Below are 44,634 nucleotides of genomic sequence, written 5' to 3' on the forward strand. Positions count from 1 at the left end.
CGACCGGCCAGGCGAATGGCTCGACCGGTTCATGGCCGGGGCGAAGCAGCGCGGCTACCGCGTCGACTTCATCGCCCTGCACTGGTACGGCGGCCTGCGTGGGTCGGGCTGCCCCGGAACCCCTGACCGGGTTGCTGTGGCTGCGGCCGTTGGCGTGGTGGATCAGGGTCGTGGCGTTGTAAGGCGCCAACGTCACCGACGTTGCGCAGATCTTGCGCCGGTGACCGGCTACTTCATGGGGTCGTGACCCCAGTTCATCAGGGACCAGCGCCACTTGGTGTCGCGGACGTTGCCGGAAGGGCGCTGCGCCATGTGCCGGCGTACGTAGCCGACGACCTTGCGCATGTGCTTGTAGTCGCCGTCGGACAGGTCACCGCGTTTGCGACGGAGCAGGTTGATGATCTTCCGCCCGGATTCGTGTCCGACGGACTCGCCACCACCAGCACGACCACCCTTGTGCCAGCCGACCTGCTTCGACTCGTCGGTCTCCAGCCACGTGGACAGCTCACCGGGCTTCATGTTCACCGCCTCGGTGAACTCCCGGTAGGTGTCCCGGCCCTCGTCACTCTTACTCATGGCGCAGCGCCTCGGGGCGGTGGGCCACGTCGCGGCCCGTGCCGTCACTGCGGACCCGGTACTGCGGGTCGTCGGGGGCCGCGTTCACGGCCCGTCCGCTGACCTTGGTCCGCTCGGTGATCGTTTCCCGCACCACGCCGTACGCGCGGCTGCCGTGGGCCGACCAGGAGACATGGTCGCCCTTGTGAAATCTCGGTTCGGCCATGGTCCTCGGCTACCCGCCCAGATCGGGGTGAAACGACTACGGCGTGATCTCGGCGATCGGCAGCTTGATGTCGAACGGCTCGGCCAGCTCGATCACGTCGGCGCCGTCGGCGACCAGCTCGTACTGCCGCTCACCGCCCGGCCCCACCCGGTCGCCGATCCGGTACGCGTACACGTGCACCGGGTCCTGCTCGATCCGCCAGTAGAACGGGATGCCGGCGGCGGCGTACTCACCCGGTTTCGCGAACCGGTCGATCCGTCGCGTGCCCGGCGAAACGATCTCCACGGCGAGCAGGACATCCTCCGGCCGCAGATTGGATCGGGAGGAAGCCACGCCAGCCCGCCGTAGGAGCACGTCCGGCTGTCGGCTGGTATTGGGACTCAGCCCGACACCGACGGCCTGGACGACCCGAAGGTCGGCCGGCACGTGTTGCAGCAGCCAGTGCGCCAGCAACAGCGAGATGTCTTGATGGCCCAGGGTGGGGGAGGGTGTCACCTGGATAACTCCGTCGACGAGTTCGACGCGGGGGGCGTCGTCCGGCAGGGTGAGCAGGTCCTCCAGCGTGTAGTCGGCACGCTGCTGCCGCATCGGATCCGGACACCAGGGGCCAGGTGATGTCGGGATGGGCTCGGCGCTCATGGGGCGAGCCTACCGGCGATCGATGGCTCGCAGGTCGGACCGTGGGTGCGACGCGCTCAAGCGGCGGGCTTCTCGGTGACGAAGATGGCGGTGCCGGGGAAGAGTCGTCCGCGCAGCGGGCTCCACTGCCCCCAGATCCCCTCGTGTCCCTCCGGCCACTCCGGCTCCACCAAATCCAGTAGCCGGAACCCGGCGCCGACCAGCTCGCGGATCCGGTCGCCGAGGGTGCGGTGCTGCTCGACGTAGGTGGCCACGCCGGTCTCGTCCTGCTCCACGTACGGGGAGCGGTCGAAGTACGAGTGCACTGCCGTCAGGCCGCCCTCGCCGGGGTCGTCGAGAAAGATCCACCGCATCGGGTGGGTCACCGAGAACACCCACCGGCCGCCCGGGCGCAGCACCCGGTGCACCTCGGCGAGCAGCGCCGCCGAGTCGTCCACGAACGGGATCGCGCCGAACGCGGTGCAGGCGACGTCGAACGACCGGTCGGCGAACGGCAGGGCGAGCGCGTCGGCCTGCACCAGCGGTACGCGTACTCCGGTGCGGTCGGCGGCCTCGGCGGCGTGCCGCAACATGCCGGCGGACAGGTCGAAGGCGACCGGCCGGGCGCCCTGGGTGGCGAGCCAGCGGGCGGCGGCCGCAGCGCCGGCGCCCACCTCCAACACCCGCCGACCCGACACGTCGCCGAGCAGCCGGGCGTCGGCCTCGCGCAGGCCCTCGGGGCACCACACGAAGTCCACGTCGCCGAGGAACGCGCCGTGTTCGGCCTGGTAGTCGTCGGCGTCGGTGTCCCACCAGCCGCGGTTGGCGCGCCGGGCCTCGGCGTCACCCACCCGGCGCCGGGTAACCCGGCTGTCGTCATCCACGCGCTCACGCTAGGCCCCACCCACCCCAGTGGGTACGGCGGCGCGTCCAGGATCCGGCGCGACTGCTCGAAGCGGCGGAAGGGGCTGCTGTGACGCAGGAGACAGCAGTGGTGTCTACCGGGCGATTGTTCGGCTTTCGCAGGTCATCGCACGAAGAGAACCTGGGAGGGCTTGCACGCTGTGGTAATGCGCACGGTAGGCTAGACGATGCGCTCGCGGATCGCGTTGCCTCGGCAGGGAGCAGGTGCGCGGTCGACGGAGCCACATCATGATCTCACTAGGCGATCGTTCGGTGTGCCCGGCGACGGATCCGCTGGCGCGAACAGGTCACTGCGACACACCAGCCTGCTGTGACAACCCACCGACCGGAGCAACCGCCCACATGACGAGCAGCATCGAGGCCCCCTCGAGCGCCACCCGGGTCACCCACGACGATCTCGGTTCCGAGGAGGCATTCCTCGCCGCGATCGACGAGACCATCAAGTACTTCAACGACGGCGACATTGTCGAAGGCACCGTCGTCAAGGTCGATCGGGACGAGGTCCTGCTCGACATCGGCTACAAGACCGAGGGTGTCATCCCCTCTCGGGAGTTGTCGATCAAGCACGACGTGGACCCCGCCGAGGTTGTGACGGTTGGCGACCACATCGAGGCCCTGGTTCTCCAGAAGGAGGACAAGGAGGGTCGTCTGATCCTCTCGAAGAAGCGGGCACAGTACGAGCGGGCCTGGGGCACGATCGAGAAGATCAAGGACGAGGACGGCGTCGTCCGCGGTTCGGTCATCGAGGTGGTCAAGGGCGGCCTCATCCTCGACATCGGGCTGCGCGGCTTCCTGCCCGCGTCCCTGGTCGAGATGCGTCGTGTGCGCGATCTGCAGCCGTACGTCGGGCGGGAGCTCGAGGCCAAGATCATCGAGCTGGACAAGAACCGCAACAACGTGGTCCTGTCCCGCCGGGCCTGGCTGGAGCAGACGCAGTCCGAGGTGCGCACCGAGTTCCTCAACAAGCTGCAGAAGGGCCAGGTCCGCAAGGGCGTCGTGTCCTCGATCGTCAACTTCGGCGCCTTCGTGGACCTGGGCGGCGTCGACGGTCTGGTGCACGTCTCCGAGCTGTCCTGGAAGCACATCGACCACCCGTCCGAGGTCGTCGAGGTGGGCCAGGAGGTCGAGGTCGAGGTCCTGGACGTCGACCTGGACCGCGAGCGGGTCTCGCTGTCGCTGAAGGCGACCCAGGAAGACCCGTGGCGGCAGTTCGCCCGCACCCACGCGATCCAGCAGATCGTGCCGGGTAAGGTCACCAAGCTGGTTCCGTTCGGTGCGTTCGTCCGCGTGGACGACGGCATCGAGGGCCTGGTCCACATCTCCGAGCTGGCCGAGCGCCACGTGGAGATCCCGGAGCAGGTCGTCCAGGTTGGCTCCGAGGTCATGGTCAAGGTCATCGACATCGACCTGGAGCGTCGCCGGATCTCGCTGTCGCTCAAGCAGGCCAACGAGGGCTTCGTCGAGGGCGAGGAGCACTTCGACCCGACCCTCTACGGCATGGCCGCGACGTACGACACCGAGGGCAACTACATCTACCCCGAGGGCTTCGACCCGGAGACGGGCGAGTGGCTCGAGGGGTACGACAAGCAGCGCGAGACCTGGGAGAACCAGTACGCCGAGGCTCGTGTGCGCTGGGAGGCCCACACCAAGCAGGTGCAGACCTCTCGGGCTGCCGACGCCGAGGCTGCCGCCAACCCGACTCCGGTCGTCCCGGCCGCAGGCGGCGGCGGTGGCGGTGGCACCACCTCCTCCTCCAGCCCGGCCCCGAGCCGGCAGGCCGAGGAGCCGGCCGGCACGCTGGCCACCGACGAGGCGCTCGCCGCACTGCGGGAGAAGCTCGCCGGCGGTAAGTGACCCGCTGAACGACGACGGGCCCCGTTCCCGCGATCTCCGGATCGCTGGGGGCGGGGCCCTCGCCGTGCCCCGGGCGAGTTGCGGGGGCGGTGCGCCGGCGGCCGGGGCGCTGTGGCCGGCGCGGCATGCTCGGCGGCTAGTGCGGACCGCCAAGATCGCGCTCGGTCCACGATGTAGGGGCCTCGCGGGCACCCCAACCACTACATCTCGGACAACACCGTTGCGTAAGGCGATCGGTTGCTTGGGTCAAGGGGGCGATCGTGCACTCCAAAACCCAGGTTCGGACTCCAGGAACGGCCCACCCGCGCCGATCTTGCACTTTCGGTCGCCAAAAAGTACGGAATGCCCCTTAGGTCGGGACAGTAAGTGCAAGATCGCGGCATCAGGACAGCCCGGCTTCGTCGATCATGGGGTTGTGGTGCCTGACTTGGTGCTGTGCGGGGCGCTTTGTCGCCCACCACAACTCCATGATCGATGGGGCGGGACGGGAGCGGTCGCGGCCGTGGCGGGGTGGCATGGGAGCTCGCCGGGCCGTGGGTGGGTTTGGCGGCGGGCTTGTCGATCCGGTTGACTGTTCGGGTGCTGAGGGTGGGGTTGACCGGCGGAATCGGGTCAGGCAAGAGCGCGGCGGCCGCGCGGCTCGTGGAGCGGGGCGCGGTGCTCATTGACGCCGACCGGGTGGCCCGGGAGGTGGTGGCGCCGGGCACGGAGGGGCTGGCCGAGATCGTCGCCGCCTTCTCCGACGCGGTGCTGGACGCCGACGGCGCACTGGACCGTGCCGCACTGGGAGCTGTGGTGTTCGCCGACGAGACCGCCCGCCGTCGACTGGAGGCGATCACCCATCCCCGGGTCCGGGCCCGCACCGCGGAGTTGGCCGCTGCGGCGGCACCCGACGCGATAGTCGTCAACGACGTACCGCTGCTGGTCGAGGTGGGTCTCGCTCCGACGTACCACCTGGTGGTCGTAGTGCAGACGGCCGTGTCGACCCGACTGGAGCGGCTGGCGCGCGACCGGGGGATGGGTCGCGCGGAGGCCGAGCGGAGAATCGCCGCCCAGGCCGACGACGTCCGCCGCCGGGCGGCGGCGGACGTGGTGCTGACGAACGACGGGAGTCTGACGGCACTGCACGATGCTGTCGACCGGCTCTGGAAGCAGCGGTTGGTGCCCTACGAGGACAATCTGCGCCAGCGGCGGGTGGTTGCGCCGGATGCGGCCGAGCTGGCCGGGGCCGACGCGAGTTGGCCGGAGCAGTACGCGCGGCTGGCCGCCCGGATCCAGCACGCGCTCGGCTCGGATGCCCTTCGGATCGATCACATCGGCTCCACGGCGGTGCCCGGCCTGGCCGCCCAGAACGTCATCGACGTGCAGGTGGCGGTCGCCAGCCTCGCCGACGCCGACGGGCCGTTGGCCGATCGGCTGGCGAGCGCCGGGTTCCCGCGGGTGCCGGGGCAGTGGTGGGACGATCCGCGCCCGGCCGGCCGGGGCCGGTGGGAGAAGCGGCTGCACGGCAGCGCGGACCCGGCCCGGCCGGTTCGTCTGCACGTGCGGCTGACGGATTCGCCGGGCTGGCGGTACGCGTTACTGATGCGCGACCACCTGCGTGCCGACCCGGATCAGCGGGCCGCCTACCTGGTGCTCAAGCGGGATCTGGTCGACGCGGCGCCGGAGGCGGCCGGCGATGCCGGCACGGCCCGGAACCCGTGGTTCGACGAGGAGTACCTGCGGGCCGAGCAGTGGGCCGCGCAGACCGGCTGGCGCCCCTGAGGGTGCCGGTCAGCGGGCACCGGGCCGAGGGGCTGACGACCGAGGGGCCGAAGGTCGAGGGGCGGCGGGCCGAGGGTTGGCGGCCTGTCGGGGCACGACGGCGGGCTGGAGATCCAGGTGCGCCCATGCGCCGGCGTCGGTCTGCACCTCGAGCCGGCGGAGCGACCCCTCCCGGTCGAGCCAGTACCGCAGCCGGGCGTCGGCCGGTCCCGACTCGATCACGTCCACGGTCCGTCCGGCGGTGAAGTCCTCGCGTACCCGCACTGCCGCGCCGCGCTGCCCGACCGACCCGGCGGCGATTGCGGCGTCGACCAGCACGCTCAGGTCGTCCCGGCCGGGCCGGGAGACCCGCCAGGCCCCGGCCGGGGGCGGCAGCGGCGGCCGGGCCGGCGCCTCCGCGGTGCCGCCGCCGGCATCGACCGCCGGCAGGTCCGCCCGGGCCAGACCGGCGGCGTCGCGTCGCAGCAGGGTCCGGCGGTCCGGTACGCCCAGGTCGGCGACAGCGAGGTACGCGGTACGCGCGGTCCAGCTCAACCAGCCGGCGCCCCGCAGGTTCGTGTCAGTGCCCGTCGGCGCGGTCAGCGTCACAGTGGCACCGCCCTGGGCGCGGAGCCGGGCCGGCAGCCGGTCGAGCCGACGCTGCTCGGCGTCGGTCAGCGCGCGGGGCAGACCGGGGCGGCCGCCGAGGGCGTCCACCGGTCGTAGTGTCGGTCGGTCCGCGCGGTTGAAGATCATCGTGACCGGGCCGGTGCCGGGCAGCCGGGTCACCAGCTTGTGCAGTCGGGCGTCCTGATCGAGCCAGTACCGGGTCTGTCCGGCCGGGGCGGGCGTCGCGGCGCCGGGGGTGCCGATGGCCGTGCTGGCGGCTGGCGCGCTGGTGGGCAGCGGTGCCTGTATGACGTCCAGTGGGCCGGCCGGCACGGTCTCCCGGGCGATCCAGCGCGCCCCGTCGGACGGTGCCGTCCGGGTCGTGGTGTCCGGGCGGTCGGCGGCGAGATCGAGGAGCAGCTCGAGCACCGGTGCCAGGTGCGCCCCGGGTGCCAGTCGGTGCAGCCGCCACCGGTCCGCCGGGGGCATCAGCGGTGGGGCCGCGGGGGTGGGCACGGCCGCCGGATCGGGCCGGATCACCAGCACCGGACCGCTCCTCTCCAACAGCCCGCGTTCGGCACCCGCGCCCGGGCCGCCCACGTCGAGGTAGAGCAGCGACCGGGACCAGTCCACCCAGCCCACCAGTTCGATGCGGGCGGCGCCGGTGCCGGCAGTGACCCGTACGCCGGCGCGCAGGTCCCGCAGGTTGGTGACCCGCGTGGCGGCCAGCCGGTCGCCCTCCGCCACTGTCAGCGGCCGGGCCGGCTCGGGCGGGTCGGGCGCCCAGCTCAACAGCCCGAGCACCAGGGCCGTCGCGGACGTCACGGCCGTCAGACCGAGCAGCAGCAGCACCGTACGCCGACGACGCCCGGCCGAGGGCGGGCCGGCGGTGTCGGCGGCCTCGGTGGTGTCGGCGGTGCCCGGGTTGTCGTCGCGGCGGGCGGTCTCGCGGTTCCGCTCGGCGGCGGCCCGGCGCGTGTCGTCGGTCTTGCGGCCGGCGGCGGCCCGGCGGGCGCCGCTGCTGGTCCGGCCGGGCGTGGGCCCACCGCCGGTGTCGCTGGGGGTCCCGCTGGCTGCCGAGGCGCTGCCGGCCGGGCCGGTGCGGTGCCGCCCGGTGCTCGGGTCGTCCGGCCGGGGGCTGGCGGTGCGGGCGGTGTCGGGCGCCGGGGTCGGGGAGGTGTCCACGGAGGTGAAACGGGCGGGGAGGCACCGGGGTGACGAGCAGGGGCGCTCGCGGCGGCCGGTCTGCGCCTCGAGCGCGACCACACGGGTGCGCACGCCGGACGAGCCGGGTGCTGCGACCGCAGTGCCGGGGGTGACCGGCCGTGATGTTGGCCTGGCCACCGGCCCGGTCGGCCGCCGCGAGCGGCCTACATGAAGAGGGTAGTCCCGGTGACATGGGCCACACAATGGGAATATTGAAGCCGATCACGTACCTGGCGTGACGGCCGTTCCTGTCGGACCTCCGGCGTACCGTTGACGGCATGGCGCTCGACATTCCCCGGCTGGACAGCCGCTTCCAGGTCGTCAGTGACTTTCAGCCGGCCGGCGACCAACCGACGGCCATCGATGACCTTGAGCGCCGGGTTCGGCGCGGCGACCGCAACACAGTTCTGCTCGGCGCGACCGGCACCGGCAAGAGCGCCACCACGGCGTGGCTGATCGAGCGGCTGCAACGCCCCACCCTGGTGCTCGCCCCGAACAAGACGCTCTGCGCGCAGCTGGCCAAGGAGTTCAGCGAGCTGCTGCCGCACAACGCTGTCGAATACTTCGTCTCGTACTACGACTACTACCAGCCCGAGGCATACATCCCGCAGACCGACACCTACATCGAGAAGGACTCCTCGATCAACGAGGAGGTGGAGCGGCTGCGGCACTCGGCGACGATGTCGCTGCTCACCCGCCGCGACGTGATCGTGGTGGCGACCGTCTCGGCGATCTACGGCCTGGGCACCCCGGAGGAGTACCTCAACCGGGCGGTGAAGGTGCAGATCGGGCAGGAGCTTGACCGCGACCAGTTGCTGCGCCGGCTGGTCGACATCCAGTACACCCGCAACGACATGGCCTTCCAGCGGGGCACCTTCCGGGTCCGCGGCGACACGCTGGAGATCATCCCGGCGTACGAGGAGCTGGCGATCCGCATCGAGCTGTTCGGTGACGAGGTGGAGAAGCTCTACTACCTCAACCCGTTGACAGGTGATGTGGTCCGCGAGGTCGACCAGCTAGTGATCTTCCCGGCCACCCACTACGCGGCCGGTCCGGAGCGGATGGAGCGGGCGATCCGCGACATCGAGGTGGAGCTGGCCGAGCGCCTCGCCGAGCTGGAGCGGCAGGGCAAGCTGCTGGAGGCGCAGCGGCTGCGGATGCGCACCACCTACGACATCGAGATGATGCGGCAGGTGGGCTTCTGCTCCGGCATCGAGAACTACTCGATGCACATGGACGGGCGGCTGCCCGGCAGCCCGCCGCACGCCCTGCTCGACTACTTCCCCGACGACTTCCTCACAGTGGTCGACGAGTCGCACGTGACCATCCCGCAGATCGGCGGCATGTACGAGGGCGACGCGTCCCGCAAGCGGATGCTCATCGACCACGGCTTCCGGCTGCCCAGCGCGGCCGACAACCGGCCGCTGCGCTTCGACGAGTTCCTGGAGCGGGTCGGCCAGATGGTCTACCTCTCCGCGACTCCCGGCACCTGGGAGATGGAGCAGGCCCAGGGCGAGTTCGTCGAGCAGGTGATCCGACCCACCGGTCTGGTCGACCCCGAGGTCGTGATCAAGCCGACCAAGGGCCAGATCGACGACCTGATGCACGAGATCAAGCTGCGGACCGACCGGGACGAGCGGGTGCTTGTCACCACGCTGACCAAGAAGATGGCCGAGGACCTGTCCGACTACCTCTTGGAGAACGGCATCCGGGTGCGCTACCTGCACTCGGAGGTCGACACGTTGCGCCGGGTGGAGCTGCTGCGCGAGCTGCGCAAGGGCGACTACGACGTGCTCGTCGGCATCAACCTGCTCCGCGAAGGTCTGGACCTGCCCGAGGTGTCGTTGGTGGCGATCCTCGACGCCGACAAGGAGGGCTTCCTGCGCAGCGGCCGGTCGCTGATCCAGACCATCGGGCGGGCCGCCCGTAACGTGTCCGGTCAGGTGCACATGTACGCCGACAAGATCACCCCGTCGATGGCGACGGCGATCGACGAGACCGATCGGCGTCGGGCCAAGCAGGTCGCGCACAACGAGGCGCACGGCATCAGCCCGGAGCCCCTGCGCAAGAAGATCCACGACATCCTGGACGACATCTACCGCGAGGCGGAGGACACCGAGAACTCCCGGGTCGGCGGCGCGGTGCGTCAGCTCTCCCGAGGCAAGGCGCCGGTCAAGGAGACCCGCAGCCGGAGCCGGTCCGGCGCGACCACCACCTCGCGGGAGGGGATGGCCCGCGCCGACCTCGCCCAGCTCATCCAGGAGCTCAACGACCAGATGTTGGCCGCGGCCCGCGAGCTTCAGTTCGAGTTGGCGGCCCGGATCCGCGACGAGGTCTCCGATCTGAAGAAGGAGCTGCGCGGCATGGACGCCGCCGGCGTGAAGTGACGGCCACCCGGTCGGCCCCGCCCAGCGCACCGCTCGGGCCCGGCCGACCGGGGCACGCGAAGGGCGGGCACTCTTGACGGCGGTGGCGCCGATCGGCGAGATGGTCCTCGGGCTGCCCGACGCCAGCCTGCGTCCGTTCGTCGACAGGTACGTGGGCTACCGGGAACGGGCGGACGTGCCACTGGTCCGCCGGGAGTCGGCGGGCGTCTTCGTGGTGCTGATCCTGGGCTGGGGCGCTCCGCTGGACGTGACCGACCCGCGCAGCGCCCAGCGCGGCGTCACCGCTGTCGACTCGTTCGTGGCCGGCACCTTCGACAGTTGGTGCACCACCCGCACTGTGGGTGTGGGGGAGGGCGTCGAGTTGCTGCTCGCCCCCCTGACCGCCCGCCGGCTCCTCGGTCTGCCGCTGAGCGAGCTGACCAATCGGGCCGTCGGCGTCGAGCAGATCCCGGGCCGTTGGCTGGATCGGCTGCGCGGCCGGCTCGCCGAGGCCCCCGGCTGGCCGGAGCGGTTCGCCCTGCTCGACCGGGTGCTCACCGCCCGGCTGGCGGCGTCCCCGCCGATGGACCCGCGGCTCGACTGGGCGTGGCGATGGCTTGCCGCCAGCGGCGGGCGGGGGAGCGTCGGTGCGCTCGCCGACGAGCTGGGCTGGAGCCGGCGGCACCTCGCGTCCCGGTTCCGGCAGGAGGTCGGGCTGCCGCCCAAGATGGCCGCCCGACTGCTGCGTTTTCAGCGGGCTTCCGCCGCGTCGACCCAGGTCGGGGTGGACGGGCGGGGAGTCGACTGGGCCGCCGTGGCGGCGGGCTGCGGCTACTACGACCAGTCCCACCTGATCCGGGACTTCCACCAGTTCGCGGGGGCCACACCGGCCGCGTTGCTCGCCGGCCGGTGACGACGGCTTGCCGACCCGCGGTCGGGTCGGCGATCCGCCGAGGTCACGTTCGTCCAATCCGGATCCGCGTCGCCGGCCGCAGAATCGGGTCATGCGAACCATCTATCCGATCTTCCGTTATCCCGATCCCCGCGCCGCTATCGACTGGCTCGGCGCCGCCTTCGGTTTCCGGGCGCATGCCGTGCACGAGGCGCCGGACGGCACCGTCGCGCACGCCGAGCTGGTCCTCGACACCGGCATGATCATGTTGGGTGGTCGGGCCGACGCCGCACCCCGGCCGGCCGACGACGACTGGTCGGTCTACGTGGCCGTGCCGGACGTCGACGCGCACTGCGCCCAGGCCCGCGCTGCCGGCGCGGAGATCATCCGGGAGCCGTTCGACACCGACTACGGCTCCCGTGACTACGCCGCCCGCGATCTGGCCGGCAACGTCTGGTCCTTCGGCACCTACCGACCCTGAGCCCAGCCGCGCCGACCGGGGACTCGTGGCCCGCCGGGACCGGTCTTCGCCGCCTCCAACCGCTACTGACCTGCGGAAACGGTGCGTACGGGCCAGCCCGGCCGGTCTGCGGCGCCGAATGCCCTGATTGCGGTGCGCGAGCGAGCTATTGCACTGGGTGATCGTCCTGCGTAGTCTCCCTCGGTGGGGAGGCCGGGATGCCGCTGCCAACAAGTCCTGTCATTCGACGTGCACGTCTCGGCGCAGAGCTGCGCCAACTCCGTCGGCGCGAGTCGCTGACCCTGGAGCAGGTCTGCGAACGGCTGGGCTGGGCCTCGACGTCGAAGCTGTCCCGCATCGAGCTGGGTCAGAGTCGTCCAGACCTCGCCGACGTGCTCGATCTGCTGGATGTCTACAAGGTGCCCACGCCCGCCCGGGAGGCGCTGATCGTCATTGCCCGGGACGCGGCGACCAGCCGAGGCTGGTGGAAGACGCTGGGCGAGATGAGCGAACGGCAGCGCACCTACGCCGAGTTGGAGGCGGGCGCCGCCGACATCGTCGAGTACCAGCCGTCGGTGGTGCCGGGGCTGCTCCAGACGCCCGCGTACGCCCGGGTGTTGGTCACAGCCGGCGCGCAGCTCACGCCAGAGGTCGATGTGGAGGCCGAGGTGCGCGCCCGGGCACTGCGGCAGGAGGTGCTGCGCCGGGCCTACCCGCCGCGCTACACCGCCGTGCTCGCCGAGGCCGTCTGCGACCCGGGTGACCTGCCGGTGGCGGTCTGGCGTGAACAGCTGCGTCATCTGGTCGCCGTGACCGGCCTGTCGCACGTCACCGTGCGGCTGTTGCCGCGCGGGGTGGCCGGTGGCGGGCTGCATCCGCTCACACCGTATTCCTGCTACGCCTTTCCCGACCCGGCGGACCCGCGCACGGTGATGCTCGAGGCGTTGACCACCGACGTCCGGTTGGCCACAGTGCTCGACGTCGACCGCTACGAGCGGATGACCGCGGCGCTGCTGGCCGCGGCGCTGTCACCGGAGGAGACGGTCACCGTGCTGGCCCGCCGCGTCGGCGAGTAACGGCTCAAGGGTGTCGACGGTGACGCGCCGCGCGGCCACCGGGCCCGGCGCCCCCGAGTCCGTCGGGACCGGCGGCCGGCGCGTGCGCCGGGCACGATAACCGTGGGGTACGACAGCCCGGCTCAGGCCGGTACGTCGAGGAAGTGTTCGACCACTGGCGGTCCCGCGAAGTGCGGCCCGATCAGCGCCCGCCACATGTCGAACCGTTCGGTGGCCCGGAAGTTCTTCTCGTGTGCCTCGACCGAGTCCCATTCGACGAGCAGCACGAAGCGGGTCGGTGACTCGATTCCTCGGGTCATCCGCACGGACCGGCAGCCGGTGGCCCCGGCGAGCACCGGATGACCCTCGGCGTACGCGGCGGCGAACGCGTCCTCGTGTCCAGGTAGTACGTCGATCAGCGCGACCTCAAGCACCATGTCGGACAGCCTCCCACGGCGATCGGGGCAGTCGGTGTCGCGGGGTCTGTTCCGACGTCGCCGATCCGCCTTGCCGGACCGCCGTCTGGACTCCGCCTCAGCTCGACCGAGGACTTTGACACGGACCCTAGGGTGGCCTCGTGATCATCGATTGGCTCACCGGCACCGCGTTTCGGGTGGCCGGTACGGGCACCACCTGGGCGGAGCTGCTGGGGTTCGCGACCGGTGTGCTCAACGTGTGGTTGGTGGCCCGGCAGAAGATCGCCAACTGGCCGATCGGCATCGCCAACGTGCTGCTGCTCATGGTGCTGTTCTGGACCGCCGGGCTGTACGCCGACGCGGGGCTCCAGGTCGTCTACGTCGCGCTCGGCTGCTACGGCTGGTGGCACTGGCTGTTCGGGGGCGAGCGGCGCACCCGGCTCACGGTGAGCCGGACGGGGCAGCGGGAGTGGCTGGCGCTGGCCGCCGTCGGGGTGCTGCTCACCGGGGCGCTCTGGGTGCTGCTGGACCGGGGCACCGACTCGACAGTGCCGCTGCCGGACGCCCTGACCACGGCGCTGTCGCTGCTGGCCACGTACGGGCAGACCCGCAAGCGGGTGGAGAGTTGGTGGCTCTGGATCGCCGCCGACCTGATCTACATCCCGTTGTACGCGTACAAGGGGCTGCACCTGACGGCCGTCCTCTACCTGGTCTTCCTCGCCCTGTGCGTGCTCGGGTTGCGCGCCTGGCGGGCCGACCTGCGTCGGGCCGACCGGCCGAGCGCGGTCCCGCCCGGCCCGGCCCCGGCCACCGCGTGAACGCCGAGACATCCGGCCGTGCGCCGGCGCGCTCGGCCGCTGCGGAGTTCGGGCACGGGATGGTGGTGGGCAAGTTCTATCCACCGCACGCGGGCCACCACGCGCTGATCCGGGCCGCCGCCGCCCGCTGCGCCGAGGTGACCGTCGTCGTGGCGCCCTCGCGTCGGGAGTCCATCGCGCTTTCGCTGCGCCTCGACTGGCTGCGGGAGGCGCACGCGGACACGCCGTGGGTCCGTGTCGTCGGCCGGTACGACGACCACCCGGTGGACTACGCCGATCCGGCCGTCTGGGACGCGCACTGCGCGGTGTTCCGCGAGGCGGTCGGGTCGGATTCGGTGGACGCGGTCTTCTCCTCCGAGGCGTACGGCGCCGAGCTGGCGCGCCGCTTCCACGCCGTACCCGTGTCGGTGGATCCGGATCGACGGACCGTGCCGGTGTCCGGGACGGCGGTGCGCGCGGACCCGGCGGGTCACTGGCGGTGGCTCAGCCCGCCGGTGCGGGCGTGGTTCGTCCGGCGGGTGGTGGTGGTCGGGGCCGAGTCGACCGGGACCACGACGATGGCGGCGGCGCTCGCCGAGCACTACGGCACGTCCTGGGTGCCGGAGTACGGCCGGGAGTTGACAGCTCGCAAGCTGGCCCGGCTGCGGGAACGAACGCCGGAGGCGACCGTGTTCGACGTCGTCTGGGACCCTGACGACTTCCGCGCGGTGGTCCGCGAGCAGCAGGCGGCCGAGGACGCGGCGGCCCGGACGAGCGGGCCGCTGCTGGTCTGCGACACCGACGCGCGGGCGACGGCGGTGTGGGAGGAGCGCTACCTGGGCAGCGCGTCGGAGGAGGTGCGGGCGGCGGCGCGTCGGCCGGCGCTGTATCTGCTGACGGATCACCGGGGGGTGCCGTTCGCCGATGACGGGCTGCGCGACGGTGAGCACCTGCGGGCCTGGATGACCGAGCGGTTCCGGGCCGAGCTGGCCGGGTGCGGCGTGCCGGTGGTGGAGCTGACCGGGTCGCACTCCGATCGGCTGGCCCGGGCGGTGCGGGCCTGCGACGACCTGCTCGCCACCGGCTGGTCGCTCGCGGACCCGCTCGCCGCACCCGACGTGCACTAGCCTCCTAGGAAGCCGCAGGCGGTGTGTGACGCGTCGAGCGAAGTGTCCGGCGCCACCGGGTGCCCGGGGTGTGATCACGGGGCGTGGTGGGCAACAATGGTCACCGAGGAGGGGAGTATTCCCCCGCAACGGAGTCGTCAGCACGGTCGATCGCCGGAACCACGGCGTCCCGACCCGGCCCCGTAGGTCGCCGCCCCCTGCGGGGCGACGGCGGAAGAGACCTCCGACAGTCACCAGAGTGAGCGACAGCGGCACGCCGGCTCCCGCAGGGGCGTACGGTGTGCCCGACGCCGCGTGTCTGCCGGAGGAATGAACGTTGGACGTGTCCGGATTGGTGTGGACGGGGACGCTTGTCGCACTGACTGCGGTCCTGCTCGTCGACCTGTTGATCATCGGTCGACGCCCGCACGAGCCGAGTGTGCGGGAGTCGAGCCTCTGGGTCGGCTTCTACGTCGGCCTCGCCCTGCTCTTCGGCGCTGGTGTCTGGCTGACCTCCGGGGCCAGCGCGGCCGGGCAGTTCTACACCGGCTGGCTCACCGAGTACAGCCTCTCGGTGGACAACCTCTTCGTCTTCGTGATCATCATGGCCCGTTTCGGGGTGCCTCGGCAGTACCAGCAGAAGGTGCTGCTCGTCGGCATCGTGCTGGCGCTGGTGATGCGCGGCGGGTTCATCGCCGCCGGCGCTGCGCTGATCACGCAGTTCTCCTGGGTCTTCTACATCTTCGGCGCGTTCCTGATCTACACCGCCGTGAACCTGGCCCGGCAGGGTGAGCCGGACGAGGACGAGTTTTCCGAGAACGTGCTGATCCGGTGGAGCCGCAAGGCGTTGCCGATCTCGAAGGACTACGACGGCGCGAAGCTGACCACCCACGTGGCTGGCAAGCGGCTGTTCACGCCGATGCTGATCGTGATGATCGCGATCGGCACCACCGACCTGATCTTCGCGTTGGACTCGATCCCGGCGATCTTCGGCATCACCCAGGAGCCGTACCTGGTCTTCACCGCGAACGTCTTCGCGCTGATGGGCCTCCGGCAGCTCTACTTCCTGCTCGGTGGCCTGCTCGACCGGCTGATCTACCTGAGCTACGGCCTGGCCGTCGTGCTCGGCTTCATCGGGGTCAAGCTGGTGCTGGAGGCACTGGCCGACAACAACCTGCCGTTCATCAACGGTGGCGAGCACGTCGGCTGGGCGCCGCACATCCCGATCTGGCTGTCGCTGCTGGTCATCATCGGCACCCTGGGCATCGCCACCGCCGCCAGCCTGATCAAGTCCTCCCGGGACCGGCGTCGCGAGTTGGCCGACGCCCGACAGTGACCGGTCACCGGCCGGGTGCGGACACGCGCCCGGCCGGTCCGACCCGGTGCGCGCCGACAAGCGTCGCGGTCCGGTCGGCCGGCAGCGGCTCCTCGATGACCCGCCGCCGCCGGTAGCAGGCGTGCAGCATCCGGCGCTGGCCGCTGTCGCCGGGCATGGCGGTGACGATGCCGATGTGGTGGATCTTGCGGCCGGGTCGGGCGAAAAAGTAGAGATCGCCGGGGCGTTCCGCGCCCAACGGCAGTGGGGTGGTGGCCACGGCCTGGTCGTCGGCGTCGCGGGGCAGCAGCACCCCGAACCGACGCCAGGCCAGATGCACCAGCCCTGAGCAGTCGATGCCGTGCGCGGAGAGGCCGCCCCAGATGTAGACCACGTCCAGCAGGCGCTGTGCCACAGCGAGCGCCTGCGCGGCGGTCGGCGACGCGGCATCGGACGGGACCAGGTGGCGGTCGGGCAACCAGAGCGGGGTGGCCCGGCCCGGGACGTGCACCGGCCGCCAGTCGTCGAGCGAGGGGCCGGCCGGGACGAGCCGGGTGCCGACGACGACGCCGGGGAGCACCAGCGGCCCGTTCGGGGTGGCGTGCAGCCCGGTGACAGTGGCGTCCACCACCAGTGGGTGCTCGGTGCTGGTGTGGGCCGGGTCGAGAACTGCCAACTGCTCGGTGGGAAGCCAGCCTGGGTAGCCGCGGGGGTCCAGCTTGGCGGCTGGTTGTTCGACGGCGACGACCCGGGCCCAGCCGTCCGGGCGTAGCTCGCTGACGAGGACCCGCTCGCCGAGCAGGAGTTGGCTCAACACGCAGTCGCCGACCTGCTGGTCGGTGTCCAATCCGGAGACCCAGGTCGGGATGTCGGCACCGGCGGTCAGCGCCGGACGGTCGACCGGGCGGACGGCCTCGGGGGAGGTCCACAGCGTCGCCACGGCGACCCCGACGGCGGCCTCGCGGCCCGGTTGCAGCTCCACGTCAACCCCCAGATCGTGTCGGCTGTCCCAGGGGAACCCTATGAAAGAAACCGACGGTCATCAACCACGAGCCTGCACTTTTGCTTCAGTGAGGCCGGAAATGCCCAGGCCAGGGGCGTCCGGCAGCACCACTGTAGCCCCGTCATAGCGGATGCCGCCCTGCACCGGTGACCACGCCAGCCACCAGGCGGCGTCCAGGTCGGCGACCGCTGTGGTGCCGTACGCGGCGACCAGGCTCGCCGCCGCCCCGATCCCGACCTGGCTCTCCATCATCGAGCCGACCACAGTGCCGAGCCCGTGCGCGGTGGCCAGGTCGAGAAGGGTACGGGCCGGATGCAGCCCACCGCACTTGGCCAGCTTGACGTTGACGAGGTCGGCGGCCCGGCGGCGGATCACCTCCACCAGGTCACGGACCCCGAAGACCGCCTCGTCGGCCAGGATCGGCACGGACACCCGGTCGCTGACCCAGGCCAGCCCGTCCAGGTCCCAGCGGGCCACCGGCTGCTCGACCAACTCCACGTCGAGCCCGGCGTCCTCGATGCCGCGGATCACCCGGACCGCCTCCCGGGGCGTCCAGCCCTGGTTGGCGTCCAGCCGGATGCGGATGCCCGGGCCCACGGCCGCCCGTACCGCGCGTACCCGGTCCAGGTCACTGGCCGCGTCGGTGCCGACCTTCAACTTGAGCACACCGAAGCCGTCGGCCTGCCGCTGCCGTGCCGCGGCCGCCAGGTCCACCGCGTGGCCCGCCGCCAGCGTGACGTCCGTCGGGACCCGCAGCGTGGTGCCCCCGAGCAACCGCACCAGGGGTACGCCCAGCCGCCGCGCGGCGAGGTCGTGCAGGGCGACGTCCAGCGCCGCCTTGGCGGCCTCGTTGCCGACCACCGCGCGCTGCACCTCGGCGCAACGGGTCACCAGGTCGTCCGGGTCACGGCCGATCAGCTGTGGGCCGAGCAACTCGCGCACGCACGCCTGCGCGCCGGCGACCGACGCGCCGGTGACCTGCCAGACCTGCGGCGCCTCACCGAAGCCGGACCGGCCGTCGCTGTCGACGAGTTCGACGACCAGGGTGTCCACAGTGGTGGTGCGGCGTAGCGCGGTGACGAACGGGGTGTGTAAGGGGGCGGAAACCCGGTGGGTGCGTACCGCCGAGATCGTCATGTCAGGCACCCTATACGGAGGTTCACCTTCGGAGGGGAGACCGGATGACCGGGCAGGGCTGGGAGCTGGTAGGTGCACCGAACGCGCGTGACCTGGGTGGGCTCGTCGGCGCGGACGGGCGGCGGGTCCGCGTCGGGCAGTTGATTCGCACTCCGGCGCTGGGTCGGCTGACCGACGAGGACCTACCGGTGCTGGCGAAGCTGGGGCCGGCGTGCGTGGTGGATCTGCGCGACGCCTCGGAGATCGCTGTCGCCCCGGAGGACCGGTTCGCCGGTGAGCCCCGGGTGGTGCGCCTGCCGGTGCACGACGCGGAGCACCCGGTCTTCACGTACGTCTCGGCGGTGCTGCTCGGTCACGACCTGAACGCGTACGCGGAGCTGGCCCGGCAGGGCACGGCGGGGGCGATGGCGGCGATCTACCGCTGGTTCGTCACCGGTGAGTCGGCTCGGGTCGGCTTCGCCGAGGCGGTGCGGCTGGCGACCCGGCCGGAGAATCTGCCGCTGCTCTACCACTGCTCCGCCGGCAAGGACCGCACCGGCTGGTTGACAGTCATCCTGTTGACGGCGCTCGGGGTGGACGAGGCGGCCATTCGCGCCGACTACCTGCGCAACAACGAGCTGACCGACAGTCTGCGGGCGGTGATCGTCGAGGCGATGCGCCGGCGAAATCCCGAGCTGGACGTCGACGCGGTGGTGCCGGTGCTGGAGGTCCGTGCCGAGTACCTCGACGCCGGTTATGCCGAGGTGCGTCGGGTGCACGGCTCGTTCGACGCGTACCTGCGCGACGGGCTGGGGCTCACCGACTCCGACCTCAGGGCGTTGCGGGCACAGTTGCTGGAGTGACCGGCGCGTCAGTGGGTGTGCCGGTGCGGGCGGCGAGGCCGGTGACGATCAGTGCCTGGCCGGCGGCGTAGGTCGCCATGACCAGCACCGGCGCGCCGGGTGGTTGGGCCACCTCGGCCACCCCGGCGGCGATCAGCAGGTCGGAGCCGAGGAACAGCGCGGCGCCGAGACCGACGCGCCAGCCCTGGGTGGTGGCGGTGCTGGCCATGGCGGCCAACGCGAGCGCGTAGCCGGCCACCGGCACGGCCAGCCCGGCGTCGCTGAGCCCGGTCCACATCCAGGTCAGGGCGACGACGGTCAGCACCGCGTACCCCAGGGGGACGGCGACCAGCGGCGCACGGCGCAGCGCGGTCGCGGCGCCGTGCCGGGTGAAGGCCGCGAGGTAGCAGAGGTGCGTGCCGAGGAAGCAGGCCATGCCGGCGAGGAACCAGCCGGTGCCGTCGATCATGAGGGCGACGTCGCCGCCGGTGGCGAAGGCCAGCGCCGCCAGCAGCAGCCGGTCGGGTCGGGCCGCGCGTTCGGCGCTGACAAGCCACAGGTACGCGGCCAGCAGTGGCATCAGCAGCGGCTTGGTGAGCAGGAAGGCCAGGCCGCCGCCGGTGGCGTTGGCCAGCAGGTTCGCCGCCGTCACGACGAGGAAGGCGATCAGCACGGTGCGACTGCGGGGCATCTGCGGCTCCGGGGTGGGGGTGCGAGCAGCCTAGCCCGCACGCACCGCGGTGATCGGTCGGGTCAGAGCTGGTGGCGGGCGGCCCAGACCTGCGCCGAGATGTGCGCGATCAGCAGGCAGGCGTCGTCCTCCACCTGGTCCTCGCTGTCGGCCAGGTCGGTGGTGGTGCAGACGACGACCAGGTACGGCGGGGCGTCGTCGGGCAGCACCACGCCGGCGCCGTGGCGGACGCCGCGTACCCAACCGTTCTTGTGCGCGATGCGGGTGCCCGCGGGCAGGCCGGCGGCGAGGTCCTCGCGGTGTTCCTGGGCGAGCAGGACGTCCAGCATGGTGGTGCAGGCGGCCGGTGAGGCGAGTGGGCCGGGGTTGTCGGCCCCGGTGGCCAGGGCGCCCAGCAGGGCGGCCAGGTCAGCGGCGGTGACAGTGTTGGTGATGCCGGCCTCGCGGGCGGCGAAGTCCTCGATGCCGCGGCCGGTGATGCTGTTGCGGGCACCGGCGAGCGCCCAGACCTCGGCGACCGCTGGCAGCCCGACGTGGCCGAGGACGAGGTTGGTGGCGAGGTTGCTGGAGCGCACGATCATCCGGTCGGCCAGCCAGCGCAGCGACGCCGTGCCGCCGACGCGGTCCCAGACCGCGTCGTCGTTGTCGTAGGGCTGCGCGTTGGCGAAGCGGGGTGCGCCGGGCCGGGCGGAGTCGAAGTCGTTGACGACCGGGACCGGGGCGTCCAGGTCCAGGGTGCCGGCCTCGGCGGCGCGGTGCAGCGCGGCGAGCACCGCCACCTTCATGGTGCTCGCGGCGTAGTGGCCGGCGTCCGCGTGGCGGGTCCAGGTCGGCGGGGCGTCGAGTCGCCCCACGTACGCGGAGACGGTGCCGGGCACCCGGTCCAGGTGGGCGTCGAGATCATCCCAGGTCATGCCGGTGACCGTAGCGGATCAGCTGTCGGGCGGGTCCGCGTACCCGTCGGAGGAAAGACACCGGGCGCGCCGGCCGCAAGCGGCCGACGCGCCCGGTGTCGGGTGCTGGTGGGGTCAGCCGGCGTGCTTGCGGCGGGCGGTGGCCCGGCCCCGCAGTTGCTGGTCGAGCACCACCTTGCGGATGCGCACAGTGGCCGGGGTGACCTCGACGCACTCGTCCTCGCGGCAGAACTCCAGCGCCTGCTCCAGGGTGAGCTTGCGCGGCGGGACCAGCTTCTCGGTCTCGTCGGAGGTCGACTGCCGCATGTTGGTGAGCTTCTTCTCCTTGGTGATGTTGACGTCCATGTCGTCGGAGCGGGAGTTCTCCCCGACGATCATGCCCTCGTACACCTCGGTGGTCGGCTCGACGAAGAGCTGACCGCGCTCCTGCAGGTTGGTCATCGCGAAGGCGGTGACCGCGCCGGCCCGGTCGGCGACCAGCGAGCCGTTGTTGCGGGTCCGCAGCTCACCGAACCACGGCTCGTAGGACTCGAAGACGTGGTGCAGGATGCCGGTGCCCCGGGTGTCGGTGAGGAACTCGGTGCGGAAGCCGATCAGGCCACGCGCCGGAACGAGCCACTCCATCCGGATCCAGCCGGTGCCGTGGTTGACCAGCTGCTCCATCCGGCCCTTGCGGGTCGCGAGGAGCTGCGTGATCGCGCCCAGGTATTCGTCGGGCGCGTCGATGGTCAGCCGCTCGACCGGCTCGCAGGTCTTGCCGTCGATCTCCTTGGTGACCACCTGCGGCTTGCCGACGGTCAGCTCGTAGCTCTCCCGGCGCATCTGCTCGACCAGGATGGCCAGCGCCAGCTCACCACGGCCCTGCACCTCCCAGGCATCGGGGCGCTCGGTGGGCAGCACCCGCAGCGACACGTTGCCGACCAGCTCCTTGTCGAGCCGGTCCTTGACCATCCGGGCGGTGACCTTGGCGCCCTTGACCCGGCCGACCAGCGGTGAGGTGTTGGTGCCGATGGTCATCGAGATGGCCGGCTCGTCGACAGTGATCAGCGGCAGCGCGATCGGGTTCTCCGCGTCGGCGAGCGTCTCACCGATCATGATCTCGGGGATGCCGGCGACAGCGATGATGTCGCCCGGGCCAGCGGTCTCCGCCGGCTTACGCTCCAGGCCCTCGGTCATCAGCATCTCGGAGATGCGGACCCGCTGGGTGCTGCCGTCGGTGCGGCACCACGCCACCGTCTGGCCCTTGTTGATGGTGCCCTGGCGGACCCGGCACAGCGCCAGCCGGCCGAGGAACGGCGAGGCGTCGAGGTTGGTCACGTGCGCCTGCAGCGGCGCGCCGTCGTCGTACGAGGGCGGCGGGATGGTGTCCAGCAAAGTGCGGAACAGCGGCTCCAGGGAGGTGCTGTCATCCGGCACCGACCCGTCGGCGGGCTGGGTCAGCGAGGCGACGCCGTCGCGGGCGCAGGCGTAGACGATCGGGAAGTCGATCTGCTCCTCGTCGGCGTCCAGGTCGAGGAAGAGCTCGTAGGTGTCGTCCACGACCTCCTTGATCCGGGCGTCCGGACGGTCCACCTTGTTGATCACCAGAATGATCGGCATCCGCGCCTGCAGCGCCTTGCGCAGCACGAAACGGGTCTGCGGCAGCGGGCCCTCGCTGGCGTCGACGAGCAGCACCACACCGTCGACCATGGTCAGGCCACGCTCCACCTCGCCACCGAAGTCGGCGTGGCCGGGGGTGTCGATGATGTTGATGGTGACCGGGTCGGAGCCGTCCGCCGGCAGGTAGTGCACGCCGGTGTTCTTGGCCAGGATCGTGATGCCCTTTTCCCGTTCCAGGTCACCGGAGTCCATCACCCGCTCGGTGTTCTCGCCGCGTGCGCCGTACGCGCCGGCCTGCCGCAGCATGGCGTCGACCAGGGTGGTCTTACCGTGGTCGACGTGAGCGATGATGGCGACGTTGCGGAGGTCGGTGCGAAGCTGCATACCCTCTATCCTTCCGCCTGCGCTCGCGCAGGCTGCGTCGGGGTCACCCCCAGGTGCCCCTGATCTATGGTGAAACCGCTGTGCCGGTGGTTCCCCGGGCTGGCATGCTGGCACCCGTGTTGCGGGGGCCTGAGTGCACGACCTGCTGACCTGGGTGCAGGGTCTGCCCACCCTGTGGATCTACCTGGTCGCCGCGCTGATCGTGGCGGGCGAGACCGCGGTGATCTTCGGCCTGCTCGTGCCGGGTGAGGCTACCCTGCTGCTCGTCGGCTTCCTCACCTACAACGGTACCTTGCGGCTCGGGCCGGCGTTGTTCGCGATGATCGTCGCGGCGGTCCTCGGCGATGGGCTGGCCTTTCGCGCCGGACGGCGGTACGGCTCCCGGCTGCGTGCCGGGCTGGGTCACCGGGTCGGGCCGCAGCGGTGGGCCCGCGCGGACGCCATGCTGGCCCGCCTCGGTGGGCGGGGGGTGTTCGCCGCCCGATGGGTGGCTTTCGCCCGGACCCTGGTGCCCCGGCTGGCCGGTGCGGCTGGCATGCCGTACCGGCGGTTCGCCCTCTGGAACCTGGCCGGGGTGGTGACCTGGGTGAGCGGCTCGGTGCTGCTCGGTCACCTCGCCGGTGAGTCGTACGACACGGTCTCCCGGCTGCTCGGCCGGGCCACCGGGGTGGCGCTCCTGCTGCTGGCCGGCCTGGTGGGTGTGGTGCTCGTGGGTCGGTGGCTGGGTCGAAACCCCGACCCGGTGCGCGCGCTGCTGTCCCGGGCCGGCGCATTGCCCCCGGTGCGGTGGCTCACCGCCCGCTACGGGGTGCTGTTCTTCCTGGTGGCCATGCGGATCGGCCCGGCCTGGACGCTGCTGCTCAATCTGGCCGCCGGGCTGCTGCTGCTGTTCGCCGCCGGGCTCGCCATCGCCGGTCTGCTCGCGGTGGCGGTCCGCAACAGTGGGCTGGCCGCGCTGGACGGCGCCATCGCGGGGTGGTTCGCCGCTCGGCGTACCCCGGACGCCGCCGACGTCACGCTGGTAGTGGTGTCGGTGGTACGCGGGTCGGTGCTGATCGTGTTGGTGGCGCTGGTGGCGGCGGTGCTGGCGTGGCGCAACCGACCCTGGCGGGCGGACCTGCTCAGCGTGGTCGGTACAGTCGGCGCGTTCGTGCCGCTGGTGGTGCTGGCCGTGGTGGCCGAGCTGACCGGCCCCAACGGGACCGCCCCGGGCGGCGGTGAGGTGGCCCCGCTCTCGACCCAGAACGCCGTGGTCGCGGCGAGCTTCTGCACCCTGGCCTGGCTGGTTTCGCGCAGCGCCCGCTGGCCGGTGGCGGTGGCCGCCTGGACCGCCGCGGCTGCGGGGGTGCTCGGGATCGGCGGCGCGCGGCTCTACCTCGGACTGGACACGGCGAGCGGAACGGCAGCGGCGGTGCTGCTCGGGGTGCTCTGGACCGTGGTGTTCATGGTCGCCTGGGCGACCCGGGACCGGGCGGTGGGCAAAGGTCAGCCCCCGGTGGACCAGACCCCCCGGCGGCCGTCGCAGGGGCACCGCCGCCCGGTCGAACCTTGTTAGGGTGCGGCGACAATCACACGGGGGAGGCAACGGCATGGTGCGACGGAGGGGTCGGCTGGCCGCCGCGGTGCTCGCCGGGCTCCTGCTGGCGAGCGCGTTGGTCGGCTGCGCCGCCAAGGGGGAGAGCCCATCGGGCCTGTCCGCGCCGGTCGCCGTCACCGAAGGGCCGACGGATGCCCCGTCCGACGAGGTCAGCGTTGAGCCGAGCCCGTCGGTGAGCGCCGTGGAATCGATGGGTTCCGCGCCGGGTCGTAGCGCGACCCCGAAGCCGAAGCCGACGAAGAAGCCGACCCGGGCGGCGCCGAAGCCGCGCCCGGTGCCGAAGCCGCCCACCGAGACCGAGGTTCCGCCGGCGCCTCCGAAGCCCGCACCGAGTTCCTGCAAGCCGACCTACAAGGGCAGCCAGGCGACCCGGGCCGAGGTGAAGGCGGCGCTGACCGAGGCGGCCGACCGCACCTACTGGCCGGTCTCGGCGCCGGACATCAAGATCCCGCTCACCCTGCTCAAGGCCACCGCCTGGCAGGAGAGCGGCTGGCAGTCCAACATCTACGCCTGCGACGGCGGCGTCGGGCTGTTGCAGGTGATGCCGGACACCGCGACCTGGATGAACCAGCGGTTCGAGAAGAGCTACAAGATCGACGCCTACCAGGACAACGCCTACCTCGGCGCCACCTACCTGGCCTGGGCGACGAAGTACATCGGCGACATGTACTTCGAGTCCGACTTCCGGCTCGACCCGGCACTGTGCACCAGCGAGCTGAATTCCTGCCTGCTCAACGCCGTCATCGCCGCGTACAACTTCGGGCACGGTGCTGTGGCGCAGGAGGGGAAGCCGCTGACCATCCCCAACCCGTCGTACGTGCGCAACGTGCGGGCGCTGATGAGCGAGTGCGTCTGCCTGGCGTACTGACGTCGACGGGGCCGTGACGGATTCGCCACGGCCCCGACGTGTCGGTCAGTCGTGCGCGGCGACCGGTTCGGGTGAGCGCGGGGTGGCCCGCACCCTGTCGCGCGTGATGCGGCCGGGCCACCAGAAGCGGTCGCCGAGCAGGAACGCCAACGCCGGCACCAGGACCGTGCGGACCAGCAGGGTGTCCAGCAGGACACCGATGCAGACGATGATGCCGATCTGGGTCAGGGTGATCAGCGGCAGCACGCCGAGCACGGCGAAGACAGCGGCGAGCAGCACGCCGGCGCTGGTGATCACACCGCCGGTGACCCGCAGGGCGGAGAGCATCCCGGCGCGGGTGCCGGCGCTGCGGGCGTCCTCCCGGGCCCGGGTGACCAGGAAGATGTTGTAGTCCACCCCGAGCGCCACCAGGAACACGAAGGCGAGCAGCAGCACACCGCTGTCCAGGGCCGGGAAACCCAGCACGTGGTCGAAGAGCAGCCAGGCCGCGCCGAGGCTGGCGAAGTACGAGGCGATCACTGTCAGCACCAACAGCAGCGGCGCGAGCAGGCCGCGTAGCAGCAGCACGAGCACGCCACCGACGAGCAGCAGGATGATCGGAAGGATGAGTCGCAGATCCCGGTCGTTGGCCTCGTCGGAGTCGTACGTGGCGGCCACGGAGCCACCGACGATCGCCCCGGACGGGGCGTCGGCGCCGGCGGCAGCCGGCGGCGCGGAGTCGGGGACGGCGGCGACCGCCGCCCGCAGCGCCTCGATCGCGCGGTCCGAGGCGGTGGTGCCGGGTTCGGCGTCGAGGACCACGTCGACCTGGGCGACGGCCTCGCCGGCGTCGCCGGGGCGGGCCGAGGCGACACCGGGTACCGCGGTGGCGGCGTCGGTGACCGCCCGCACCGCCGCCGGGGTGGTGATCACGGCGACGGGTTGGGTGCTGCCGGCGGGGAAGGCCCTGGCCAGGGTCTGCGCCCCGGTCACCGCCTCGGGCTCGGCCCGGAACTGTTCGGTCTCGGACAGGCCGGTACGGATGCCGAGCCCACCCAGCGCCAGGCCGCCGAGCAGCACTGTGGCCAGCGTCGCGACCACCACTGGCCGGCGTTGCACGGCGGCGCCGAGTCGACCCCAGAGCCGGCCCTCGCGGACCGGGCCACCGACCCGGGGTACGAACGGCCAGAACAGGCCGCGGCCGAAGAGCACCAGCACGGCGGGGAGCACGAACAGGGCCGAGAGCATGGCGAAGACCACACCGGTGGCGCACGCCACGGCCAGTGCCCGGTTGGTCTCCTGCTCACTGAGCAGCAGGGTGAGGACGCCGAGCACGACGGTGCCGCCGCTGGCGAGGATGGGCTCCGCGGTGCGACGCAGCGCGGCGCGCATCGCCGCGAACCGGTCCTCCTCGCGGCGCAGCTCCTCCCGGTAGCGAGCGATGAGCAGCAGCGCGTAGTCGGTGGCGGCGCCGAAGACCAGCACGCTGGCGATGCCGGTGACCTGACCCTGCTGGAGGTTGATGCCGACGCCCGGCACGATGACGTCCACCGCGCGCAGCGTGAGCTGCTCGGTCGCGGCGACCACTGCCAGCGGCACGATCCACAGGAACGGGCTGCGGTAGGTGATCAGCAGGAGCAGCGCGACCACGGCGGCGGTCACCACGAGCAGCGTGACGTCGGCGCCGTCGAACACCGAGGAGAGGTCGGCGGTGAACGCCGGTGCGCCGGTCACCTCGGCGGTCAGCCCGTCGGGCAGGTCCGCGAGGGTGGCGCGCAGCTGGGTCACCGTGTCGGTGACGACCTCCTGCCCGCCGGCGGTGTCCAGCGGCACGGCGACCAGGGCCACCGCGCCGTCCGGGGAGATCTGGGCGGGGCTGACCTGCCCACCCACCGCGAACCGGCGCAGGTCGTCGGCGCGAGCGCCGGCTGTCGCCCGGTCGGTCTCGCTCAGCGCCCCGCCGTCACCACGACTGATCACCACGATGGCCGGCTGCACGTCGCGCGACGGCAGCTGATCCTGGAGACGTTGCACCTGGGTCGACTGCCACTGCACGGACAGGCCGGTGGTGGAGACCGGCGCCGGGTTGTCCGGCTGGGGTGTCCCGAAGACGGCCGCGCCCACGACGATCGCGGCGGCCACGGTGAGCCAGGCGGCCAGCCGGCCACGAGCGACTCTGGTGAACACAGACATCAGGTGACCTCAAGGTCCTTCGAAAGTCGAGTATCTTGATAGCCGAGATTATCCGGGGCTGTTCTATGCTGCAACCCGGGGGACCGACGACGGGAAGAGCGGCGCGAGGTGGCGACTCACGGCATGTACCGACGGCGCGACACGCGCCGCGAGCAGCTGGTCGCGGAGATCACCAACAACCTCCGGCGGTACGCGGTGGACGCCCAGCAGGTCGGCCACGCCTTCGCCAACCTGCACGGCCTCAACCCGACCGACCTGCAGGCGTTGATCGCGGTGATGGACGCCGAGCTGCTCGGTGATCCGATCACCCCCGGCCGACTCGGCGAGCAGCTGAACCTCTCCTCCGGCTCGGTCACGGCCCTGATCGACCGCCTGGAGCGGGCCGGGCACATCCGCCGCGACCGGGACACCGTCGACCGGCGCAAGGTGCTGCTGCACTACGCCGACCAGGGCGCCGCCCTGGCCATGCAGTTCTTCCAGCCGCTGGGCGCCCGCACCGACACGGTGATGGCCCGCTTCGGCGAAGACGAGCTGGAGGTGGTGCACCGGTTCATGGCGGAGATGAGCGAGTCGCTGCGGGGGCACCGCGACGCGGTGCGCGCCGCCCGGCCGGAGTCACCCCGCCGCCCGACGGGCTGACCGGTGCCCGACCGGCTCGTCACACGCCTCGCCAGCGCCGCGCTGCGCCTGCCGCCGACCCGTCCCGCCCCGGTGCGGGTCAGCCGTGACCTCCCGGTGCGGGCCCGCGACGGTGTGGTGCTGCGCACCGACCACTACGCCCCGGCCGTCGGCGTCGCGCCGACAGTGCTGATCCGCACCCCCTACGGGCGGGCTGGACCGCTGCGGCTGCTCGGTCGGCTGCTCGCCGCCCGGGGTCGGCACGCCGTGATCCAGTCGTGCCGGGGCACCGGCGGCTCCGGTGGAACGTTCGCCCCGCTGGTGCACGAGCGCGACGACGGCGCGGACACCCTGGACTGGCTGCGTCGTCAACCCTGGTGGTCCGGGCAGCTCGGCATGTTCGGGGTCAGCTATCAGGGCTTCGCGCAGTGGGCCCTGGCCGCCGACGCCGGCGAGGAGCTGCGCGCGATGGTCGCCGTGGTGACCGCCTCGGCCACCCGCGACTCGACGTACGCGGGGGAGTCCTTCGCCCTGGACACCGTGCTGACCTGGGCGGAGCTGCTACACGCGCAGACCGTGCCGTGGCTGGCCCGGCAGTGGGAACTCAAGCGCGGGCAGCCCCGGCTGGCCGCCGCGCTGGATCACCTTCCCCTGGCCGACGCCGACCGGGTGGCCACCGGCGTGACCATCCCGTTCTTCCAGGAGTGGCTGCGCCACCACACCCCGCAGGCCGCGTACTGGCGGACCCGGGTCTTCGCCGACCAGGTCGCCAAGGTGCGGGCGCCGGTGGTCATGGTCACCGGCTGGCACGACATCTTCCTGCCCGCCCAGCTCGACGACCACGCCGTGCTGCGCGCCGCCGGCACACCGCCGCGCCTGGTGATCGGCCCGTGGACGCACGGCAGTCCCGGACTGTTCACGGCCGCGCTGCGCGAGGGGCTGGCCTGGCTCGACGAGCACCTGCCGGCCGTCCCGCGATCGCCCGGTCCGGCGCGGCCCGCCCGGCCGCCCGTGCGCATCCACGTCAGCGGCGCAGGCGGGGGCTGGCGGGACCTGCCGGACTGGCCACCCCCGGCGACCGAGACCGCCTGGCACCTGCAACCCGGTGGCGAGCTGGCCGCACGTCCACCGGTCGCGTCGACACCGGACGCACTCCGCTACGACCCCGCCGACCCCACCCCGTCGCTGGGCGGCCCACTGCTCGTCGCCCAACGGGCCGGCCCGGTGGACAACCGGCGCGTCGAGGCCCGCCCCGACGTGCTGACCTACACCAGCGCCCCGCTGACCGGGCCGATCGAGGTGATCGGCCCGGTCCGCGCCGAGATCCACGTCCGCAGCGACCTGCCGTACCTGGACGTCTTCGTTCGTCTGTGCGACGTGGACCGTCGGGGTCGCTCGTGGAACGTGTGCGACGGCCTGGTGCGGGTCACACCCGAGCGCTTCCCGGCCGACCCCTGCGGGGCGCTGCGGATTCCGGTGCCGCTCTGGCCGACCGCGTACCGGTTCGCCGCCGGGCACCGGCTGCGGGTGCAGGTCTCCGGCGGCGCCCATCCACGGTGGGCCCGCAACCCCGGCACCGGGGAGCCGCTCGGCACGGCGGTGACGCTGCGTGCCGGTTGGCGGCAGGTCCTGCACGACCCGGCGCACCCCTCGGCGCTGCTGCTGCCGATCGTCCACTCTGCCCCGCCGCAAGTTCCAATCTGAACAGACCCGTCCTGAGCTGGGCGTTTGCCGAAAACGCGGGCTATGGTTGAGTCAACGCCCGGCGCCGTGCACCAGTAGGCCGGGCTCGCCCGAAGCCCAGCACCGCGTACGCGGTGTGACGTCGTGCCCGGTCCCCACCTCTCGGAAAGGGGGACCCCATGACCCGGGCCCCGGCTAATCTTCTGGCCGTCCGAAGCCTGCTCCTCACTCACCTCGACAACGCCCCCGGGCCAGACGACCTGGACCCGGGCGAGGTCGGCATCGTCGGCGACTCGGCCCACCGGGGTGGCTACCACTGCGGATCGGACCGGGTGGTCACGAACGACTACTCGGTGGTCGAGTCGCCCCGCGACCGGGCCGGGCTGACCCTCGACGCGGCGGCGCTGGACGTCGGCCAGTTCAACGTCCGCTCCGGTGGGCGTACGAACACCCTGCCCAGCTTCTCGGTCTGGTGCGTCGCGCAGTGCGCCGCGAACGCGGCCGACACCCGGGACATCCGGGAGATCATCTACAGCCCCGACGGCACCACTGTGAAGCGGTGGGACCGCCTTGGCAAGCGCACCAGCGGCGACAGCTCACACCGCTGGCACACCCACTTCAGCTTCTTCCGCGACGCCATCAAGGCGGGCCGCGACCAGCGGCCCCTGTTCCGCCGCTACCTCAGCTCCATCGGACTCTTGGAGGACGACGACATGACCCCCGAAGAACACAACTGGCTGGCCACCGTCCACAAGAACCTCACGGTGCTGGATGGCCGCAACCCGATCGGGCAGATCTACACCCGGATGTCGATGGGTGAGGATGCCACCGTCCCGAACTTCGTCTCGGCGCACCCGACGCTGACGTCGCTCGCCGCTCAGGTGAGCGCGTTGCAGACAGCGCTGACCGCGCTGTCCAACCGGGACTTCACCGACGAGCCGGCGATCGTCCAGGGTGTGCTGGCCTCGCTGACGCCGGAGAAGATCGCCGCAGCCATCCCGCCCACCATGGCCAAGCAGGTCGCCGACGAGCTGGCCCGCCGGCTGGTCGCCTGAGCGAGGGGTGGCCCGAGGGCCGCCGGGCCGCCCCTCTTGGCGCATCTGCAACAGCTCTTGAGCAACATATATTGCGCAAGAGCTGTTGCAGATGTCATCCTGTCGACATGGACAGCCCCGACGTACGCCAGGTCACCGACTCGCGGGTGCTGGCCGCCATGTCCCACCCGCTACGCCGCCGGCTGATGGACGTGTTCAAGGTCCACGGGCCCTCCACCGTCGGGATGCTCGCCGAGCGCACCGACCAGGCCCCCGCGAACGTCAGCCACCACCTCAAGGTCCTCGCCGCCGCCGACCTGGTCGCCGAGGCGCCCGAGTTGGCCCGGGACCGGCGCGAGCGGTGGTGGCGCCTGGTCACCCGGAAGCTGCGCTGGTCCAACGCCGACTTCGACGCCGACCCGGCCGCCCGAGCGGTCGCCGACGCCGCCACCTCGCTCAACCTGGACCGGCACGTCGCCCTGGCCCGGGCCTGGCACGCCGCCGACGAGAGCACCCAGGCCACCTGGAACGACGCGCCGTTCTCCACCGACCACTGGCTACGCCTCACACCTGAGGAGCTGGCCGAGCTGAGCCGCGAAATGATCGAGGTCCTCGCGCGCTGGGCCGACCGGGAGCTGCCCGACGACGACGCCGACCGCAGGCCGGTCTTCGTGTTCGTCCACGGCGTACCGGCCCGACCGTGACCACCGCCACCCGCGGCGACTCCACCGACGTCCGGTCGACCGGAGGGCTGCTGCGGCACCGCGACTTCCGGCTGCTCTGGGCCGGCCAGGCGGTCAGCAGCGTCGGCAGCAACGTCACCACTGTCGCGCTGCCCCTGGTAGCGGTCGCCATCCTCGACGCCGGCACCTTCCAGGTGGCGGTGCTCACCGCCGCGGCCTGGCTGCCCTGGTTGCTGATCGGCCTGCCGGCCGGCGCGTGGGTCGACCGGCTGCCCCGCCGACCGGTGATGGTGATCTGCGACCTGCTCTGCGCGGTGGCCTTCCTCAGCGTGCCGCTGGCCGCCCTGCTGGACCGGCTCACCGTCGCGCAGCTGCTGGTGGTCGCCCTCAGCGCCGGCGCCGCGCGGGTCTTCTTCGAAACCGCCGACCAGGTCTACCTGCCGGTGCTGCTGCGACCCGGGCAACTGCCGGAGGGCAACGCCAAGCTCCAGGCGACCCAGACCGTGAGCTACGTCGTCGGCCCCGGCCTCGCCGGCCTGATCGCCCAGCTCACCGGCGCCGTCGCCGCACTGCTGCTGGACGCGCTCACGTTCCTGCTCTCCGCGGTGTTCCTGCTGCGCATCCGCACCCGCGAACCACGCGTACGCCCCGCGCAACGATCCCGATCGCTGCGCCGGGACATCACCGAGGGGCTGCGTTTCGTCATCCGGGACCCGTACCTACGGGTGCTGACGGTCTTCGGCGCGGCCAGCAACATCGGGCTGACCGGCTACCAGGCCGTCCTGGTGGTCTTCCTGGTCCGCGAACTGCGCCTCGAGCCGGGGCTGGTGGGTGGGCTCGTCGGCGTGATGAGCGCCGGCGGGATCATCGGCGCGCTGCTCGCCACCACTGTGGCCCGGCGCTGCGGCACCGCACGGGCGCTGCTGATCGCGGCGGCGCTCACCGGCCCGCCCGCGCTGCTCATCCCGCTCGCCGCACCCGGCGTCGGGCTGGCCTGGCCAGCCCTCGGCGGTCTGCTGGTCGGCCTCGGGGTGGCCATCGGCAACGTGGTCAAGGGCGCCTTCCGGCAGACCTACACGCCGCACCACCTGCTGGGCCGGGTGACAGTGAGCATGCACCTGCTCAACTACGGCACGATCCCGCTGGCGGCCGTGCTGGCCGGCGCGATCGGCGTACGTTACGGCGTCGGGACGGCAATTGTCGTGATGACCGCCTGGCTGGCGCTCACCCCGTTGATTCTGTTGGTTGGGCCAATCCGGAGGCGGCGGGACCTGCCCGCCGCCCCGGCGGCGTCTTGAGTGCGCTGCGACGGCGGCCGGAGACCGGCCGCCGTCACCGGCACGGAGCTACATCGGGCGGACGTTGTCCGCCTGCGGACCCTTCTGCCCCTGGGTCACCTCGAACTCGACCTTCTGGCCCTCGTTGAGCTCCCGGTAGCCGCTCGAAGCGATGGCGGAGTAGTGGACGAACACGTCCGGCCCTCCACCGTCCTGCTCGATGAAGCCGAAGCCCTTTTCCGAGTTGAACCACTTAACCGTGCCGGTTGCCATGCATCTCTCCCTGTTCAAAGCGGCTGACCCTCGGCCTCTGGCCGATGATCGCCCGTACCTGTTCGACAGTAACGGGCAAAACCCCGATCCGCTGGCCGAAGTGCCGTAGGTATTTGACTGAAGTCGGGTGAACTCTGCGCGGCGGCATGTGAAACCCGCCCCGACCAACCGCCGCTGGGGCATGCTTGCGCCGATGAGAGATGCCGCAGCCGACGCGCTGACCGAGCTGGAACGCGAGATCCATGCGCCCGGCGCCGGTCTGGACCGGCTCCGGTTGATGCCCACCCCGTTCGTCCCCGAGGTGCGGCTTCACCTCGCCGAGGACGCGATCGTCTGGTGGGCGCGGATGGAGGCCAACGCCGGACACACACTGCCGGCGCCGTACTGGGCGTCCGCCTGGGCCGGTGGACAGGCCCTCGCCCGCCACCTCCTCGACCACCCGGAGCTGGCCGCCGGCCGCCGGGTGCTCGATCTCGCCGCCGGGTCCGGGCTGGTGGCCATCGCCGCCGCGCTGGCCGGCGCCGCGGAGGTGATCGCCAACGACATCGACCCGTACGCCGTCGCCGCCGTCACCCTCAACGCGCGGGCCAACGACGTCACCGTCGACGCCACCGGGGACGACCTGCTCGACAACACCGAAGCGAAGGTCGACCTGGTCGTCGCCGGGGACGTCTTCTACGACCGCGCGATGGCCGACCGGATGCTGCCCTTCCTTCAGCGGGCCGCCGCCGCGGGGGCCGACGTGCTGGTCGGCGACCCCGGCCGGGGACACCTACCGACGGACCGCCTGACCGTGCTGGCCGACTACCCGGTGCCCACCACCGAACCGTCGGTCGACTCGTCGCTCCGCCACGTGCAGGTGCTGCGCCCCGCCTGAGGCGGACCCCGACTCAGGGGCGACCCCGAGGCGGATACCAGGGGTCACTCGGGGCTACGACCCGATGTCCGAACTGCTACCGCGGCCATAGCGTCAACTCATGACGCAATGGCTGGCCCAGATCGGAGAACTACCAGTTGTTCTGCTGATGGGTGCGCTCGGGCTCGTCATGCTCTTCGACGCCGTACCCCTGCTGGGTGTCCTCGTCCCCGGCGACGTGGCGATCCTCGCCGCCGTCGGCGTCGGCCGCCCGAGCACCGGGCTGGCCACCTTCACCGCGGTGCTGATCGGCTGCCTGGCCGGCTGGTCGCTGAGCTTCCTGGTCGGCCGTCACTACTCCGACCGACTGCGCGACAGCCGCCTCGGCGGCTGGATCGGCGAGAGCCGCTGGACAGCGGCCGAAGGAATCCTGCGGCGCGGCGGCGGCCGGATGATGGTGGTCGCGCCGTTCCTGCCGGTCTTCAACGCGCTGCTGCCACTGGCCGCCGGCGGGCTGCGGATGTCGTACCGTCGATTTCTCGGCTGCGCGACGCTCGGCGCGGCCGCCTGGGCCGGTCTCTACCTCGCCCTGGGCACCGCGTCCCGGTCGGTGGCCGGCCTGCTGCCGGGCAACCCCAGCCCACTGCTGGTCACCATGGGGGTCGGGCTGGTGCTGGCTTCCGTCGCGTTGCTGGGGGCGCGGCGGCGGTTGTTCTCCGTCGTCGGCTGAGTTGTCTTCGTTCTGGGGGGGGGGGCGCTGGGGCTGGGTTGCGGTGGGTGGGGGCGGGGGCCCGCCGTGACCGGCTCCGGGCGGTCAGGCTTGATCCCTGCGCCGGGCACGGCGGGCCCCCGCCCCGTCGTTGTTCCGGTTCGCGCGGGGTGCCGCCGCCGTCGGTGGGGTTATTGATCTTGGTGGTTCCTGGTTGACGTCGGGTCTTCTGTCTGGTGGTGGGTTACCAGCCTCTGGCTTTCCACTGGGGGAGGGAGGGGCGTTCGGCGCCCAGGGTGCTGTCCTTGCCGTGGCCCGGGTAGAACCAGGTGTCGTCCGGGAGTTGGTCGAACAGCTTGTGCTCGACGTCGCCGATCAGCGCCGCGAAGCGCTCCGGGTCCTTGTCGGTGTTACCCACTCCACCCGGGAAGAGACTGTCGCCGGTGAAGAGGTGCGGTGTGCCGGCCGGGTCGCGGTAGAGCAGCGCGATCGAACCCGGGGTGTGCCCCTTGATGTGGATGACCTCCAGCGCGCAGTCGCCGACCGCCACGGTGTCGCCGTCGGCCAGGCGCTCCGCCTCGATCGGCAGCCCCGCCGCGTCGTCGGCGTGCACCAGCGCCCGGGCGCCGGTCTTGGCGACGACCTCCTCCAGCGCCACCCAGTGATCCATGTGCTGGTGGGTCGACACCACGGCGCTGAGCCCACCGGCACCGATCAGTTCGAGCAGCCGGGGCGCCTCGTTGGCGGCGTCGATCAGCACCTGGTCACCGGTGCCCGTGCAGCGCAGCAGGTAGGCGTTGTTGTCCATCGGACCCACCGACAGCTTGCTGATGGCCAGCCCGTCCAGCTCCCGAACCGCCGGTGGGCCGCCGTGCGTGACGTCTCCGCTGTATGTCATGACGTTTCTAGATCCATTCCGGTGGAGTAGGCAGGGGACCGTCAGGGGTGACGGAGAGCGTGGCGCCGTCGGCGCGGCCGATCAGCCAGGCGGCGAGGTCGGGGGCGGGACCGGCGACGACCGGGGCGTCCACGCGCTCCCCGATCATCACCTCGTGCTCGCTGCCGTCGAGGCGCAGCACCATCGACGGCGGTGTCGGCCCCATGGCGTGATGGCTGGCCGCCTCCCGCAGCAGACGGTGGGCGAACGTCTCCGACCAGTCCGCGGCCCGGTAGTCGGCAGCCAGATCAAGGTGGTGCACCTCGATCTCCCGCAGCCGGCCCCAGACGAGCAGCGCCGCCGGCCACGGGCCCTTACGCGCCTGCACCGTCGCCGCCCAGGCATCGGCCGGCATCGCCGCGACCGCCTCGGAGAACAGGTCCGCGGTGCGCCGCAGGTCGTCCAGGTGCGCGGCAGGTGGCCGGCTTGAACCGGCTTCGATGTCCGCGGTGCGGGCGTCCAGCGAGGCGTACATCGGCAGCGCCTCCCCGGTGCGGGCCGCGGTGAGCAGGTTGACGAAGCCGTCGGCGTTGCGCGCCACGTGTGCCAGCACGTGGCCGCGCGTCCAGCCCGGCAGCAGCGACGCCGCGGCCAGGTCCGCGGCGTCGAAAGAAGCGGCGGTACGTAGTAGTCGGCTGGTGGCCGCGTCCACCTCGCCCATCAGCAGCAGCGGATCCGTGGTCACCCGTCGACCCTAGCGGTCCGCCGTCGCGCCGTCGCCGGGGAAATCGCTTTCGGCGCGTCGGCGCGCGACCTACCGTCAGCGGCAGACGCGGCACCGGGACATCGGACGGAGGTGGTGATCATGCCGGACGTGGCACGCGTGTTCCGCCATCACCAGCTTCGACACCGATGAGGATGCCATGACGATCGATCTGACCGCCCTCGGCTGGGACGCCGAGCGGACGGCGTACGCCGCGCGACGCGGCGAGCACCAGCCGGGTCGGGTGGCCCGGGTGGACCGGGGAGTCTGCACGGTCCTCACAGCGGCCGGCCCGCTCCGGGCCAGTCTGGGTGGGGCGGTGCTGACCGCCGCCGCGCGGGACCCGTCCGCGCTGCCCTGCGCCGGGGACTGGGTGCTGCTGACCCACTGGCCGGACCGCCGCGTCACAGTGGAGGCGGTGCTGCCGCGGCGAGGAGCGTTGATCCGGCGTACCGCCGGCAAGGACGCCAGCGGCCAGGTGCTGGCCGCCAACCTCGACGCCGCCGCCGTGGTGGAGCCGGTGCACCCCGAGCCGGACGTGGGCCGGATCGAGCGCCTGCTCTCCCTGGCCCACGAGTCCGGCGCCCGGCCACTTGTCGTCCTGACCAAGGCGGACCTCGCGGCCGACCCGGCCGCGCTGGCCCACCAGCTGGCCGCCGTCGCACCCGGGGTGCCGGTGCTGCCGGTCAGCGCCGAACGGGGCCTCGGGCTGGAACCGCTGCGCGCCGAGGTGACGCCCGGCCGCACGCTCGGCCTGCTCGGCCCGTCCGGTGCGGGCAAGTCGAGCCTGGTCAACGCCCTCGTCGGGGCGGTGATGATGCCCACCCAGGCGATCCGGCGCGTCGACGGCAAGGGTCGGCACACCACCACCTGGCGGGCCCTCGTACCCATCCCCGGTGGCGGTGCGGTGATCGACACGCCCGGTGTCCGGGCGGTCGGCCTGCTGGACGGCGCAACCGGGCTCGACCGGGCGTTCGCCGACATCACCGGGCTGGCCGAGGGCTGCCGGTACGCCGACTGCGGCCACGACGGCGAGCCGGCCTGCGCGGTCCGGGAGGCGCTGCACACCGGCGAGCTCTCCACCCGTCGGTGGGAGAGCTGGCGGCGACTACAGGGTGAGGTAACCCACGAGAGCCGACGGCGGGAGGCCCGGGTGGCGGCGGAGCGGCGCGGCGGGTGGCGTTCGGCGCGGCGTCGGGCCGCGCGTCCGCCGACGCCCGGCGGCTACTGACCGGGCGTCCGCCGACGGGCGGGCGCCCGGGCAGGCGGGCGGCGCGGCCGACCGGGCTGAGCTGGGGGAATGTGCGGGCGAGGGAAACTGTCATACCTCGGGGCTAGAGTTGCCGAGGCGTGTTTTCCGCGCCCGCACGACCGCTCAAGACCACCCAGAGCGGGACAGATCCTTCGCTTCGTCTTCTCCCGGGAGTACACGCACCGTGGCCGACCGACTGATCATCCGTGGCGCGCGCGAGCACAACCTGCGTGACGTCAGTCTCGACCTGCCCCGGGACGCACTCATCGTGTTCACCGGGCTGTCCGGGTCGGGCAAGTCGAGCCTGGCCTTCGACACGATCTTCGCTGAGGGGCAGCGCCGCTACGTCGAGTCGCTCTCGTCGTACGCCCGGCAGTTCCTCGGCCAGATGGACAAGCCAGACGTCGACTTCATCGAGGGCCTGAGCCCGGCCGTCTCGATCGACCAGAAATCCACCTCGCGCAACCCGCGCTCGACCGTCGGCACCATCACCGAGGTCTACGACTACCTGCGTCTGCTCTACGCCCGCATCGGTGAGCCGCACTGCCCGGTCTGTGGTGAGCGCATCTCCCGGCAGAGCCCGCAGCAGATCGTCGACCGGGTTCTCGCGATGGCCGAGGGCACCAAGTTCATGGTGCTCGCCCCGGTCATCCGCGGCCGCAAGGGCGAATATGTCGATCTCTTCGCCGAGCTCCAGGCCAAGGGCTACGCCCGGGCCCGGGTCGACGGCGTGGTGCACCCGCTGACCGAGCCGCCGAAGCTCAAGAAGCAGGAGAAGCACACCATCGAGGTGGTGATCGACCGGCTCACCGTCAAGCCGAGCGCCAAGCAGCGCCTCACCGACTCGGTCGAGGCCGCCCTGGGCCTGTCCAGCGGCCTGGTCCTGCTCGACTTCGTCGACCTTCCCGAGGACGACCCGGACCGCGAGCGCCGCTACTCCGAGCACCTGGCCTGCCCCAACGACCACCCGCTCGCCATCGAGGATCTCGAGCCCCGGGTCTTCTCCTTCAACGCGCCCTACGGCGCCTGCCCGGAGTGCACCGGCCTGGGCACCAAGAAGGAGGTCGACCCGGAGCTGCTGGTTCCCGACCCTGAGCGCAGCCTGCGTGAGGGCGCCATCCAGCCCTGGTCCACCGGGCACAACCTCGAATACTTCCTGCGCCTGCTGGAGGCGCTCGGCGAGGCCCAGCACTTCGACATCGACACCCCGTGGCGGGCGTTGCCGGCGCGGGCGCAGAAGACGATCCTGCACGGCTCCGACGATCAGGTGCACGTGCGTTACCGCAACAAGTACGGCCGTGAGCGCTCCTACTACACCGGCTTCGAGGGCGTGGTGCAGTGGATCGAGCGCCGGCACTCCGACACCGAGTCCGAGTCGTCCCGCGACAAGTACGAGGGCTACATGCGCGACGTGCCGTGCGCGGCGTGCGGCGGCGCCCGGCTCAAGCCCGAGGTCCTCGCGGTCACGTTGGCCGGCAAGAGCATCGCCGAGGTCTGCAACCTGTCCGTTGGCGAGTGCGCCGACCTGCTCGCCGGCATCGAGCTGACCGACCGGCAGAAGATGATCGCCGAGCGGGTCCTCAAGGAGATCAACGCCCGGCTGCGGTTCCTGCTCGACGTCGGCCTGGACTACCTCTCCCTGGACCGCCCGGCCGGCACGCTGTCCGGCGGTGAGGCACAGCGCATCCGGCTGGCCACCCAGATCGGCTCCGGCCTGGTGGGCGTGCTCTACGTGCTCGACGAGCCGTCGATCGGGCTGCACCAGCGCGACAACCATCGGCTGATCGAGACCCTGATCCGGCTGCGCGGGCTGGGCAACACGCTGATCGTGGTGGAGCACGACGAGGACACCATCCGCACCGCCGACTGGATCGTCGACATCGGGCCCGGCGCCGGTGAGCACGGCGGCAAGATCGTGCACAGCGGCTCGGTGCCGGCGCTGCTGAAGAACAAGGAGTCGATCACCGGGGCATACCTGTCCGGTCGACGGTCGATCCCGACGCCGACGGGCCGCCGCCCACAGGACCCGGACCGGGAGCTGGTGGTGCACGGCGCGCGGGAGCACAACCTGCGCAACCTGACCGTCTCGTTCCCGCTGGGCCAGATGATCGCGGTCACCGGGGTCAGCGGCTCGGGCAAGTCGACGCTGGTCAACGACATCCTCTACGCGGTGCTCGCCAACCAGATCAACGGCGCCCGGCTGGTGCCCGGTCGGCACACCCGGGTCTCCGGTCTGGAGCACGTGGACAAGGTCGTCGGCGTGGACCAGTCGCCGATCGGCCGGACGCCGCGCTCCAACCCGGCCACCTACACCGGTGTCTGGGACCACGTCCGCAAGCTCTTCGCGGAGACCACCGAGGCGAAGGTGCGCGGCTACGGCCCGGGCCGGTTCTCCTTCAACGTCAAGGGCGGGCGCTGCGAGGCGTGCTCGGGTGACGGCACCATCAAGATCGAGATGAACTTCCTTCCCGACGTGTACGTCCCGTGCGAGGTCTGCAAGGGCGCCCGGTACAACCGGGAGACCCTGGAGGTGCACTACAAGGGCAAGACCGTCTCGGACGTGCTGGAGATGCCGATCGAGGTGGGCGCCGAGTTCTTCTCCGCCATCCCGCCCATCCACCGGCACCTCAAGACGCTCGTCGACGTCGGCCTGGGCTACGTCCGCCTCGGTCAGCCCGCGCCGACCCTCTCCGGTGGTGAGGCGCAGCGGGTCAAGCTCGCCTCCGAGCTGCAGAAGCGCTCCACCGGGCGGACGGTCTACGTGCTCGACGAGCCGACCACCGGTCTGCACTTCGAGGACATCCGCAAGCTGCTGATGGTGCTGGAAGGGCTTGTCGACAAGGGCAACACGGTGATCACCATCGAGCACAACCTCGACGTGATCAAGACCGCGGACTGGCTGATCGACATGGGTCCCGAGGGTGGCCACCGGGGCGGCACCGTGCTCGCCACCGGCACCCCCGAGGAGGTCGCCGAGGTGGCCGAGAGCCACACCGGCGAGTTCCTGCGCCAGGTGCTCAAGCTCGACGGCAAGGCCAAGGGTGCGGCTGCCGCCACCACCCGGGCCGCCAAGGCCAACGGCGTGACCAAGGCGCGGGCCAACCGTAAGGTGCCGGCCGCCGCGCGCTGACCAGTCTGTGCGTGTTCGTGGGGCGGGGCGGGTCGGTTGACGACCCGCCCCGCCGCATTTGCCGGGTCGAACGAGTGCCGCGATGAACCATCCGGCACAGTTGCCCGTGTGGAGAAGTGTGGCCGGCTTTCGACCGGCGCAGCGGGCTAGAGAGAGGCGAGGCATGAGTGACGATCAGGCGCTGACCGGTCCGGGTACGCAGACACGTCGTACCCTGCTCACCGGCGTCGGGGCGGTCGGCGCGGCCGTCGTCCTGGCTGCCTGCGGCAGCGACGACGGCGGTAGCGGCAGTGACGCACCCACCAGTGGTGGTCCCGCCGTGCCCAGCACCGGTGACGCCGGCGGCGGCGACCGGCAGAATGCCCAGTCGTTGGCCACCACCGCCGACATCCCGGTCGGTGGCGGCAAGGTCCTCGCCGCCGAAGGTGTGGTCATCACCCAGCCCGCGGCGGGCCAGTTCAAGGGCTTCAGCCCGATCTGTACGCACCAGAACTGCCCGGTGACGAACGTCGACGGCGGCACCATCAACTGCACCTGCCACGGGAGCAAGTTCTCGATCGAGGACGGCTCGGTGAAGGCCGGCCCGGCCACCAAGCCGCTGCCGCCCAAGGAGATCAAGGTCACCGGCGACCAGATCTCGCTGGCCTGATCCGACGCCGGGCTGCCCCGGCCGCGCACGTCGACCGGTCGGTCGGCCCGGCGTCGCAGGATCGACTCGCGTTTCGGGACGTCGGGGTGTCAGCGGTGTGCCGACACCCCGACTCCCGGGCCGCCGAGTGGATCACGCCTGCGGTGGGCTGTCGGTGCTGCGGACTAGGCTTGTTGGTGTGGCTGACCCCTCGACCTATCGCCCCGCACCCGGCACCATCCCGGAGCTACCGGGGGTCTACCGCTTTCGCGACGGCACCGGCCGGGTGATCTACGTCGGCAAGGCGCGAAATCTGCGCAGCCGACTCAACTCCTACTTCGGCGACGTCTGGAACCTGCACGAGCGCACCCGGCAGATGGTCACCACCGCCGAGTCGGTGGACTGGATCACCGTCGGCACCGAGGTCGAGGCGCTCCAGCAGGAGTTCACCTGGATCAAGCAGTACGACCCGCGGTTCAACGTCCGCTACCGCGACGACAAGTCGTACCCCTATCTCGCCGTCACCCTCGACGAGGAGTACCCACGGCTCCAGGTGATGCGCGGCGCCAAGCGCAAGGGCGTGCGTTACTTCGGTCCCTACTCGCATGCCTGGGCCATCCGGGAGACCCTCGACCTGCTGCTGCGGGTGTTCCCCGCGCGCACGTGCTCCGCCGGGGTGTTCAAGCGGGCCGGTCAGGTCGGTCGCCCCTGCCTGCTGGGCTACATCGGCAAGTGCTCGGCGCCGTGCGTGGGCACCGTCTCCGCCGACGAACACCGGGCGATCGTCGACGGGTTCTGCGACTTCATGGCCGGGCGCACCGACACCATGGTCCGCAAGATCGAACGCGAGATGACCGAGGCGAGCGAGCAGCTGGAGTTCGAGCGGGCCGCCCGGCTGCGCGACGACGTGGCCGCGCTGCGCCGGGCCATGGAGAAGCAGACCGTGGTGCTCGGCGACGGCACCGACGCGGACGTCGTCGCGTTCGCCGACGACCCACTCGAGGCGGCCGTGCAGGTCTTCCACGTCCGCGACGGCCGGGTCCGCGGCCAGCGCGGCTGGGTGGTGGAGAAGACCGAGGACCTGACCACCGGGGACCTGGTGCACCACTTCTGCACCCAGGTGTACGGCGGCGAGCACGGCGAGGCCGACGTACCTCGCGAGCTGCTGGTCCCCGAGCTGCCCGCGGACGCCGAGGCGCTGGCCGAGTGGCTCTCCAACCACCGTGGCAGTCGGGTGTCGCTGCGGGTGCCGCAGCGTGGCGACAAACGCTCACTGATGGAGACGGTGGAGCGCAACGCCAAGGACGCGCTGGCAAGGCACAAGCTCAAGCGCTCCGGTGACCTGACCACCCGGGGCAAGGCACTGGACGAGATCAGCGAGGCGCTGGGCATGAGCACCTCGCCGCTGCGCATCGAGTGTTTCGACATCTCCCAGATCCAGGGCACCGACGTGGTCGCCAGCATGGTGGTCTTCGAGGACGGGTTGCCCCGCAAGAGCGAGTACCGGCGGTTCATCGTCCGGGGCGCCACCGACGACCTCTCCGCGATGTCGGAGGTGCTCCGTCGGCGCTTCGCCCGCTACCTGGACGCCAGGGCCGAGACGGGCGAGGTGGGCGTGGAGTCCGCCGACGACGCTGCCGCCCCCGAGGACGCGGTCGAGCCGCAGGTCGGTGTCCTGATCGATCCGACCACCGGCCGACCACGAAAATTCGCGTACCCGCCGCAGCTGGTGGTCGTCGACGGCGGCGCCCCACAGGTCGCGGCCGCCGCGCAGGCCCTCGCCGACCTGGGCATCGACGACGTGGCGCTGTGCGGGCTGGCCAAGCGGCTGGAGGAGGTGTGGCTCCCGGACGACGAGTTCCCGGTCATCCTCCCGCGCACCTCCGAAGGGCTCTACCTGCTGCAACGGGTGCGGGACGAGGCCCACCGGTTCGCCATCACCTTCCACCGGCAGCGCCGCTCCAAGCGGATGACCGAGTCGGCGCTGGACCACGTACCCGGCCTCGGCGAGGTGCGTCGCAAGGCGCTGCTGCGGCACTTCGGCTCGCTCAAGCGACTCTCAGCCGCAACCGTCGAAGAGATCACCGAGGTGCCGGGGGTGGGGCGGCGCACCGCCGAGGCGATCCTGGCCGCCCTCGACAAGGACACGAAGGCCGGCGACGGCGCGGGGGCGAAGCCCAGCACCTGAGCACCGCCCTCGCTCGCCTGGTCGGAGGCCGACCAGCTCACGCTGACGGTCCTCGCTAGCCCATTGATGGGCGGTCGCGCCCCCATGATCGTGCCCGATCCTGGTTGTCAACACCGTTGCGTAAGGCGATCGGTTGCTTCGGGCAAGGGGCGATTGTGCATTCCGAAACCCCAGGTTCGGACTCCAGGAACGCCCACCTGCGCCGATCCTGCACCTTCGGTCGCCGAAGAGTACGGGATGCCCCTTAAGTCGGGACAGTAAGCGCAAGATCGGGCATCAGGACAGCCCGGCTTCGTCGATCATGGGGTTGTGGTGCCTGACTTGGTGCTGTGTGGGCCGCTTTGTCGCCCACCACAACTCCATGATCGACGAGGCGGGGCGGGGTTGACGAACAGCCACTCCGCCTAACGCAACAGTGTTGTCCTGGATGTAGTGGCCTCGTGGCGTCGGGAGGGGCCTGTTTCCTGGACCGAGCACGATCATGCGAGGCGCGCGAGGTTCCGCACGAGGTTTCCCCCGTCCGGCCGCCGAACCGGGACGGCGGGTCGAGGGCACGGTGCACGGCGCCCAACCGCAGGACGCTCTCGCCCCCGGCCGGGTCGGTCGGCAGGACGCTCTTGCCCCGAATCGGTCCGGTCCGCGACGATGCCGTCCCCCCTGAGTCGGCCCGATCCACGCCCACGCTCTGGCTCCGAGTCGGCGCAGTCAGGGGCCCGCGAACGGCGCAGACCGGCATGATCCACTCGGCTTTCAGGAAGTCGGGGCAGTCCCCGGCACCCGGACACCGCGACTTCCAGGAACCCGAGTCGATCACGCCACCTCGTCCGCCGTGTCCGTTTCTCCGGCCCCGGGCGGCGTCGGGGGTTGTCCGGTTTGGCCCCGGGCGTCGGGTGGTCGGGGCCACCCCGGCGGCGGAATCGGCGACCGGGCCGGGTCGTTATACCTGGCAGACCACCGCAACAGCCAGGGTCATGGTGCGCCGGCCCCGCCGGGAACGCCGCCAGATCCTCCGGCCGGAGACACCCGCCGGGAACACCCGCCACGCCGCCCCGGTTACATCCCCCCGCACGGCCGAGCACCACGATGGCCGGGCACGGCAGCCGCCGGGAACACCCGCCAGGTCGCCTCGGTTACATCGCCCGCACGGCCGAGCACCACAACGGCCAACCCCCCCGCACGGCCGAGCACCCCAAACGGCCGACCCGCCGCGGGTAGGCGGAATGACCTGCCACCGCGAACGGTTACACCCTGTCCCGACGCCGACCCCCTTCGCGGGTCACCGGGCAGAACCCCTCGAACTTTCCCCGCACGGTCGCACTGACCCCCCGTTGAGAG

Annotated in this window: 38 protein-coding genes and 1 pseudogene; 23 read left to right on the plus strand and 16 right to left on the minus strand. The window is 71.7% G+C overall.

From position 1 onward, the window contains the following. The 5 genes and pseudogenes from ABZS40_RS32575 to ABZS40_RS32595 form a co-directional block, all read right to left on the minus strand. Positions 1-196, minus strand: a 196-nt coding sequence (locus tag ABZS40_RS32575) for a hypothetical protein (protein ID WP_354947964.1), incomplete at its 3' end; no start/stop codon positions are given. A 35-nt stretch (positions 197-231) separates the two neighbouring features. Beyond that, positions 232-576 (minus strand): annotated as a pseudogene (locus ABZS40_RS32580) (DUF3140 domain-containing protein); the annotation flags it as partial. Further along, the gene (locus tag ABZS40_RS32585) at positions 569-781 is read right to left on the minus strand and encodes a DUF2945 domain-containing protein (RefSeq protein WP_354947966.1); all 213 of its coding nucleotides are present in this window, start codon (positions 779-781) and stop codon (positions 569-571) included. The pseudogene ABZS40_RS32580 and the gene ABZS40_RS32585, both read right to left, overlap by 8 nt. A gap of 36 nt (positions 782-817) precedes the next feature. Further along, positions 818-1,420 carry a Uma2 family endonuclease gene (locus ABZS40_RS32590; protein ID WP_354947968.1) on the minus strand — a complete coding sequence of 201 codons (603 nt, stop codon included), beginning with the start codon at positions 1,418-1,420 and terminating at the stop codon, positions 818-820. A gap of 56 nt (positions 1,421-1,476) precedes the next feature. Beyond that, positions 1,477-2,283, minus strand: coding sequence for a class I SAM-dependent methyltransferase (locus ABZS40_RS32595; protein ID WP_354947970.1), 807 nt, complete (start codon positions 2,281-2,283; stop codon positions 1,477-1,479). 382 nt (positions 2,284-2,665) lie between these two features. Here ABZS40_RS32595 and rpsA point away from each other — a divergent pair, with 382 nt between their 5' ends. Together rpsA and coaE are read left to right on the plus strand one after the other, a co-directional pair. After that, entirely contained in the window at positions 2,666-4,177 is a 1,512-nt protein-coding gene (rpsA, locus tag ABZS40_RS32600) for a 30S ribosomal protein S1 (protein ID WP_354947972.1), read from the plus strand. Between the two features lie 579 nt (positions 4,178-4,756). Next, positions 4,757-5,941, plus strand: coding sequence for a dephospho-CoA kinase (gene coaE, locus ABZS40_RS32605; RefSeq protein WP_354947974.1), 1,185 nt, complete (start codon positions 4,757-4,759; stop codon positions 5,939-5,941). A 9-nt stretch (positions 5,942-5,950) separates the two neighbouring features. On the opposite strand, the gene ABZS40_RS32610 is transcribed toward coaE, so the two are convergent. Further along, the gene (locus ABZS40_RS32610; RefSeq protein ID WP_354947976.1) at positions 5,951-7,807 is read right to left on the minus strand and encodes a hypothetical protein; all 1,857 of its coding nucleotides are present in this window, start codon (positions 7,805-7,807) and stop codon (positions 5,951-5,953) included. 206 nt (positions 7,808-8,013) lie between these two features. Here ABZS40_RS32610 and uvrB point away from each other — a divergent pair, with 206 nt between their 5' ends. From uvrB to ABZS40_RS32630, 4 genes are all read left to right on the plus strand, one after another. Then, complete coding sequence (gene uvrB / locus ABZS40_RS32615; protein WP_354947978.1) at positions 8,014-10,122, plus strand: excinuclease ABC subunit UvrB; 2,109 nt, start codon at positions 8,014-8,016, stop codon at positions 10,120-10,122. Between the two features lie 82 nt (positions 10,123-10,204). Further along, entirely contained in the window at positions 10,205-11,014 is an 810-nt protein-coding gene (locus ABZS40_RS32620) for an AraC family transcriptional regulator (protein WP_354947980.1), read from the plus strand. A 91-nt stretch (positions 11,015-11,105) separates the two neighbouring features. Beyond that, positions 11,106-11,474, plus strand: coding sequence for a VOC family protein (locus ABZS40_RS32625; protein WP_354947981.1), 369 nt, complete (start codon positions 11,106-11,108; stop codon positions 11,472-11,474). 197 nt (positions 11,475-11,671) lie between these two features. Further along, positions 11,672-12,529 carry a helix-turn-helix transcriptional regulator gene (locus ABZS40_RS32630; protein WP_354947983.1) on the plus strand — a complete coding sequence of 286 codons (858 nt, stop codon included), beginning with the start codon at positions 11,672-11,674 and terminating at the stop codon, positions 12,527-12,529. 122 nt (positions 12,530-12,651) lie between these two features. Here the strand turns inward: ABZS40_RS32630 and ABZS40_RS32635 are convergent, their stop codons facing one another. After that, on the minus strand, positions 12,652-12,945 hold the full coding sequence (locus tag ABZS40_RS32635) for an antibiotic biosynthesis monooxygenase family protein (RefSeq protein ID WP_354947985.1): 294 nt from the start codon (positions 12,943-12,945) through the stop codon (positions 12,652-12,654). Between the two features lie 140 nt (positions 12,946-13,085). Between ABZS40_RS32635 and pnuC the strand changes: the two genes are divergently transcribed. The 3 genes from pnuC to ABZS40_RS32650 all read left to right on the plus strand — a co-directional run bounded on the left by pnuC (position 13,086) and on the right by ABZS40_RS32650 (position 16,163). Continuing rightward, positions 13,086-13,742 carry a nicotinamide riboside transporter PnuC gene (pnuC, locus tag ABZS40_RS32640; RefSeq protein WP_354947987.1) on the plus strand — a complete coding sequence of 219 codons (657 nt, stop codon included), beginning with the start codon at positions 13,086-13,088 and terminating at the stop codon, positions 13,740-13,742. Further along, the gene (locus tag ABZS40_RS32645) at positions 13,739-14,848 is read left to right on the plus strand and encodes an AAA family ATPase (RefSeq protein WP_354947989.1); all 1,110 of its coding nucleotides are present in this window, start codon (positions 13,739-13,741) and stop codon (positions 14,846-14,848) included. The genes pnuC and ABZS40_RS32645 overlap by 4 nt, the downstream gene beginning before the upstream one ends. A gap of 316 nt (positions 14,849-15,164) precedes the next feature. Continuing rightward, positions 15,165-16,163 carry a TerC family protein gene (locus tag ABZS40_RS32650; protein ID WP_354947991.1) on the plus strand — a complete coding sequence of 333 codons (999 nt, stop codon included), beginning with the start codon at positions 15,165-15,167 and terminating at the stop codon, positions 16,161-16,163. A 4-nt stretch (positions 16,164-16,167) separates the two neighbouring features. Here the strand turns inward: ABZS40_RS32650 and ABZS40_RS32655 are convergent, their stop codons facing one another. Beyond that, positions 16,168-17,124, minus strand: a complete 957-nt coding sequence (locus tag ABZS40_RS32655; protein WP_354947993.1) for an NlpC/P60 family protein — start codon at positions 17,122-17,124, stop codon at positions 16,168-16,170. Positions 17,125-17,184: 60 nt separating this feature from the next. Then, on the minus strand, positions 17,185-18,282 hold the full coding sequence (locus ABZS40_RS32660) for a dipeptide epimerase (RefSeq protein WP_354947995.1): 1,098 nt from the start codon (positions 18,280-18,282) through the stop codon (positions 17,185-17,187). A 44-nt stretch (positions 18,283-18,326) separates the two neighbouring features. On the opposite strand from ABZS40_RS32660, the gene ABZS40_RS32665 reads away from it, so the two are divergent. After that, entirely contained in the window at positions 18,327-19,124 is a 798-nt protein-coding gene (locus ABZS40_RS32665; protein WP_354947997.1) for a tyrosine-protein phosphatase, read from the plus strand. Here the strand turns inward: ABZS40_RS32665 and ABZS40_RS32670 are convergent. From ABZS40_RS32670 to typA, 3 genes are all read right to left on the minus strand, one after another. Next, positions 19,093-19,794 (minus strand): lysoplasmalogenase, encoded by a 702-nt coding sequence (locus ABZS40_RS32670; RefSeq protein ID WP_354947999.1) that lies wholly within the window; start codon positions 19,792-19,794, stop codon positions 19,093-19,095. The genes ABZS40_RS32665 and ABZS40_RS32670 overlap by 32 nt on opposite strands. Before the next feature lie 62 nt (positions 19,795-19,856). After that, positions 19,857-20,708, minus strand: a complete 852-nt coding sequence (locus tag ABZS40_RS32675; RefSeq protein WP_354948001.1) for a serine hydrolase — start codon at positions 20,706-20,708, stop codon at positions 19,857-19,859. Between the two features lie 114 nt (positions 20,709-20,822). After that, positions 20,823-22,691 (minus strand): translational GTPase TypA, encoded by a 1,869-nt coding sequence (gene typA / locus ABZS40_RS32680; protein ID WP_354948003.1) that lies wholly within the window; start codon positions 22,689-22,691, stop codon positions 20,823-20,825. Positions 22,692-22,824: 133 nt separating this feature from the next. Between typA and ABZS40_RS32685 the strand changes: the two genes are divergently transcribed. After that, positions 22,825-24,246 (plus strand): DedA family protein, encoded by a 1,422-nt coding sequence (locus tag ABZS40_RS32685; protein ID WP_354948005.1) that lies wholly within the window; start codon positions 22,825-22,827, stop codon positions 24,244-24,246. 34 nt (positions 24,247-24,280) lie between these two features. Beyond that, positions 24,281-25,156, plus strand: a complete 876-nt coding sequence (locus tag ABZS40_RS32690) for a lytic transglycosylase domain-containing protein (RefSeq protein WP_354948007.1) — start codon at positions 24,281-24,283, stop codon at positions 25,154-25,156. Between the two features lie 45 nt (positions 25,157-25,201). Here ABZS40_RS32690 and ABZS40_RS32695 read toward each other — a convergent pair whose 3' ends face one another. Then, the gene (locus tag ABZS40_RS32695) at positions 25,202-27,328 is read right to left on the minus strand and encodes an efflux RND transporter permease subunit (RefSeq protein ID WP_354948011.1); all 2,127 of its coding nucleotides are present in this window, start codon (positions 27,326-27,328) and stop codon (positions 25,202-25,204) included. Between the two features lie 123 nt (positions 27,329-27,451). Between ABZS40_RS32695 and ABZS40_RS32700 the strand changes: the two genes are divergently transcribed. The 5 genes from ABZS40_RS32700 to ABZS40_RS32720 all read left to right on the plus strand — a co-directional run bounded on the left by ABZS40_RS32700 (position 27,452) and on the right by ABZS40_RS32720 (position 32,644). Continuing rightward, a complete protein-coding gene (locus ABZS40_RS32700; RefSeq protein WP_238659514.1) occupies positions 27,452-27,967 on the plus strand; it encodes a MarR family transcriptional regulator in 516 nt (171 codons plus the stop codon). 3 nt (positions 27,968-27,970) lie between these two features. Further along, positions 27,971-29,650 (plus strand): CocE/NonD family hydrolase, encoded by a 1,680-nt coding sequence (locus ABZS40_RS32705; RefSeq protein ID WP_354948014.1) that lies wholly within the window; start codon positions 27,971-27,973, stop codon positions 29,648-29,650. 158 nt (positions 29,651-29,808) lie between these two features. After that, entirely contained in the window at positions 29,809-30,684 is an 876-nt protein-coding gene (locus ABZS40_RS32710) for a hypothetical protein (RefSeq protein WP_354948016.1), read from the plus strand. A 107-nt stretch (positions 30,685-30,791) separates the two neighbouring features. Further along, complete coding sequence (locus tag ABZS40_RS32715; RefSeq protein ID WP_354948018.1) at positions 30,792-31,367, plus strand: helix-turn-helix domain-containing protein; 576 nt, start codon at positions 30,792-30,794, stop codon at positions 31,365-31,367. Next, positions 31,364-32,644, plus strand: a complete 1,281-nt coding sequence (locus ABZS40_RS32720) for an MFS transporter (protein WP_354948020.1) — start codon at positions 31,364-31,366, stop codon at positions 32,642-32,644. The genes ABZS40_RS32715 and ABZS40_RS32720 overlap by 4 nt, the downstream gene beginning before the upstream one ends. Before the next feature lie 48 nt (positions 32,645-32,692). Here ABZS40_RS32720 and ABZS40_RS32725 read toward each other — a convergent pair whose 3' ends face one another. Beyond that, the gene (locus ABZS40_RS32725) at positions 32,693-32,896 is read right to left on the minus strand and encodes a cold-shock protein (protein ID WP_007462771.1); all 204 of its coding nucleotides are present in this window, start codon (positions 32,894-32,896) and stop codon (positions 32,693-32,695) included. 193 nt (positions 32,897-33,089) lie between these two features. Between ABZS40_RS32725 and ABZS40_RS32730 the strand changes: the two genes are divergently transcribed. Both ABZS40_RS32730 and ABZS40_RS32735 read left to right on the plus strand, forming a co-directional pair. Further along, on the plus strand, positions 33,090-33,773 hold the full coding sequence (locus ABZS40_RS32730; protein WP_354948022.1) for a 50S ribosomal protein L11 methyltransferase: 684 nt from the start codon (positions 33,090-33,092) through the stop codon (positions 33,771-33,773). A 100-nt stretch (positions 33,774-33,873) separates the two neighbouring features. Beyond that, a complete protein-coding gene (locus ABZS40_RS32735; RefSeq protein ID WP_354948024.1) occupies positions 33,874-34,482 on the plus strand; it encodes a VTT domain-containing protein in 609 nt (202 codons plus the stop codon). 223 nt (positions 34,483-34,705) lie between these two features. On the opposite strand, the gene ABZS40_RS32740 is transcribed toward ABZS40_RS32735, so the two are convergent. Both ABZS40_RS32740 and ABZS40_RS32745 read right to left on the minus strand, forming a co-directional pair. Further along, a complete protein-coding gene (locus ABZS40_RS32740; RefSeq protein WP_354948025.1) occupies positions 34,706-35,359 on the minus strand; it encodes an MBL fold metallo-hydrolase in 654 nt (217 codons plus the stop codon). A gap of 7 nt (positions 35,360-35,366) precedes the next feature. Beyond that, the gene (locus tag ABZS40_RS32745) at positions 35,367-36,083 is read right to left on the minus strand and encodes a maleylpyruvate isomerase family mycothiol-dependent enzyme (protein ID WP_354948027.1); all 717 of its coding nucleotides are present in this window, start codon (positions 36,081-36,083) and stop codon (positions 35,367-35,369) included. A gap of 178 nt (positions 36,084-36,261) precedes the next feature. Here ABZS40_RS32745 and rsgA point away from each other — a divergent pair, with 178 nt between their 5' ends. The 4 genes from rsgA (at position 36,262) to uvrC (ending at position 43,299) form a co-directional block, all read left to right on the plus strand. Then, a complete protein-coding gene (rsgA, locus tag ABZS40_RS32750; RefSeq protein ID WP_354948029.1) occupies positions 36,262-37,332 on the plus strand; it encodes a ribosome small subunit-dependent GTPase A in 1,071 nt (356 codons plus the stop codon). A gap of 205 nt (positions 37,333-37,537) precedes the next feature. Continuing rightward, positions 37,538-40,483, plus strand: a complete 2,946-nt coding sequence (gene uvrA, locus ABZS40_RS32755) for an excinuclease ABC subunit UvrA (protein ID WP_354948031.1) — start codon at positions 37,538-37,540, stop codon at positions 40,481-40,483. A 163-nt stretch (positions 40,484-40,646) separates the two neighbouring features. Further along, the gene (locus ABZS40_RS32760) at positions 40,647-41,132 is read left to right on the plus strand and encodes a Rieske (2Fe-2S) protein (RefSeq protein WP_354948033.1); all 486 of its coding nucleotides are present in this window, start codon (positions 40,647-40,649) and stop codon (positions 41,130-41,132) included. A gap of 178 nt (positions 41,133-41,310) precedes the next feature. Next, positions 41,311-43,299 carry an excinuclease ABC subunit UvrC gene (gene uvrC, locus ABZS40_RS32765; RefSeq protein WP_354948035.1) on the plus strand — a complete coding sequence of 663 codons (1,989 nt, stop codon included), beginning with the start codon at positions 41,311-41,313 and terminating at the stop codon, positions 43,297-43,299. Positions 43,300-44,634: the final 1,335 nt, after the last annotated feature.

It is taken from the genome of Micromonospora sp. NPDC005324 (assembly GCF_040607155.1).
Classification (GTDB): Bacteria; Actinomycetota; Actinomycetes; order Mycobacteriales; family Micromonosporaceae; genus Micromonospora; species Micromonospora trifolii.

Coding starts and splice junctions, on each gene's coding strand:
- ABZS40_RS32740 (WP_354948025.1), bottom strand. CDS start 35,359: ATGACATACAGCGGAGACGTCACGCACGGCGGCCCACCGGCGGTTCGG.
- ABZS40_RS32715 (WP_354948018.1), top strand. CDS start 30,792: ATGGACAGCCCCGACGTACGCCAGGTCACCGACTCGCGGGTGCTGGCC.
- rpsA (WP_354947972.1), top strand. CDS start 2,666: ATGACGAGCAGCATCGAGGCCCCCTCGAGCGCCACCCGGGTCACCCAC.
- ABZS40_RS32735 (WP_354948024.1), top strand. CDS start 33,874: ATGACGCAATGGCTGGCCCAGATCGGAGAACTACCAGTTGTTCTGCTG.
- ABZS40_RS32700 (WP_238659514.1), top strand. CDS start 27,452: ATGTACCGACGGCGCGACACGCGCCGCGAGCAGCTGGTCGCGGAGATC.
- ABZS40_RS32690 (WP_354948007.1), top strand. CDS start 24,281: ATGGTGCGACGGAGGGGTCGGCTGGCCGCCGCGGTGCTCGCCGGGCTC.
- rsgA (WP_354948029.1), top strand. CDS start 36,262: ATGACGATCGATCTGACCGCCCTCGGCTGGGACGCCGAGCGGACGGCG.
- ABZS40_RS32670 (WP_354947999.1), bottom strand. CDS start 19,794: ATGCCCCGCAGTCGCACCGTGCTGATCGCCTTCCTCGTCGTGACGGCG.
- typA (WP_354948003.1), bottom strand. CDS start 22,691: ATGCAGCTTCGCACCGACCTCCGCAACGTCGCCATCATCGCTCACGTC.
- uvrB (WP_354947978.1), top strand. CDS start 8,014: ATGGCGCTCGACATTCCCCGGCTGGACAGCCGCTTCCAGGTCGTCAGT.
- ABZS40_RS32760 (WP_354948033.1), top strand. CDS start 40,647: ATGAGTGACGATCAGGCGCTGACCGGTCCGGGTACGCAGACACGTCGT.
- ABZS40_RS32660 (WP_354947995.1), bottom strand. CDS start 18,282: ATGACGATCTCGGCGGTACGCACCCACCGGGTTTCCGCCCCCTTACAC.
- ABZS40_RS32585 (WP_354947966.1), bottom strand. CDS start 781: ATGGCCGAACCGAGATTTCACAAGGGCGACCATGTCTCCTGGTCGGCC.
- ABZS40_RS32710 (WP_354948016.1), top strand. CDS start 29,809: ATGACCCGGGCCCCGGCTAATCTTCTGGCCGTCCGAAGCCTGCTCCTC.
- ABZS40_RS32630 (WP_354947983.1), top strand. CDS start 11,672: ATGCCGCTGCCAACAAGTCCTGTCATTCGACGTGCACGTCTCGGCGCA.
- ABZS40_RS32625 (WP_354947981.1), top strand. CDS start 11,106: ATGCGAACCATCTATCCGATCTTCCGTTATCCCGATCCCCGCGCCGCT.
- ABZS40_RS32725 (WP_007462771.1), bottom strand. CDS start 32,896: ATGGCAACCGGCACGGTTAAGTGGTTCAACTCGGAAAAGGGCTTCGGC.
- ABZS40_RS32730 (WP_354948022.1), top strand. CDS start 33,090: ATGAGAGATGCCGCAGCCGACGCGCTGACCGAGCTGGAACGCGAGATC.
- ABZS40_RS32590 (WP_354947968.1), bottom strand. CDS start 1,420: ATGAGCGCCGAGCCCATCCCGACATCACCTGGCCCCTGGTGTCCGGAT.
- ABZS40_RS32665 (WP_354947997.1), top strand. CDS start 18,327: ATGACCGGGCAGGGCTGGGAGCTGGTAGGTGCACCGAACGCGCGTGAC.
- ABZS40_RS32675 (WP_354948001.1), bottom strand. CDS start 20,708: ATGACCTGGGATGATCTCGACGCCCACCTGGACCGGGTGCCCGGCACC.
- ABZS40_RS32635 (WP_354947985.1), bottom strand. CDS start 12,945: ATGGTGCTTGAGGTCGCGCTGATCGACGTACTACCTGGACACGAGGAC.
- ABZS40_RS32695 (WP_354948011.1), bottom strand. CDS start 27,328: ATGTCTGTGTTCACCAGAGTCGCTCGTGGCCGGCTGGCCGCCTGGCTC.